54 protein-coding genes are annotated in these 51,043 nt (G+C 62.7%); 17 read left to right on the top strand and 37 right to left on the bottom strand.

Annotated features, from left to right (window positions below; all coding sequences use genetic code 11):
- The 18 genes from GIW57_RS16050 to GIW57_RS15965 all read right to left on the bottom strand — a co-directional run.
- Window positions 1-217: hypothetical protein (locus tag GIW57_RS16050; RefSeq protein WP_236511922.1), on the bottom strand; the 217-nt coding region annotated here is incomplete at its 3' end.
- A gap of 9 nt (window positions 218-226) precedes the next feature.
- Entirely contained in the window at window positions 227-1,477 is a 1,251-nt protein-coding gene (locus GIW57_RS16045; RefSeq protein ID WP_043154937.1) for a DUF4297 family anti-phage-associated protein, read from the bottom strand.
- A 157-nt stretch (window positions 1,478-1,634) separates the two neighbouring features.
- Window positions 1,635-1,853 (bottom strand): DUF2274 domain-containing protein, encoded by a 219-nt coding sequence (locus GIW57_RS16040; RefSeq protein WP_043154934.1) that lies wholly within the window; start codon window positions 1,851-1,853, stop codon window positions 1,635-1,637.
- Entirely contained in the window at window positions 1,850-3,127 is a 1,278-nt protein-coding gene (locus GIW57_RS16035) for a TrbI/VirB10 family protein (protein ID WP_060494918.1), read from the bottom strand. Before GIW57_RS16035 ends, GIW57_RS16040 begins: the two co-directional genes overlap by 4 nt.
- Before the next feature lie 2 nt (window positions 3,128-3,129).
- Window positions 3,130-4,131: a P-type conjugative transfer protein TrbG gene (trbG, locus tag GIW57_RS16030; RefSeq protein WP_169898573.1), complete on the bottom strand. Its 1,002-nt coding sequence runs from the start codon at window positions 4,129-4,131 to the stop codon at window positions 3,130-3,132.
- Window positions 4,128-4,832, bottom strand: a complete 705-nt coding sequence (trbF, locus tag GIW57_RS16025) for a conjugal transfer protein TrbF (protein ID WP_034074286.1) — start codon at window positions 4,830-4,832, stop codon at window positions 4,128-4,130. Before trbF ends, trbG begins: the two co-directional genes overlap by 4 nt.
- A gap of 17 nt (window positions 4,833-4,849) precedes the next feature.
- Window positions 4,850-6,229, bottom strand: coding sequence for a P-type conjugative transfer protein TrbL (trbL, locus tag GIW57_RS16020; RefSeq protein WP_034074288.1), 1,380 nt, complete (start codon window positions 6,227-6,229; stop codon window positions 4,850-4,852).
- Window positions 6,226-6,540, bottom strand: coding sequence for a hypothetical protein (locus GIW57_RS16015; RefSeq protein ID WP_043154922.1), 315 nt, complete (start codon window positions 6,538-6,540; stop codon window positions 6,226-6,228). The genes trbL and GIW57_RS16015 overlap by 4 nt, the downstream gene beginning before the upstream one ends.
- 12 nt (window positions 6,541-6,552) lie before the next feature.
- The gene (gene trbJ / locus GIW57_RS16010) at window positions 6,553-7,296 is read right to left on the bottom strand and encodes a P-type conjugative transfer protein TrbJ (RefSeq protein WP_060494920.1); all 744 of its coding nucleotides are present in this window, start codon (window positions 7,294-7,296) and stop codon (window positions 6,553-6,555) included.
- On the bottom strand, window positions 7,293-9,743 hold the full coding sequence (gene trbE / locus GIW57_RS16005; protein WP_169898571.1) for a conjugal transfer protein TrbE: 2,451 nt from the start codon (window positions 9,741-9,743) through the stop codon (window positions 7,293-7,295). Before trbE ends, trbJ begins: the two co-directional genes overlap by 4 nt.
- A gap of 12 nt (window positions 9,744-9,755) precedes the next feature.
- Window positions 9,756-10,025, bottom strand: a complete 270-nt coding sequence (locus GIW57_RS16000) for a VirB3 family type IV secretion system protein (RefSeq protein WP_003462917.1) — start codon at window positions 10,023-10,025, stop codon at window positions 9,756-9,758.
- A complete protein-coding gene (locus GIW57_RS15995) occupies window positions 10,022-10,408 on the bottom strand; it encodes a TrbC/VirB2 family protein (RefSeq protein ID WP_003462919.1) in 387 nt (128 codons plus the stop codon). The genes GIW57_RS16000 and GIW57_RS15995 overlap by 4 nt, the downstream gene beginning before the upstream one ends.
- Window positions 10,405-11,475, bottom strand: a complete 1,071-nt coding sequence (gene trbB, locus GIW57_RS15990; RefSeq protein WP_003462920.1) for a P-type conjugative transfer ATPase TrbB — start codon at window positions 11,473-11,475, stop codon at window positions 10,405-10,407. Before trbB ends, GIW57_RS15995 begins: the two co-directional genes overlap by 4 nt.
- Window positions 11,472-11,960 (bottom strand): ribbon-helix-helix protein, CopG family, encoded by a 489-nt coding sequence (locus GIW57_RS15985; protein WP_034075567.1) that lies wholly within the window; start codon window positions 11,958-11,960, stop codon window positions 11,472-11,474. The genes trbB and GIW57_RS15985 overlap by 4 nt, the downstream gene beginning before the upstream one ends.
- Complete coding sequence (locus GIW57_RS15980; RefSeq protein ID WP_003462945.1) at window positions 11,957-13,963, bottom strand: conjugal transfer protein TraG; 2,007 nt, start codon at window positions 13,961-13,963, stop codon at window positions 11,957-11,959. The genes GIW57_RS15985 and GIW57_RS15980 overlap by 4 nt, the downstream gene beginning before the upstream one ends.
- A gap of 235 nt (window positions 13,964-14,198) precedes the next feature.
- Window positions 14,199-14,465, bottom strand: a complete 267-nt coding sequence (locus GIW57_RS15975; RefSeq protein WP_026031985.1) for an EexN family lipoprotein — start codon at window positions 14,463-14,465, stop codon at window positions 14,199-14,201.
- 2 nt (window positions 14,466-14,467) lie between these two features.
- A complete protein-coding gene (locus GIW57_RS15970; RefSeq protein ID WP_003462948.1) occupies window positions 14,468-15,412 on the bottom strand; it encodes a LysR substrate-binding domain-containing protein in 945 nt (314 codons plus the stop codon).
- 14 nt (window positions 15,413-15,426) lie between these two features.
- On the bottom strand, window positions 15,427-16,881 hold the full coding sequence (locus tag GIW57_RS15965; RefSeq protein ID WP_019439188.1) for an MFS transporter: 1,455 nt from the start codon (window positions 16,879-16,881) through the stop codon (window positions 15,427-15,429).
- A 98-nt stretch (window positions 16,882-16,979) separates the two neighbouring features.
- Between GIW57_RS15965 and GIW57_RS15960 the strand changes: the two genes are divergently transcribed.
- A complete protein-coding gene (locus GIW57_RS15960; RefSeq protein WP_019439189.1) occupies window positions 16,980-17,780 on the top strand; it encodes a helix-turn-helix transcriptional regulator in 801 nt (266 codons plus the stop codon).
- A gap of 13 nt (window positions 17,781-17,793) precedes the next feature.
- On the opposite strand, the gene GIW57_RS15955 is transcribed toward GIW57_RS15960, so the two are convergent.
- The 9 genes from GIW57_RS15955 to GIW57_RS15915 form a co-directional block, all read right to left on the bottom strand.
- On the bottom strand, window positions 17,794-19,797 hold the full coding sequence (locus GIW57_RS15955) for a relaxase/mobilization nuclease and DUF3363 domain-containing protein (protein WP_169898568.1): 2,004 nt from the start codon (window positions 19,795-19,797) through the stop codon (window positions 17,794-17,796).
- 448 nt (window positions 19,798-20,245) lie between these two features.
- On the bottom strand, window positions 20,246-20,845 hold the full coding sequence (locus tag GIW57_RS15950; RefSeq protein ID WP_034067277.1) for a S26 family signal peptidase: 600 nt from the start codon (window positions 20,843-20,845) through the stop codon (window positions 20,246-20,248).
- Complete coding sequence (locus GIW57_RS15945) at window positions 20,842-21,399, bottom strand: DUF2840 domain-containing protein (protein WP_034067279.1); 558 nt, start codon at window positions 21,397-21,399, stop codon at window positions 20,842-20,844. Before GIW57_RS15945 ends, GIW57_RS15950 begins: the two co-directional genes overlap by 4 nt.
- The gene (locus tag GIW57_RS15940) at window positions 21,396-21,659 is read right to left on the bottom strand and encodes a hypothetical protein (protein WP_023094609.1); all 264 of its coding nucleotides are present in this window, start codon (window positions 21,657-21,659) and stop codon (window positions 21,396-21,398) included. The genes GIW57_RS15945 and GIW57_RS15940 overlap by 4 nt, the downstream gene beginning before the upstream one ends.
- The gene (parA, locus tag GIW57_RS15935; RefSeq protein ID WP_034067280.1) at window positions 21,656-22,294 is read right to left on the bottom strand and encodes a ParA family partition ATPase; all 639 of its coding nucleotides are present in this window, start codon (window positions 22,292-22,294) and stop codon (window positions 21,656-21,658) included. The genes GIW57_RS15940 and parA overlap by 4 nt, the downstream gene beginning before the upstream one ends.
- 265 nt (window positions 22,295-22,559) lie before the next feature.
- Window positions 22,560-23,405: a replication initiator protein A gene (locus GIW57_RS15930; RefSeq protein ID WP_034067308.1), complete on the bottom strand. Its 846-nt coding sequence runs from the start codon at window positions 23,403-23,405 to the stop codon at window positions 22,560-22,562.
- 26 nt (window positions 23,406-23,431) lie between these two features.
- On the bottom strand, window positions 23,432-23,716 hold the full coding sequence (locus tag GIW57_RS15925; protein ID WP_034067281.1) for a helix-turn-helix domain-containing protein: 285 nt from the start codon (window positions 23,714-23,716) through the stop codon (window positions 23,432-23,434).
- 83 nt (window positions 23,717-23,799) lie between these two features.
- Entirely contained in the window at window positions 23,800-24,606 is an 807-nt protein-coding gene (locus GIW57_RS15920) for a DUF2285 domain-containing protein (RefSeq protein ID WP_169898566.1), read from the bottom strand.
- A gap of 323 nt (window positions 24,607-24,929) precedes the next feature.
- On the bottom strand, window positions 24,930-25,277 hold the full coding sequence (locus GIW57_RS15915) for a DUF2958 domain-containing protein (protein WP_034067285.1): 348 nt from the start codon (window positions 25,275-25,277) through the stop codon (window positions 24,930-24,932).
- Between the two features lie 271 nt (window positions 25,278-25,548).
- Here GIW57_RS15915 and GIW57_RS15910 point away from each other — a divergent pair, with 271 nt between their 5' ends.
- From GIW57_RS15910 to GIW57_RS15885, 6 genes are all read left to right on the top strand, one after another.
- Window positions 25,549-25,842: a helix-turn-helix transcriptional regulator gene (locus GIW57_RS15910; RefSeq protein WP_079386328.1), complete on the top strand. Its 294-nt coding sequence runs from the start codon at window positions 25,549-25,551 to the stop codon at window positions 25,840-25,842.
- A 94-nt stretch (window positions 25,843-25,936) separates the two neighbouring features.
- On the top strand, window positions 25,937-26,764 hold the full coding sequence (locus tag GIW57_RS15905; protein WP_079386329.1) for a Hachiman antiphage defense system protein HamA: 828 nt from the start codon (window positions 25,937-25,939) through the stop codon (window positions 26,762-26,764).
- On the top strand, window positions 26,754-29,048 hold the full coding sequence (locus GIW57_RS15900; RefSeq protein WP_236511920.1) for a DEAD/DEAH box helicase: 2,295 nt from the start codon (window positions 26,754-26,756) through the stop codon (window positions 29,046-29,048). The genes GIW57_RS15905 and GIW57_RS15900 overlap by 11 nt, the downstream gene beginning before the upstream one ends.
- 186 nt (window positions 29,049-29,234) lie before the next feature.
- The gene (gene istA, locus GIW57_RS15895; protein ID WP_034000381.1) at window positions 29,235-30,749 is read left to right on the top strand and encodes an IS21 family transposase; all 1,515 of its coding nucleotides are present in this window, start codon (window positions 29,235-29,237) and stop codon (window positions 30,747-30,749) included.
- A gap of 20 nt (window positions 30,750-30,769) precedes the next feature.
- Complete coding sequence (gene istB / locus GIW57_RS15890) at window positions 30,770-31,525, top strand: IS21-like element ISPre4 family helper ATPase IstB (protein WP_034000379.1); 756 nt, start codon at window positions 30,770-30,772, stop codon at window positions 31,523-31,525.
- A 173-nt stretch (window positions 31,526-31,698) separates the two neighbouring features.
- Entirely contained in the window at window positions 31,699-32,556 is an 858-nt protein-coding gene (locus tag GIW57_RS15885; RefSeq protein WP_236511918.1) for a hypothetical protein, read from the top strand.
- 55 nt (window positions 32,557-32,611) lie between these two features.
- Here GIW57_RS15885 and GIW57_RS15880 read toward each other — a convergent pair whose 3' ends face one another.
- On the bottom strand, window positions 32,612-32,926 hold the full coding sequence (locus GIW57_RS15880; protein WP_034067289.1) for a DUF736 domain-containing protein: 315 nt from the start codon (window positions 32,924-32,926) through the stop codon (window positions 32,612-32,614).
- Window positions 32,927-33,787: 861 nt separating this feature from the next.
- On the opposite strand from GIW57_RS15880, the gene GIW57_RS15875 reads away from it, so the two are divergent.
- Window positions 33,788-34,612: a hypothetical protein gene (locus GIW57_RS15875; protein WP_236511916.1), complete on the top strand. Its 825-nt coding sequence runs from the start codon at window positions 33,788-33,790 to the stop codon at window positions 34,610-34,612.
- A 111-nt stretch (window positions 34,613-34,723) separates the two neighbouring features.
- Here the strand turns inward: GIW57_RS15875 and GIW57_RS15870 are convergent, their stop codons facing one another.
- The 3 genes from GIW57_RS15870 to GIW57_RS15860 all read right to left on the bottom strand — a co-directional run bounded on the left by GIW57_RS15870 (window position 34,724) and on the right by GIW57_RS15860 (window position 37,961).
- On the bottom strand, window positions 34,724-34,933 hold the full coding sequence (locus GIW57_RS15870; RefSeq protein ID WP_023112227.1) for a hypothetical protein: 210 nt from the start codon (window positions 34,931-34,933) through the stop codon (window positions 34,724-34,726).
- Between the two features lie 62 nt (window positions 34,934-34,995).
- Window positions 34,996-37,053: a ParB/RepB/Spo0J family partition protein gene (locus GIW57_RS15865; protein WP_034067294.1), complete on the bottom strand. Its 2,058-nt coding sequence runs from the start codon at window positions 37,051-37,053 to the stop codon at window positions 34,996-34,998.
- A gap of 80 nt (window positions 37,054-37,133) precedes the next feature.
- A complete protein-coding gene (locus GIW57_RS15860) occupies window positions 37,134-37,961 on the bottom strand; it encodes a DUF932 domain-containing protein (RefSeq protein WP_169898564.1) in 828 nt (275 codons plus the stop codon).
- Between the two features lie 541 nt (window positions 37,962-38,502).
- Between GIW57_RS15860 and GIW57_RS15855 the strand changes: the two genes are divergently transcribed.
- From GIW57_RS15855 to arsH, 8 genes are all read left to right on the top strand, one after another.
- Window positions 38,503-38,832: a helix-turn-helix domain-containing protein gene (locus tag GIW57_RS15855; RefSeq protein WP_037039069.1), complete on the top strand. Its 330-nt coding sequence runs from the start codon at window positions 38,503-38,505 to the stop codon at window positions 38,830-38,832.
- A gap of 12 nt (window positions 38,833-38,844) precedes the next feature.
- The gene (locus GIW57_RS15850) at window positions 38,845-39,291 is read left to right on the top strand and encodes an ArsI/CadI family heavy metal resistance metalloenzyme (RefSeq protein ID WP_169898562.1); all 447 of its coding nucleotides are present in this window, start codon (window positions 38,845-38,847) and stop codon (window positions 39,289-39,291) included.
- 11 nt (window positions 39,292-39,302) lie between these two features.
- Window positions 39,303-39,800 (top strand): arsenate reductase ArsC, encoded by a 498-nt coding sequence (locus GIW57_RS15845; protein ID WP_169898560.1) that lies wholly within the window; start codon window positions 39,303-39,305, stop codon window positions 39,798-39,800.
- A gap of 42 nt (window positions 39,801-39,842) precedes the next feature.
- Entirely contained in the window at window positions 39,843-40,202 is a 360-nt protein-coding gene (gene arsD, locus GIW57_RS15840; RefSeq protein ID WP_169898558.1) for an arsenite efflux transporter metallochaperone ArsD, read from the top strand.
- A gap of 13 nt (window positions 40,203-40,215) precedes the next feature.
- The gene (arsA, locus tag GIW57_RS15835) at window positions 40,216-41,982 is read left to right on the top strand and encodes an arsenical pump-driving ATPase (RefSeq protein WP_169898556.1); all 1,767 of its coding nucleotides are present in this window, start codon (window positions 40,216-40,218) and stop codon (window positions 41,980-41,982) included.
- The gene (arsB, locus tag GIW57_RS15830; RefSeq protein ID WP_169898554.1) at window positions 41,979-43,022 is read left to right on the top strand and encodes an ACR3 family arsenite efflux transporter; all 1,044 of its coding nucleotides are present in this window, start codon (window positions 41,979-41,981) and stop codon (window positions 43,020-43,022) included. Before arsA ends, arsB begins: the two co-directional genes overlap by 4 nt.
- A gap of 109 nt (window positions 43,023-43,131) precedes the next feature.
- On the top strand, window positions 43,132-43,554 hold the full coding sequence (arsC, locus tag GIW57_RS15825) for an arsenate reductase (glutaredoxin) (protein WP_169898552.1): 423 nt from the start codon (window positions 43,132-43,134) through the stop codon (window positions 43,552-43,554).
- Complete coding sequence (arsH, locus tag GIW57_RS15820) at window positions 43,547-44,269, top strand: arsenical resistance protein ArsH (RefSeq protein WP_031668144.1); 723 nt, start codon at window positions 43,547-43,549, stop codon at window positions 44,267-44,269. The genes arsC and arsH overlap by 8 nt, the downstream gene beginning before the upstream one ends.
- Window positions 44,270-44,309: 40 nt before the next feature.
- Here the strand turns inward: arsH and radC are convergent, their stop codons facing one another.
- The 4 genes from radC to GIW57_RS15800 form a co-directional block, all read right to left on the bottom strand.
- On the bottom strand, window positions 44,310-44,819 hold the full coding sequence (gene radC, locus GIW57_RS15815; RefSeq protein WP_169898548.1) for a DNA repair protein RadC: 510 nt from the start codon (window positions 44,817-44,819) through the stop codon (window positions 44,310-44,312).
- A gap of 340 nt (window positions 44,820-45,159) precedes the next feature.
- Window positions 45,160-46,224, bottom strand: coding sequence for a PDDEXK nuclease domain-containing protein (locus GIW57_RS15810; protein WP_169898546.1), 1,065 nt, complete (start codon window positions 46,222-46,224; stop codon window positions 45,160-45,162).
- Complete coding sequence (locus tag GIW57_RS15805; RefSeq protein WP_169898544.1) at window positions 46,221-47,423, bottom strand: site-specific integrase; 1,203 nt, start codon at window positions 47,421-47,423, stop codon at window positions 46,221-46,223. The genes GIW57_RS15810 and GIW57_RS15805 overlap by 4 nt, the downstream gene beginning before the upstream one ends.
- A gap of 242 nt (window positions 47,424-47,665) precedes the next feature.
- Window positions 47,666-48,193, bottom strand: a complete 528-nt coding sequence (locus GIW57_RS15800) for a histone (RefSeq protein ID WP_100460080.1) — start codon at window positions 48,191-48,193, stop codon at window positions 47,666-47,668.
- A 184-nt stretch (window positions 48,194-48,377) separates the two neighbouring features.
- Here GIW57_RS15800 and GIW57_RS15795 point away from each other — a divergent pair, with 184 nt between their 5' ends.
- Window positions 48,378-48,899, top strand: coding sequence for a hypothetical protein (locus tag GIW57_RS15795; RefSeq protein ID WP_236511914.1), 522 nt, complete (start codon window positions 48,378-48,380; stop codon window positions 48,897-48,899).
- Window positions 48,900-48,969: 70 nt separating this feature from the next.
- On the opposite strand, the gene gcvH is transcribed toward GIW57_RS15795, so the two are convergent.
- Both gcvH and gcvT read right to left on the bottom strand, forming a co-directional pair.
- On the bottom strand, window positions 48,970-49,365 hold the full coding sequence (gcvH, locus tag GIW57_RS15790; RefSeq protein ID WP_089236509.1) for a glycine cleavage system protein GcvH: 396 nt from the start codon (window positions 49,363-49,365) through the stop codon (window positions 48,970-48,972).
- A 94-nt stretch (window positions 49,366-49,459) separates the two neighbouring features.
- The gene (gcvT, locus tag GIW57_RS15785; protein WP_236511912.1) at window positions 49,460-50,572 is read right to left on the bottom strand and encodes a glycine cleavage system aminomethyltransferase GcvT; all 1,113 of its coding nucleotides are present in this window, start codon (window positions 50,570-50,572) and stop codon (window positions 49,460-49,462) included.
- Between the last annotated feature and the right edge of the window lie 471 nt (window positions 50,573-51,043).

Genomic DNA, 51,043 nt, shown 5'->3' with positions numbered 1-51,043 from the left:
GGTCACTGATACCGTCGCCTTTCACCTCTTTCATCTCGATTGAAAAGCTTTCGATGATGCAGATAAGAGAAACGTTGTCATTGTCCGAGACTTTGAGAAAAGACCCAACACGAAGAGACTCCCCCGCTGCTTGAAAGTTCAAAAGATCATCGACGGCCACACGAACCTTGTTGGGGTAAACGGCGACAACCTCGGCATTGGCGACTTCCTCAGTCATAGTTCGTCCTCAGATAATTTTATTGATTGTGGAGATGCTGCTAACGGGGATCGAATACATCCGACTCTTTGGACCCGGCATAGCCATGGCTGCTGGGCGTTCCAGGAAGAAATCATAGATGTGGCACAACTTCCGTCCCACTCCGTTGAGAGCTTCCAGCAGTTGGTCAACGTCTTCGACAAAACGAATTTCGATCTGGTGTACTTCGGTCTGCGGGCTCTGAACGTGATCGTTGCGAAAGGGCGATCCGCGATATGGGTAACCGTCTACGAAAACGGTTCCAGTATCGAAAAGCTCATTTTTTACTTGCAAGATGAGTGTTTCATCCGCGCCGCGTAGCAGGATGAATGGCGCGTAGCGCTCGGAATTCTGGATGCGGCGCTTTTTAGCAGAACTCCAATTATTACCAATTGCTCTGAGTTGGTCGCAGATGACCGAGCCGTCAGTCGCCCCATCACATTCGATGATGAAAACACGGGCGATTCCTGCGCCGTTCGTGAGCGAGAAGTACAGGCGTTTAATATGCTTCGCGTACTCGCTTGCATCCTTCTCCCGGAGAAGCCAACGATTATGGATAGCTTGAGCACCTTTGAGCAGTTCCTGCAGATCACGACGGGTGACCTTACGGTCGTTGTGATCTTTTTTGGTGGCAAGTGTTGCGATGTAGTCGAAGGCCATTGGATAGTGAAAACCTTCGGCCTCAACCCCTGAGACGCTTTGGTTTTTCCGTATTGCCTCAATGACGAGCCTGCGATGTTCAGAAAATTCCTTCGAGATTTGTATGCTGAAGCTCTTGCAGAACGCCTCAATTAGCCTATCTGGCGCGGCCATGCCGTCGAGCAAAGACTTCTTTTCGTAGGATTTTGTACCGTCAGCGGCCTTCACTTCCTTTCGGTATTCCATCACCGACTTGAAGCGCTCGACGGAAAGCTCACCAATATCGATCTTTACTTCTGAAAAGTGCCCGTACAGCAGGTATTTTCGGCCTGCCCGCTGTGCTTCTTCGAGCCCGTGGAAATGAACAAAGAGCTTATGCAGGGGGGCACGCAGTACCGAGTCTGTCAGGTTCTGCTCCGCGTAGTACTTCACCTGGCCGTAAATGACGCTTTCATCGGTGTAGCGGTCGAAGTCTTCAATTCCCTCGATAACGATTTCATCGCTCAGGTCCGCGTTTAGGATTTCGAGCAAGGCAGCGTCAAGTTGGTAAAAATACCCTCTGATCGAAGCTGTCGCTTCGCGTTTCTTGTCTACCTCCAGCATCCTCGCCTCCAAATTAATCCCTTTTGGCATGATAGGAAAACAAGAGAAAGCTGATCGTCAGCAGTCGCTGCAAAACAGACCTTCAATTGCATTTTTTGAACTTTTGCACCTGGCCAATAGCGGACATTATAGAATTTTGCGCATATTTTTGTTACTTCTACCCATCTCCCTTTCTAAACCCACGATCCCCCGCCATGAACGCCTCCAGCATGTGCGGGATCAGCGTAGTGGCATCCACCGCCTCGCCATACGCCTGCGCGTGCAGCGCAGCGTAACGATCGAGGTCGGCTTTCAGGCTGGCCGGGCAAGAGAAGGTCAGCTTCGTGACTTCATGGCGAGGCAGAGGGCCAAGCCGCAGTTTTTTGGTCGTGTTCATCGCGAAGTCCCTTTGTTGAAAAAGAGCGGCTGATAGGGCCGCAGCACCAGATCGCGGTTGACGATGATGCGCACCGGCAAGCCCGGGCGGCTGGTCAGTGTGGGCTGGATGTTGAGGTTGCGCCGGGTCACCTCCTGGCCGACCTGGTTCACGGTGTCCTGCAGGCTGTCGCGCCCAGCGATGATGACGCGATCGCCATCCTGACGGTTCTCCGGCGCGGCCAGTTCGGCTCCCACACCCAGCAGCGTGGTCAGCACGGCCCCTGCAAAGATCCGATCCCAGTGCCAGTCCACGTCGTCTTCCAGGCCGGCATAGCCCGCCGGGTCGGTGCCGACCAGGTTGTCGAGCGTGAGCGAAGACGTGTCCGGCAGGGTGATGCGGTTCCACACCACTTGCACGCGGCTCTGGCCGTAACTGACCTGGCTGTTGTATTTGCCCAAGATGCGCGAACCCTGAGGGATCAGCAGGAACTTGCCGGTGGCCGTGTCGTAGATCGGTTCCGTCACCGTGGCGATCACGTCGCCAGGCAGGTCGGATTTGATGCCCGTGACCAGTGCCCCGGCAATGACGGTTCCAGCCATCACCTGATACGGCGAGGTGGGCATTTGCAGGTTGCCGGAGTTACGGGTTTCCGTAGAGCCGCCTGCCAGGAACGCCTCTTTCTGGTCTTGCCGGTTCTGCACGGCAGTCGGATCAGCAGGCTGGGCCGCCGTCGAGGCCGGGCCAGCGGCCAGCGGATCGAAAGCGGCATTGGCGGCAAAGCCCGGCGCGGCAGCGACCTGCGACTGCGCCACGGGCGCGGCCTGCGGGGAGCCGGTACGGAAGAACACCGATGAAGCTGCCGCCGCTTCTTCTTCCTTGCGCAGCGCATCGTTGGGGTCGTAGCCGGGCGCGGCATAGGTGGCGGCGACAGGCTGCTGCGAGTTCACGATGGCCGGGCCAAGATCGCCCGGCAGCGGTGGCCCCAGTTCCGGCACGTCAAGCGGCAGCGCTGGCAGCTTGGAATAGTCTGTCGGCAGCGCATCCAGCCCTTCAGACTTCGACACGCGATCCACGTTGTACAGCTCGGTGGATTCGCCCGCGCCGCGTTGCTGCGGTTGCAGCGACCAGATCAGTGCGCCCATCACGCCAACCGACAAGCCGCCGGCGAGGATCGCCAGCGTGCGCCGGTTCAGGCGCGTGACCGGGCGTGGTTGGGCGCGCAGCGCCACCGCCTCGGGTGCCACCTTGTCCACCTGCGGCGCGGCAAGGTCGGGAGTATCTTCCTGGCTCATGATCAGTTCCTCCCACTCCTTGATACGACGCCATCGGTGCGCTCGATGCGCACCACGTCGCCCTTGTCAGCCCCCAGGCGCAGTTCGGCCGCACCGAACAGCCGATCCACGATGTAGTACGGCGAGCGGAAGCGGTAATTGACCAGTTGCCCATCGCCCTGAGCACCGATCACGAACAGCGGCGGCAACTCACCCTGGGCGATGCCCGCCGGAAACTGGATATAGACCTTCTCGCCATCATCGAAGGCCCGCAGCGGCTTCCACGGCGGATTGCTGCCGCTGATCGCGTAGCGAAAGCGGATGTTCTCCAGCGACAGGCCCGCATCGATTGGCGCGGCAGCGTTGGCAGCCTGTGCCTGGCGCTGCAAGGCCAGCATCCGATCCTTGGGGTAGTCCCAGGACACCGACGCCATCCATGCCTTGTCGGTCGAAGTCAGTTCCAGCAGGTACGTCCTGCGGCTGGTGGTGATGACGAGATTGGTCTTCAAGCTGGAACGGATAGGTTTGACCAGCACATTGACGCGCAGCTCGGCACCGCTGCCGCTGGAGGTGTCACCCACGATCCAGCGCACGGTATCGCCCGCAGCCACCGTCACCAGTTCCTCGCCGGGCTGGAGCGCGATCACAGTCACGCGGCCTACGGACGCATAGACCTGGTAAAGCGCACCATCGGTGAACGGCCAGACTTGAATCGCATTGACATAGCCCTCACGGGTCGGCGCGATCCGTGCTTCGGCATTAGCGCGGGAGACGCGCACCTTCTCGTCGGCGGACTCCGGCGTGGTCGGGGCCGCATCAACGTCCGGCAGCGGCTTCAACTGTGCGGGCAGTGCTAACGGCTCCGGCACCGCCACGACCTCGATGGGCGTGGGCGGCTCGGGCAATGGCTGCGCCTGCACCGGCTCATCAAGCGAGATCACCGGCGGCGGTTTGCCCTGCGTGGCGCAGCCCGCAAGGCCCAGAAGGATCAACGGCAAAGCGTAAAAACGGAAAGGCACACTCATGGCTTTACTCCTTCAGAAGAATCCAGTTCACGGCTCCACGACAGGCCATTGACGTAGATGCCCAGTGGGTTGCGGCGCAGGCGTTCTTCGGTGCGCGGGGTCTGCTGCACGATGGACACCACCGCCGTCCATCGCTCCAACCCGGCAGCCGCGCCATTGACGTAACGGCGTTCCGTCCAGCGCACGTTGAACGACGCATCGCTGGCACGAACCACACTGGTGATCTGCACCGTCACCGATTCCTTGCCGATGCGGGCGAACGGGTCATTGGTGCGCGCATAGTCGTTGAGTACCGCCGCGCCCCGGTCAGTGGTGTAGTCGTAGGCATCGAGCCAGTTCTGGCGCACAACGATTGGGTCGATGGACAGCGAGCGCACCAGCGTCACGAAGCGCGCGATGTGGTGCGCCGTCTGCGCATCGGTGGGCCGGTACGGCGTGGCCGCTTCGCCCACGGTGCGCACCTGACCGGACTGATCCACCTCGATGACATAGGGCGTGACGATGGACTGGGCCGAGCGCCACACCAGGCCACCGGCCATCAGCAGCGCGAGCACCAGGCAGCCGAAGGCCATCAGTCGCCAGTTCTTCGCCTGCACACGGGCTGAGCCGATACGCTCGTCCCAGACCTGCGCAGCAGCTTGATACGGAGTGGCAGGCTGCGGCGTATCGGCATAGCGCACCTGCGGTCGTTTGAATCGCATGGAGTTCTCCTTGAAAGTCAGCTATCGGAATCGCGCAGGCTCGGGCCTTGGCCCGAACCGCCGCCGTCGCCACCGCGCAGCGTGTGCGCGGCCGTGGTGGTGGCCTGGGTGAGTTGTTGGCGGCGTTGCAGGCGCTTGGCCCAGCCGGGTTGTTCCTGCTTCTGCGCGTTGGCATCGCCAGCGGCGGTTTGCCCGGAACTGGCAGCGCCACCGCCGGAACCACCATCGGTGCCGGAGCCTTGCCAGCCTGCTTTGAATGGCGCGGCAGCCTTGGCTGCCGCCGCTTTGATGCCTGCACCGGCGCGTTGGCCTGCCGCCTGTGCGCCGCCCTTGGCGACACTGCCCAGCCCTGCCATCGCGCCTTTGGCTCCGCCGCCCGCAGCGGCAGAACCGGCCTGGAAAGCCGACTTCGCGCTGCCCGCCGCCGAAGTAGCGGCCCGCGCGCCAGCCCCGGCGAGCTTGGCGGCAGCCGGTGCCATGCGCGCCCCGGCCATCACTGCACCGCCCACGCCGGTGGCGGCGGCACCTACGGCAACCGCCGCGCCTGCGGCACCAATCGCAGCACCGGCCATCGCGCCTGCGCCAAGCTGCGGCGCGCCGGATACCAGGCCCGTGGCAATGCCCGGCCCGAAGATTCCCAACGCCAGCAGCGTGAGCGAGGCCAGCATGATGACCACCGCATGGTCGATGGACGGCTCGGCTGGATGCACCTGGAACTCGGCGAACAGGCCCGAGCCAATGCCGACGATGACGGCCAGCACCAACACCTTGATGCCCGAGGACACCACGTTGCCCAGCACCTTTTCGGCAAGAAAGCTGGTCTTGTTCCACAGCGCGAACGGCACCAACACGAAGCCCGCGAGCGTGGTCAGCTTGAACTCGATCAGCGTGATGAAAAGCTGGATCGCCAGCACGAAGAAGCACAGGATCACCACCGCCCAGGCCAGGAACATGACCACGATGGGCGTCATGTTCACGAACACCTCGGGGAAGCCCGCCATGTCACTGATCTGCTCAAGGATCGGCGCGGCTGCGTCGATGCCGGTCTTGGCCAGGCGTCCCGGTTGCAGGAATTCGCCCATGCTCATCGTCGAGCCGCTGGCCGTCAGGCCCAGGCCTGCGAACGAGCGGAAGACGATGCTGGCCAGCCAGTTGAAGTTGTTGATGATGTAGGCGAAGGCGCCGACGTAAAGCACCTTGCGCAGCAGTTTGGCGATCACATCATCGCCCTGGCCGGTGGCGTGGCTCATCGCCCAGTACAGCCCGGCGATGGTCATGTCGATGACGATCAGCGTGGCGGTAAGGAACGCGACTTCGCCCTGCAGCAGCCCAAAGCCCGAGTCGATGTAGCGCGAGAAGGTAGCGAGAAATCGGTCGATCACTGTCACGTCGTTCATGGCACGTCCCTCTCGAAGGGCATGGCGTCCTGGTCACTGGCGGGCGTGTCGAAGCTCGGCGGGATCGGCGGCAGATCGGCCAGTGTGCGGAACTCGTCAGGCCCGGTTTCACCGGAGAAGAAGCGCCGCCGGAAGGCTTCAGCCGCTACCAGGCAAGCGTCTTCGCCTGCCGTCGTCCTGTCGGCTGCACACTGCGCACGCAAAGCCTTGAGTCGCACGGGATCGGCGGCCAAGGCAGCGGCCAGGTCGTCGGTCGGCTGCTGGCTGCAAGCAACCAGCAGCACGGGCAGCAGCAAGAAAGCGCATCGCATGGCCGTCTCCCTTCAGTTGCCGTAGAAATCCACGCGCAGCGGCGTGTAGGGCGTGCCATCACCCAAGAAGCGGCGCGTCACTTCACGGCCACGTTCGACAGCCGCCGCCTGGCGTGCCAGTTCCAGCGCTGCGGCGCGTTCCTGCGTGATCTGGAGCTGCTGCGCCTGGATGGACTGCTTGGCCTGCAAGGCCAGAAGCTGGTTGGTCGCCTGCATGGCTTGCAGCGCGCCGGTGGCGGACTGGCTCTGGCTCACGAGGTCGGCCAATGCGCTTTCGTCTTGCGCCAAGTTCTGCGACACCTGCGCCTGCATCCGCATCGCGGTGTGCAGGCCGTTCAGCGTGTTCTTCCAGCGCTCCTGCGCGTCGCGCAGCATCTGGTCGCCGCTGACGGTCGCGGCGTACTGCTCCGGGTACAGCCGGGCGAAGGTGGCATCCATGCTCTGCACGTCGTAGGCCAGGCCGCGAGCCTCGGCGATCAGCCGCTCGGTGGTCGCCAACGTCGAGCGCAGGCGATTGACGATGTTGAAGTCCAGATTCGCCAGATTGCGCGCCTGGTTCATCAGCATCTGCGCTTCGTTCTGAAGCTGGTTGATCTGGTTGTTGATCTGCTCCAGCGTGCGCACGGCGGTCAGCGTGTTCTGCACGAAGTTGGACGGGTCGAACACCGTCAGCGCGGATGCAGGCTGTGAGGCCAGCAGCGATACCGACAGCACGGCGGCGAGCGAGACGGACAGCAAACGGGGTTGGGTCTTCATGGTGAAACCTCCGGTCGTTGAGAAGCGAGGAAGGACGCTGCTGCCGGTGAGGACGGCAGCAGGTCGGCGGCCCAATCGAGGCCGCGATGGCGCAACCAGGCACCGGCGAAGCCCGGTGTGCCTGCCTCCAGCAGCACGCGATCCATGTCACGTTGGTCTTGCGGGGTGGATGCACCCGCGAAGGCCAGCGTGGCTGGCCCCAGGTCGAGGTCGAACAGGCGATTTCCCAGGCGTGATTGGTAGTAGTAGTCGCGCTTGGGCTGCGCGGTCGCCACGATCTCGATCTGGCGCGAGTTCAGCCCGAAGCCTTCGTAGATCGTGCGGATCTGCGGCTCGGTGGTCTGCGGATTTGGGAGAAAGATCCGACTGGCGCAGCTTTCGATCACTGCCGGGGCAATGCTCGAATCCTTGATGTCGGCCAGCGACTGGGTGGCAAAGATGACGCTGACATTCTTCTTGCGCAGCGTCTTGAGCCACTGGCGAATGCGGGCGGCGAACACCGGGTCATCAAGGAACAACCAGGCTTCATCAAGGATCAGCAGCGTGGGCGCGCCGTCGAAGCGTTCATCGAAGCGGGCGAACAGGTAGCCCAGCACAGCCAGCACCGCCGCCTTGCTGTGCATCAGCTCTTCCATCTCGAAGCCCTGCACGCTGCCGGAACCCAGCCGGTCGGCATCGGCGTCCAGCAGCTTGCCGTGGGCACCGCCCAGCACATAGGGCGCGAGCGCCTGGCGCAGTGCGTTCGATTGCAGCAGCACCGACAGGCCCGTCAGCGTGCGCTGCTCCACCGGTGCACCGGCGAGGCTGCCCAGTGCCGACCAGATCGCGGCCTTCTCGTCCGGGCCGATGGCGACACCTTCATGCAACAGGCGGCCTTCCACCCATTCGGCCGCCCAGGTGCGGTAGCCCTCGTGGTCGATGCGGGCCAATGGCTGGAAAGCAATCGCCCCGTCATTGCCCAGGTCGTAATGCTCGCCGCCGAGTCCCAGGATGGTGGCGCGCATCGAGCGGCCCATATCGAAGGCGAAGATGCGTGAACCGGGATAACGGCGGAACTGCATCGCCAGCGTGGCGAGCAGCACCGACTTGCCCATGCCGGTCGGCCCCGCGACCAGCGTGTGGCCCACGTCGCCGATGTGCGTCACCAGCCGAAACGGCGTCGCGCCATCGGTGCGGGTGACAATCAGCGGCGGGCCATCCAGATGCGCGTTCTTCTCTGGGCCGGCCCACACGGCAGACAGCGGCATCATGTGCGCCAGGTTCAGCGTCGAGACGATGGGCTGGCGCACATTCGCGTAGGCGTTACCGGGAATGGACGACAGCCAGGCATCCACCGCATTCAAGGTTTCAGGGATGGTGACGAAGCCGCGCCCCTGAATGACGCGCTCCACCATGCGCAGCTTTTCATCAGCTACGGCGGCATCCGTGTCCATGACGGTGACGGTGGCCGTCAGGTAGCCGAAAGACACCTGATCGCTTCCCAGCTCCTGCAAGGCGGCATCGGCATCGGCGGCCTTGTTGTTGGCGTCGGTATCAACCAGCGGGCTTTCCTGCTGGAATACGGTTTCGCGCAGCAGCGCGACGACGTTCTTCCGTTTGGCGAACCATTGGCGGCGGAGGCGGCCGAGTTCTTTTTCTGCCTCGGCTTTGTCCAGGCACAAAAAGCGCGTGCTCCAGCGGTAGCCAAAGCCCAGGCGGTTGAGGTCGTCGAGAATCCCCGGCCAGGTCGAGGTCGGGAAGCCCCGCGCCGACACCACGCGCAGGTGCTGGTCGCCCAACATGGGAGCCAGACCACCGACCAGCGCCGAATCGGCCAGCAGCGCGTCGAGGTGGAAAGGCACTTCGGGCACGGCCAACCGGTAGCGTCGCGTCGAGACCGTGGCGTGCAGGTAGGTCAGCGTCTGCGCGTCATCCAGCCAGGCGATTTCCGGCATCACGCCATCGAGCAGGTCGAAAACCCGATCGGTTTCCGCCACGAAGGCATCGAGTCGGCCCCGCCAGTCCACGCCATCGCCCGGCGCATGCTCGTAGAGCAGCTTGGCCGCACGGGCGCGCGATTCCTCCGGTGGCAGGTAGGCCAGGGTCAGGTGATAGGCGCTTTCATAGTGATGGCCAGATTCCTCGAAGGCCGCGCGGCGTTCTTCTTCCACCAGCCAAGACAGCGGTTCGGGAAACTCGGAACATGGGTAGCCCGCCGCTGCGCGGCGCTCGGCCTCGATAAACAAGGCCCAGCCTGAACCCAGACGGCGCAGTGCGTTGTTGAGCCGAGCCGACGTGGCGATCAGCTCGCCTTGCGTGGCGCTGTCCAGATCCGGCCCACGAAAGCGGGCCGTGCGCTGGAACGAGCCATCCTTGTTCAGCACCACGCCCGGCGCGATCAGCCCGGCCCAGGGCAACCAATCGGCCAGCAGCGCGGGCCGCTGGCGGTATTCGGCAAGGTTCAGCATGTCGGTTTCTCCCTATGCGTCCAGCAGCGGCTTGTGCTTGATGTGCCGGGCGAAGACCTGCATGAACTGCGGATCGACACGCGCACCCCAGACCGCCAGCGAATGGCCTGCGATCCACAGCACCACACCGGGAATCCAAAGCTGCAGGCCCAGCCCGACGGCGGCGGCCAGCGTGCCGTTGGCGATTGCCACGGTGCGCGGCGCACCGCCCAGCAAGATCGGCTCGGTCAGCGAGCGATGCAGCGGCACTTCAAAGCCCGGAAGATCTGTGGCCGTGCTCATACGACGGCCCCACCTGAGAAGCTGAAGAACGACAGGAAGAAGCTCGAAGCCGCGAAGGCGATGGACAGGCCGAAGACGATCTGGATCAGCTTGCGAAAGCCGCCACTGGTATCGCCGAAAGCCAACGCCAGGCCGGTGGCGATGATGATGATCACCGCGACGATGCGGGCGACTGGCCCCTGGATGGATTCGAGAATGGATTGCAGGGGACCTTCCCACGGCATCGAGGAACCGGCGGCCTGCGCAGTACCCGCCAGCAACAACATCAACACGGCGAGTAGCAGCCCTTGCCCTGCGGGTCGGGCCAGGCGGCGCAACCGCGCCATGCTGGACAGGCGAGAAAACGGATTTACGGAAAGACGGAAAGCATCAACGTGCGTCATGGCAGTTCTCCAGGTTGGTCAGTGGTCAGGGAAGGCGCAGCGGCAGCGGCTGCAAGAGGAACCGGCGGCAACTCGGGAAGCGGCGCTTCCAGTGCATCCGCCAGGCGGTAGCCCGCGCCGTCGAAACCGACGACGCGAGAAATGGTTTCGACGTGGCGTTTGCGGCCACGGCCTGCGATGTGGATCACCACATTGACCGCCTCGGCGATCAGGGCGCGGGGCGGATTCACCGCGACTTCAAGGATCAGTTGCTCTAGGCGCAGCAGTGCGCCCAAGGCAGAGCCGGCATGGATGGTGGCGATGCCACCGGGGTGGCCCGTGCCCCAGACCTTCACCAGATCCAGAGCTTCGCCGCCGCGCACTTCGCCGACGATCACGCGATCCGGGCGCAGCCGCATCGTGGCGCGCACCAGTTCCTGCATCGACACCACGCCTGCGTGGGTGCGCAGCGGCACATGGTCACGGGCCGCGCATTGCAGTTCGATGGTGTCTTCGAGCACCAGTACGCGGTCGCCGGTGGCGGCGATCTCGGCCAGCAAGGCATTCGCCAGTGTGGTCTTGCCGGTACTGGTGCCTCCGGCGATCAGGATGTTCTGCCGCTCACGCACGGCATGACGCAGGAACTCGGCCTGCCCTGCGCTCAGGATGCCGTCGGCCACATAGCGATCCAGACCGATGATGCTCACGGCACGCTTGCGCAGCGCAAAGGCCGGGCCGGGTGCGGCGGGCGGCAGGATGCCCTCGAAGCGTTCGCCGGTTTCTGGCAGTTCGGCGGTCAAGAGCGGTTGGCCGCGATGCACCTCCGCGCCGACATGGGCGGCGACCAGGCGGATGATGCGTTCGCCATCGGCCTCGGGCAGTTCGACGCCCAGCGGTGCGCGGCCAGAGGACAGCCGATCCACCCACAATGTCCGGTCGGGGTTGAGCATCACTTCCACTACGTCCGGGTCTTCCAGCGCGGCGGCAATCACCGGCCCCATCGCCGTGCGCAGCATCTGGATGCGGCGATCCTGGGACGCCGCAGCGGATGAACGCGGTTCGGGCGGGATTTGAGGAACGGCACTCATGGCGTACGCTCCGCTGTGCGTTCATGGGCGGCTACCATCGCCGCCGCGTCATCCATGCGCATGCCGAACTCACGATCTTGGGAGTGCAGCTCTTCCACCACGTCGCGCACCAAGCTGCGGCCACGCAGCAGGTGGCGGCCCAACTGTTCGACGAATTGCTCGAAGCGCGCCTTGCCCTGGGCGCGGGCTGCATCCTGATGGGCTTCGGGCACCGGCGTGCTGACGATCAGGAAGTAGCGGATGAACAACGCCAGCGTTTCTATCTGGATGTTCTGATCACGCTCCAGACGCTCGGCCTGCCGCGACAGGCGGTCCAGCCGTTTGGCGATGGCGGCCTCGCGCTGGTCGCCCGCGTCTGGCGACAGCCAGGACGCCAGCGCCGCCGCGACGATGGACGACTTGGACACGCCTTTCTTGGCGGCCAGTTCATCGAGCCGCTTGGCGTGCTCATGCTGGATGAACAGGTTCAATCGGTATTGGCTCATAGGTCGATTCCGTCGTTGGGGTCGAGAGATGCCAGCCGCGCCGTGCGTTGCAGAGCGGGATCGAGCTGGCCGGGAAGCAGCTGGGGCATGTCGTCGTCATCGAGCAGCGACAGATCGCTGGTCGTGGCATCCATCTCGGGGGCATAGGCGATGGCTTCGGACAGTTCGGGCTGACGGCGGGGGCCGCCGTCATCGGTCGAACCCAGGGTCTCCAGGTCATCGGCGAATGCCGTGGCCGGTGCCGCAGGAACCGCAGGTATTGCCAGGTCGCTCCAGTCGTCAGGTCGTACCGGCGGCACATCGGCATAGCGGCCTGCTGCCACCGCAGGCGGCGGTAATACCCGTTGCTTGAAATTGGCGTCGGCGAAGTAGCGCAACTTCTTCGCCTTGATCGGCGCGACGCTGGACACCATCACCACCGCCTCATCGGTCGGTAGCTGCATCACTTCGCCTGGCGTCAGCAGCGGACGTGCCGTTTCTTGGCGCGACACCATTAGATGGCCGAGCCACGGTGCGAGCCGGTGGCCTGCGTAGTTGCGCTGGGCGCGCAACTCAGTGGCCGTGCCCAAGGTTTCGGAAATGCGTTTGGCCGTGCGTTCGTCGTTGGTGGCGAAGGTCACACGCACATGGCAGTTGTCCAGAATCGAATGGTTCTGGCCGTAGGCTTTGTCGATCTGGTTGAGCGACTGGGCGATCAGGAAGCTACGGATGCCATAGCCCGCCATGAAGGCCAGCGCCGTCTCGAAGAAGTCCAGCCGACCCAGCGCTGGGAACTCGTCGAGCATCAGCAGTAGCTTGTGGCGGCGCTCGATGCCGTCGGAGCCATCCAGCGATTCGGTGAGCCGTCGCCCGATCTGGTTGAGGATCAGCCGGATCAGCGGCTTGGTGCGGCTGATGTCCGAAGGTGGCACCACCAGATACAGCGACACCGGATACTCGGATGCGATCAGGTCGGCGATGCGCCAGTCACAGCGCGAGGTGACTTCGGCCACCGTCGGATCGCGGTACAGGCCGAGGAAGGACATGGCGGTGCTCAACACGCCCGAGCGTTCGTTGTCCGACTTGTTCAGCACTTCTCGGGCAGCGGATGCGACGATCGGGTGAGGTGCATCACCCAGGTGCTTGGTCGTCATCATCCGATGCAAGGTCAGCTCGAAAGGACTGGCCGGGTCGGAGAGGAAATTAGCAACGCCGCGCAGCGTCTTGTCCTCGCCGGCATAGAGCACGTGCAGGATGGCCCCGACCAGCAGCGCGTGCGAAGTCTTCTCCCAGTGATTGCGCTTCTCCAGCGCGCCTTCGGGATCGACCAGGATGTCCGCGATGTTCTGCACGTCGCGCACTTCATGCGCGCCGCGCCGGACTTCCAGCAGTGGGTTATAGGCTGCCGACTTCGCATCGGTAGGGTTGAACAGCAGGCAATGCGAGAAGCGCGAGCGCCAGCCTGCTGTGATCTGCCAGTTCTCGCCTTTGATGTCGTGGATGACTGCGGACGCGGGCCAGGACAGCAGCGTCGGCACCACCAGGCCTACGCCCTTGCCCGAGCGCGTGGGCGCGAACGTCAGGACGTGTTCCGGGCCTTCATGGCGCAGGTACTGCCCGGCATGCAGGCCGAGAAAGACACCAGCAGGCTGCGTGAGCCCGGCCTTGCGAATGTCGGCGGCATTGGCCCAACGTGCCGAGCCATAGGTCGTGACCAGGCGCGATTGCCGCGAGCGCCACACCGACATGGCGATGGCGACCGCCACGGCCAGTAGGCCGCTGCCCGCCGCGATCATGCCGCCAGTGTCGAAGACCTGCGGCGCGTAGGCGTCGAAGAAGAACCACCACTCGAACAGCTTCCACGGGTAATAGACCGGCGTGCAGTACAAGTCGAACCAGGGCGAGCCCAGGCGTAGCTGATAGCCCAATGCGGCGGCTGTCCATTGCGTGGCACCCCACACACCGGCGATCACAATGCCGAACACGGCGGCGATCTGCCCGAACAACACACCCTGAGCTTGCATACCCTGGCCTCCGATTTCTCCTGCGCTGATTCCCCGTGGAAAACGCGGCACAAAGGCGTGCCGCAGGCGTCAGGATCGGTGTCGGTTCAGTGCCGGTCAAAGACCGTTATCGGCAGTAAGGTGATACAAAAAGCATGGTTTCATGCAGGGACGAAACCAGTAAAAACGCCGCAGGCTTGAGCGCGCTGCGGCGTGTCGAGAAAGAAAGTCAGGATATGCGGCAAACCGCCAACGGTCAGAACTTCGGCGGCGTCTCCGATGGCGTGTAAGGCACCTTGCCGTCTCCGAAGAAGCGCTTGTTCGTTGCTTCGGCCACGCGGTTGCACAGCACATCGCCCATCGTCGGACGCTCGGTCTTGCATTGGCGGCGCAGCTCCTTCAAGCGTTCAGGGGCGGCAGCCAGTTCTTCGACGGTAGGCACATTGGCTTGCTGTTTCGGCGGCTCGGACGGTCCGCAGGCCGTAAGTGCAGCAACCAACAAGAACGGGGTAATCAGCTTCATGGTCATGGATCGTTGTCCTCCAGGGAGTCGGGTTCAACGGGTGATGTAGATCTGTAGCCTTCTGGTGATTCGATGGCCAACACGCGCTCGATGAAGCGCTCCAACACGTCCGAGGATTCGCCTTCCCGATGCAGCACATAGGTCGTCAGCATGGGCGCACGCCCCGCGAGTGGCCGGGCGACAACGCCGGATTCGCGGCTGGCCGCAATGTGCGGTGCTCCGGTGATCCCCAGCGCAAAGCCCGCTGATACCAGGGCCATCATCAAATCGCACGAAGACACACGCTCGGCAATCAGCGGTTCCGTGTCCGCCCGGCGTAGCACACGCTCGACCTGGCGCGCATGGCCTTCGCATGCTTGTGGATCGCACAGCACCAGAGGATGGCGCAGCACCTCTTCCAGCGGGATGCGTTTGTGCCTGAGCAGCGGATGCCGAGCAGGCACTGCCACCATCAGGGGATCACTCCAGACTGCTTGAGCCACGACGCCATCGCCCACTTCATCGGCCTGCGCGAAACCCACGTCGTACAGGTCGTCATGCAGCCCTTTGATCTGCTGAGACAACGGCACCTCGAACAGCCGGATCTCTACTTCGGGTTCCTCCTGCCGGCACAGCGCCAGCAACGCCGGCAGGCGCGAAGGCGTAATGCCGTCGGACAGGGCAATGCGCAATTGCCCATGAAAGCCGTTGGCCGCTGCCTGCACGCTGTCGCGGGCTTGCTGCAAGGCCGTGAAGATGCGCGGCACATGTTCCAGAAACAGCTTGCCCGCCCGTGTCAGCTGTGTGCTGCGGCTGGTGCGGATGAACAACTGTTCGCCCAGGTCTTCTTCCAGTTCCTTGATGGTGCGCGACAGCGGCGACTGCTCGATGTGCAGCCGCTCGGCGGCCCGGGCGAAGTGGAGTTCCTCTGCCACAGCCAGGAAACAGCGCAGATGCCGAAGCTCCATCGCGCGCCCTCCCGTCAGCCCGCTAACCGCTGCGTTCTCGCCAGCATCAGCAACAACACGCAGACCAGCAGGGCTGCACCGAGGTTGTAGAGCATGCCGGCCACGAAGGCCGAGGCGTACACGCCGGCCTGTGCGGCAACACTTTCATCGGCAGCCAGCGCCGCTGCGAACAGGATGCCGACCACGGCCACACCCAGCGCCGCACCGACCTGCTGCACGGTCGAGATCACGCCCGACGCCATGCCGGCCTGCGCTTCATCGACAAAGCCCAGCACCAGATTCAGCAGCGGCGTCATGATGAACCCTTGGCCAGCGCCAACCACGACCAGCACGGGGATCAGCCGCGCGGGCACCAGCTCCGCGCCAGCCATCCACACCTGTGCGATCAGCAGCCCGATGGACACCGCATAGACCATCGCACCCGCCACGATGGCCCGCGTCCCCCAGCGCGCCACCAAACGTGGCGCGGCCAGGGATGCCAGCACGAAGCCCACGCTGCACGGCGCGAAGATGCTGCCCGCCATGAAAGGGTCAAGTCCCAGTCCGGTCTGCACCAGCAAGGCGAAGCACAGGAAGAAGGAACTGGACGTGGAATAGACCAGCAGCACCAGCACCGCGCCCAGCGCGAAGCGGCGCTGGGCCAACAGGCGCATGTCCACCAGTGGCAAGCCGCCCGCCATACGCCGTTGCTCTTGCTGCCGATGGAACAGGGCCAGCAGCAGCACCGCCACACCTAGCGACAACAGGCTCCACGCCGGCCAGCCCTGCCCAGGCCCCTCGATCAGCGGCACCAGCAGCAACGTCAGCCCGGCGCTGACCAACGCCACGCCCATCCAGTCCAACGCCGGGCGCTGCGGTGCGCAGGACTCGGGGATGGTGCGTGCCGCCGCGATGGCGAACAGCCCAATGGGCACGTTGATGAGAAAGATACTGCGCCAGCCCAGGCCGAACAGATCGGCATGCACCAGCCAGCCGCCAAGCACCTGCCCGGCGATGGCCGCCAGGCCCAGCGTCATTCCCAGCAGGCCAAAGGCGCGGCGGCTGTCGTCACCGTCGAAGTTGACGCGGATGGACGCATAAACCTGTGGGAACAGCAAGGCGGCAGCCAGCCCTTGCAACACCCGCGCACCGATCAGGAATTCCGCGCTGGGCGCCAGCCCGCACAAGGCCGAGGCCAGCGTGAAGCCGGCCATGCCGGTGACGAACAGACGCCGTCTCCCGAACAGGTCGCCCAGCCGCCCGCCGGTAATCAGCAGCACGCCGAAGGCCAGTTCATAGCCAGCGACGATGAAGCCGATCTGCGCGAAGTTCGCGCCCAGATCGGCCTGCATGCTGGGAATGGCGACATTGACCACGAACAGGTCAAAGATCGTGACGAAACCGGCCAGCAGCAGCACGGATAAACCGAGCCACGGCGGGCCGCTGACGGCGCGCGCAGGCGGCGTCGAGAGGCAGGAATTCGAGTTCATCTTGCGTATCCAGGGTAAAGACGCGATCATTCTCAAACTCTTTTTAAACAATTACAATTTAACTATTTATGCTATTACTTAAAACAACGAGATAAATGATGCGAACTCTGGAACGAACCCGCTCCGATCTGGCGGCTTTCCTGCGGGCGCACCGCGAACGCCTTTCGCCTGCCGACGTGGGCTTGCCCAGCGGTGGCCGCCGCCGCACGCCAGGACTGCGGCGCGAGGAAGTCGCCGCGCTCGCCGGTGTTGGTCTGACCTGGTACACATGGCTGGAACAGGGGCGCGACATTGGCGTGTCGGCCACCTTTTTGGATAACCTGGCGCGGGTGCTAAAACTGGATGCTGCCGAACGCCGCCACCTGTTCCTGCTGGCCCACGAACGGCCGCCCGCCGAACCGGGCAAGACCTGGTGCGTGCTGCCGCCGATGGTGCGCCGCCTGATGCACGATTTACCGCACCCGGCCTTCGTGCTCAATCTGCGATGGGACGTATTGGGCTTCAATGCACCGGCTGATGCACTTTTCGGTTTCGGCAAGCACACGCCCGAGCGGCGCAATCTGCTCTGGCTGCTGTTCACCGATCCGGCCCTGCATGCCCGTTTCCACGAATGGGAAGCACAAGCCCCGCTGATGCTCTCCAGCTTCCGCCGTGACTTCGCCCGCGCCACGCAGGAAGCGGACATTCATGAACTGGTGGATGAGCTGGAACGGGTGTCGCCGGAGTTCAAGGCGTGGTGGCGGACGCATGATGTGCATGCGTCCTGCAACGGCGTGCGCAAAATGGTCATCAACGGTCAGGCCGAACCGTTTGAGCACACATCATTGACGGTTGACGAAGACCGGCACCTACGGTTGGTGGTGTATGCGCAGCAGCTCAAAACCGCTGACGGTGAATGATGAGTCGATAGCGTTATCCAATCGTTGGCCCACGCTGCCGTCCAATCTCCCACGACACCCCGCCGCCGCGTACTGTCGCAGCGAGCTGCTGCCCCAGCCGCTGTTCGATCACCGGCTTCCACGGCACGAGGCTGAACCCCTTGCCGTTGTCGAGCATGGCGTAACGCCCGCTGGCGAGCATGACCGAGCGCCGGTAGATACCGGCCAAACGCTGACCGTCCGTGACCGGGCGATGCTCCAGGCCGGTCTCGGCGGCAATGTCCTTCGCGGCTTGCGTCAGTTCCCGATTGCGCAGCGTCGCCAGCAGATTGCGGGCCAGGATCACGCGCTGGCCGCGCTTCTCCGCCAGTCCCTGTTCGGCTAGGAAGTTGGCGCGCTGCTGCATGGCTTGCTTAACGTCGCCGCCAAAGCCCAGATCGCCCAGCCCTTTGCCGCCGCCGATCAGTTGCTGGTCGAGCCAAGTGGCCCCGATCACGCGGGCCTGCCGCTCGATGGGAAGATGGGACTTCATTTCCACGGCCACGCCACCCAGGCGCTGCGCGTCGTACTGGCGGCCACGCTCGGCCAGGTCGTCCGGCACCTTCCATAGCCCTTCGGCCGCGCGCTCCACGATGCCCGCCCGGCGCAGGGCTTCCAGCCGCCGAACGTGGGCGGCGACAACCTCCTGCGGGTTGCGTCCGGGCTTGACGCGGCCTTGCTCGATCGCCAGGTGGTGATCGGTGCGGTACAGGCCATCGCTTGCCAGTGCGGCGATGTTCTTGTCGGCCGCCCGTACTTCGGCGGAACCGCGCACCTCAACCACGGCTCCGGTGGGATAGTTCGCCAGCTCATCGCGGGCATTGAGCGCGACATAGTGGGCTTTGCCGTCAACGCCGTCGATGACCAGATAGCTCCGATCGCGCAGTTCGTCAGCCAGCCCCTTGGCGGCCACGCGGCCGACGACGGTGCGGCCACTTCCATCATCTTGGCTCGGCGCGAACACTGCCAGCTCGCGTGGCTGTCCGCTCATGGCGCGCTGCATGGTGCGGATAATGTCGCCGCGCTCGCCCAGTGCACGCAAGGTCTTCTCGGCATCGTCATGGATGGCCCAGGCGCCAGGCTTTGTCTCGTCAGCCAAGCCCAGGCGCTGCAAGCGTTGCAACCGACCGATCAGCAGCAAGCGCTGGCGTTGCAGATTCGGTTCGTTGAAACGCTCGATCTGCACCTGGCAACCGTCGCCGGCCTCACGCTGCAGGGTGCGATCCAGGTTCGTCCACCGCTCTTGCTCCACCTCGCGCTGCAAGGTCTGCTGGATCTCCAGTTCGGTTCGCGGCCCCAGCCATTCGGTCGCTAGCTCGGCGGCGCGATGACGGAAACCGTGGGCGATGTAGTCGCCCGCGATGATGAGGTCTTTGCCGCTGTCGTCGCGCCCGCGCACGATCAGGTGGGTGTGCGGGTTGTCGGTGTTCCAGTGATCGACCGCCACCCAATCCAGCCGCGTGCCCAGGTCGGCCTCCATGCGGCCCATGAGGTGCCGCGTGTAGGTGCGCAGGTCTTCCAGCTCGGCCCCGTCCTCCGGGGAAACGATGAAGCGGAAATGATGCCGGTCATCGGCGCAGCGTTCCTTGAAGGCGTCCAGGTCGGCTTCGTCAGCCTGCGGCCCATAGGCCCGGCCTGGCTCGCCATCGCGACCCGCGCCGTCGCGCTCGATGTAGCGCAGGTGCTTGGCGAGCGACTGTGGGCTGGCCCGTTGGTGATTGACCAGCAGCGTCTTGATGGTCACACGCCGCGACATGGGCGTCAGCTTCGCCCCGGCGAAGCGCGCCGCCGTGTGGCCGCGCCCCAGACGCGCGCCGGGCCTCTGACCGGCGCGTGCGCCGTTGTCACTGCCTGCGGAATGGCGCATCGCCGACTTGCCTCCGCTGGCCTTGCCCGCCTGCTTGAGCACCTTGGAAACGAAGTTTTGCCCTTGGCCTTTGCCCCGGTTCTTCGGAGCGCCGGGTCGCACGCGGAAATCGTCGTCGCGGCGGTCGGTCATCGCTGCTCTCCCCGCAAGCTCTGGCGTGTCCTGTCGTGCGAAGCACGCGGACATGCCTGCATTGGCGCGACCCTCGCGCCCCACGCGGCACGGCGGCGAAGCCGCTCCGTGCCGCGCCACCCCCATGTGCAGACAGGCTTTCGACGCGGCCCGGTGCCGCGTCCTTTTGTCTTGCCTTCCGCCTTTGCCCTTCGCTCTCGCTCCGGGCGTCGGCGGCCCGGCAGCGCTGTGCTGCTTGCAGCCAGCCCACTGGCGAACGCGCCAATGGCCGCAGGCCAGGCGCGTTCGAGGCAAGACGCCTGCACGCTGGATGGCTGCGCCGGATGTTGCGCGAAGCGCGGCGCGAATGCGCCCGCGCTGCACGCGCGACGACACGGCGGCGGCAGCCGGAACGACATGCCCGATGGCACGATGAGAGGCACGGCAACGTGCAGCGAATCGACGGCCATCATGGGCGCGACTCCAGCCAGACCGGATGCGCGACGCCGATCACGGCGGATGCGCTGACCGGGCCGAAATACCGGCTGTCGAACGACGCCGGATTGGTCACGCTCAACAGAAACAGTTCGCCCGGGTCGAGACGGCGGCAAAGCTGCAAGGATGGCAGCGGCCGGCCCAGCCGGTCGGCAGGCAGCACGGCGGCCGAAGGCACGCCATCAATGCGTACCTGACCGGAGACGATGCAGACGTGTTGAGGCGCAACCGCGCCCACACGTTTGAGCAGCGGCACGCGCGTCGGCAGGTAGCCGCGCTGCGCAGCCAGCATGGCGGCCCTGTCGGGCAGCGGCACCAGCACGATGCTGTCCACGGACAACGGACGTGGCAACGAGGCGGTGCGCGGGTCGAACGGTTCGATGCGATACCAGCCGACCGCCACGCTGTCGGACGGGTTGTAGGTCAGACGCGGCAACGGCGACACGAAAGCCGCCCAGGCCAGCGCAGCGAGGCCGACGGCGGCGAAGGCCGCCAGCACGATGCGAGCACGCAGGCGCGAGCGAGGATGCGGCGCGGCTTCGTGCGTGCATGTGGTGTTGGATTGGGTCGTCATGGCAGCGCCTTTCCAGCGAGCCAGGCGGCGTGCCGTTCGGCGGTGTATTCGGGCAGCGCCAGGCGGGCCGCCAGACGGTTGCCCAGCGTGCGCCAGTACGCGGGCGACACGTCGATGGCGGCGATACCCTGCGCGTCGATGTTGTCGATGCGTTCCAGCGCGGCACGCACTGCGTTTTCGCCTTCGGCGTGCAGCAGCAGGCGTGCGCCCGGCCGCACGCCTGGGATGCGCTGCATGTCGTCCAGCGGCGTGGCGGCTTGCATCACCATGAGCTGCCAGCGGATCGTGCCGTAGTCGTTTGCTTCCCAGCGCACGCGGCAGAATATTGCACGCGGCAGGAACACCGCGCAGCGCCGCCAGCGGTCGAGCCGCAGCGTGCGTGCCGGTTCGCCGAAACGCAGGTAGAGCTTGAAGTGCGGTTCGATGTAGGCGAGCGATACGCGCGTCAGCGGCACGTTGCCAGCTTGGCCGGCGAGCGTCGAAAGCGAAGGCGGCGGCGCAGCAGCCGGTGCAGCCGTCGCCGCGTGAGCGGCAGGCAAGGCAGATACGTTCATGGCAGGTTCTCCGGGCGCTTGTCGGGAAACTCCCGTTCCAGCAGGCCGCGCAGCAGTTCGGCCACGGTCACGCCCTGGCCGAAGGCGGCGATCTTGATGCGCGCACGCAGCGCGGGCGTCACGTCGAGCGTCAGGCGGGCCGTATAAAGGTCGCCCTTGTTGAGCGCATCGGCGTCGCCCTGGCGAATCCATGCCTCGGCGTGTGGATTCGCGGGCGGACGTGCGCCGATGCCGACGCGCTTGCTGCGCGGGCTGCTCATGTCGGCCACCGCAGCAGTTCATCGACCAGCGCAGTGACTTCACGTGCGGCGGCGCTGTCGGGCGCCGTCTCGCGTGCAAGCCGGCCAGCGGCCACGCTGTCGGCGAAGACGATGCGCTGGCGCACTTCGCTGCGCAGCGCCGGCAGCGGCTGTTCGGCCAGCGACTGCCGCGCTTCCCTGCCGATGATGGTGGTACTAACGCGCCGGTTAATGACGAAGGCCGCGTGCAGCGCAGGCCGGAACACCTGCGCTTCGCGGATCAGCGCCACCATCTCGGCGCTGGCCCACAGGTCGTAGGGGCTGGGCTGCACCGGGATCAGCACACGCTCGGCGGCCAACAGCGCGGAACGTGCCAGGGCGGCGATGCGCGGCGGGCCGTCGATGATGACGTGATCGGCGCGGCGGGCCAGCTCCGGCGCTTCCTGGTGCAGCGTCTCGCGGGCGAGGCCCACGGTGCTGAACAGCCGGGGCAAGCCCTGCTGGCTTCTGCGCTGCGTCCAGTCCAGTGAGGAACCCTGCGGGTCGGCATCCAGCAGGATGACGTGCAGACCGCGCATCGCCAGTTCGCCCGCGATGTGCGTGGCGAGCGTGGTCTTGCCGACGCCGCCTTTCTGGTTGAGAAGCGCGAAGATCATGACGCGGCCTCCCATGCTGGAAAGCCGGGATTCGCCTGCCCTGCAAAACGCTGTTCGCTGTGCCGTTTGGCGGTTGTCCACCGAAACGGTGCGCTTCTACTAAAAGTTAGAGATTTATAGTTAGGTAAGTTAGAGAGGCCGAAAACCCGCGCCATTACTGGCTTTGCGGCGTTTTCGTACTCCTGATAGCACGATAGGCGTACTCCCGATAGCACGATACCGGGTACTCCTGATAGCACGAGGCCGTCCACAGCTTTTCCCGCAGTTATCCCCGTGCCGTATGCAGCACGGGCCGGAAGGTCAGCAGTTCGGTGTTGTCGTCCGGCATGCGCTCGATGCCGAGGACGTAGCCGGGTAACGACTGCCGTGCCACCAGCACGCGCAGGTCGTAGGCGAAGTCCGAGAAGCGAGCCGCGCTGCCGGATTTGCGGTGCAGATGCCGGAAGTCGAATTGCCAGCCGTGTTCCTGCCGCCCGCCGTGCTTGCGTACCAAGCGGTACAGCCAGCGTTCGATGCCGCCCTTCAAGCGGAAATAAGCCGGGTCGATGGTCAGCACCAGGGCGGCGTCGAGCACGCCGGCATAGAACCAGTCCGGCAGGATCAGCTCGATGCCCAGCGGCGTGCCGCTGGCATCGGCCAGTTCGCGCCACTCGTTGATCCACGAAAAGCGATGCAAGCGCCTGCCCGTGGTTTCGCGGATGGACGTGGCCACACTGGTCGATTGCAGCCGGTCGAGCGCCGCTTTCAGGCGCAGGTAGTCGTTGAGGGATGTGCCGCGCCCGATGAAGCGCAGGATCTCGTAGGGCGTGGCGTGTATCCAGCGCGACGGGCGAATGCCCGCGTCGCGTGCCTCCACGATCTGCGAGGCCGCCCAAATCAAAACGTCGGCATCCCATATCGTGGCGATGCCGTGCTCGGCCGTGCCTTCCACGCGGATGGTGATGTTCCCTCTGCGGAAGTCGATCGGCGCGATGCGCCGCGACTTCGCCAGCGAGAAGAATGGAAAGGCCATCAAGTCCTGGCTGTCGCGTGGCGCCATGTCGCCCGGCAGCGCGCGGAACAGGTCGAGCTGTTCGCACTGCGGCAAGGCTTGCCCTGGAGGGCCGGACATGGCGAAGGCCACCCACGCGCCGACGATCAGCGGCCATCACGGTAGTCGCCCGCGTGGCGTACGGCGTATTCCGGGTCGGATGTAGCCTCGTAGCTGCGCTGGTCGGCCCAGGCGTCGAGGTCGGACACCGCGTACATGACGCGACGGCCGAACTTGCGGAACTTCGGGCCACCACCGATGACGCGCTGTTTCTCCAGCGTGCGCGGTGACAGGCGCAGGTAGTCGGCAGCTTCATCGTTGGTGAGATAGCGCTGGGGTTGTGCGGGTGTGGCAACGGGAGCGGCGGCAGGCCGCAAGGGAGCGGGGCGCATGGGATGTACCTCCATCGGTCGGTAAAGCCCGGCCACACAGCGCGACCGGATGGAGGCAGTCTCAAGAAACTTGGGGTTCTTGCTCAGGGACGTTCTGCAGGGGATGCGAAACGTCCCCCCTCATGCGGCGGAACGGGGGGAAGTTGCGCCAGACGGCGATAGCCGCCGCGCATCAGCCCATCGCTCCGGCGTACCAGCCGCCGCACGCGGGCGCGCAGAGCGCTGTCGGCGTGCCAGTCGGCGGCAACGGCATCCACACCAAACAGCCCTTCGGCCACCTCCCGCAAGGACGCACCCGCCAGGGTCGCGTCCAGCGCCTGAAGGGTGTGCAATTCCAGCAATGCGGATAGCGGCGGACGTGGCCGGACGGTCGCCGCAGGTGCGGCACCGGCGGCTACGGCGATCTTGTTCAATTCGCTCGCCAGGGCCGTATAGCGTTCGCAAGGCGCGGCGCAGGCCCGGATGGCATAGGCGTAAGCCATGCCATCGGCCAAGCCTGGGGCGAGCACGAAGCGCAGGCAGCAGCCGGGCCAGCGGGCCACCAGCACCAGGCGCTTGCCGTCATGGATCAGGTGTTTGTGGCCCGGCAGCTTCCAGAGCTCAAAGCACAGGGCATCGGGCGGTGGATCGGCATCCGGGTAGAGCTGAACCACGGCATCGTGGTCGGGGAACCAGGCTGGGTGCGCGTCCCGCGCATCCAGGGCGGGGTCTTCCAGCAGGCGCAGCCCCCAGTGCTCGGCTGCATCCGGTTGGCGACGACGGCGCAGCCAGTCGCGCCGGTAGTCGGAATGGCGGCGCAGGTACTCCCAGGCCAGCGCTGGGCCATCCAGGTGCAGAACGTAGAGATAGGCCGCCGTGGCATACCACGGCTCGGCACTGCGATCAGCCATGAGGCAACCTCCCTGTGCTGGGAATGCGTCGCCACGGCGAAACGGCGTGCTACGAGGCCATCGTCAAAACGTCATGGGTGAAGCGTAAACTGGCTGTGTCAAGACCGATGAACTCCGATGCGTTGCTGAAATCGTCCGAGTGCGACGGCGGCAACGCACTCCAATGGCATGCCGCGTCGGTCAGCTTGCCGCAGCTCGCGCCAGGCATCATGACCGTTTCGATCAGGTACGCACCACTACGGTGCAACACTGCCGATTCAGACCGAACGGGTCACAGATCAGACCGAAATAGACACAGTGCGCCTGCGCTTCGCGGTGGCAGATCAATCGGTGATCGAGCCGTTGTCTTCGGCCAGTCGCAGATATTCCGACAACCGCCGTACCGGCTGGAAGTAGCGATCCCGCATCACGGGCTGCTGGCGCGGCCCGACGATGGCGGCCAGGTCGGACAGCTTCACAGTCCCCAGCGCAGGCATGCCAATCCCCAGGTCGATCAGGCCATGGGCAGTATCGCCATCGGCTGGGTCGAGCGAAGCCAGCAGCCAGGTGGCATGCGCATCCGGGGTGAACAGGCGCACCACGGGCAACGGGTCGGTGTCCTGCCCGACGGCGCTAGCCTCGCCGTTGGCCAGCAGGCGCGTGCGCTCGTCGGCGGTGATTAGCGGAGTCATGGCTGTACGCCCACGGATGTGGAGAGCATCAGAGGCTCTTTCCCGCTTTCCCACGAAAGCACAGATGCGCGCCCCCACGCATCCGCAGAAGCGTAGAAGTACGAAGGCACATGTACGGGAGTCAGGAAAGGCACGAATCAGGTTCCCCGCTTTTGAAGAAAGCCGCCAATGCGGATTTCAGTAAAAGAACACACAAACGAAATGAACACTATAGATTGTAGTCCTATAGGGCGCAATGGGTTGTCATTCTAGATTTTGGGGAAAGTCCAGAATGACGACGCTCAAGCCATCGTTGCCCGATGCACTGCGGCGGATCAGAAAGGCGCGTGGTCTGAGCCAAGAGGCGTTCTCGGATGTGTCTAGCCGCACCTATCTAAGTTCGCTGGAGCGCGACCTGAAAAGCCCGACGCTGAACAAGCTGGCCGAACTGTGCGGAGTGATGGAAGTTCATCCGCTCACGCTGATGACGCTGGCGTATGCCGGCGACAGCGAGCGCAAGATCAACCAGCTTCTGGAGCAGGTGCGACAGGAACTCAATGGGATCATTGACGGTGGCGAAGAGTGAGGGTTTTAAACCAGCGATAGACGCTTGCTAGTGGTGTCCTCATAGCACTGTAATTTCTATCATTGCCGGACGGCGAGAGAAAAGTAGGATCGGGATGACAAAAACTACACCACATACCGCCTGGCTAAAGAAGACTGGAGCCAAAGTCCAGACAGCGGATGGCGTCGCAGTTGCCGTGTATGAGCTCAACATTGATCACACTAACGAACCAGCGCTGACGAGCTGGGCAAAGCATTTTCGTGAGCAATACTGCCTCGATATCCAGATCGACCGTCTGAGAAAAGGGACTAAGAAATCACGCGCGCAGTATTTAACGGACTTGGTTTTCCCTGATAAATCGGAAGACTTTGGCCCTGCTACACGTTCTGGTGACTTTGCTGAGATTCTGATCGCTGACCTTCTTGAAAGCCAACTGGGTTACTGGACACCGCGCACTCGATACGATGATAAGTTGGTGCGAAATGAGTCACCGAAAGGCACAGATGCACTCGGCTTCAAGTTCGGCGGAGCTGGCCCCTCCAAGCCATCGAAAAAAGACACCCTAATTTCCTTCGAGTCCAAAGCACAACTCAGCGGAAAAAAGGCAAAGGCACGATTGCAAGATGCAGTCAATGATTCGGCTAAGGACGTGTATCGGATATCAGAGTCTCTCAATGCTATAAAACGCCGCCTCATAGCAAGGGAGGACGAGCAAGGTGCTGACCGCGTGGAACGGTTCCAGGATGGCCTAGAGGTTCCTTACATTCGCAAGTCTGGAGCCGCAGCCATTTTCTGCTCCAGCGTGTATGACGCGACCAAGATATCCAAGACCGACTGCACTGATCACGAAAACGCGGGAAATCTTATGCTCATTGTGGTGCATTCCTCAGCACTAATGGCGTTTGTCCACGCGCTCTATGAAAGGGCTGCAAATGAAGCCTGAACGACGCGCCCGTTTTGCAGCGGCGATCACTCTCTCGAAAGGCAAGATGTACGAGTACGGCGTACCGGAAGCCGATCACATTGAGCTTCCCGAAGGGGTAGACCTTGAAATGCAGTTCCCGTTGGCGGTGGGAACCATAGGTGATTTTGCATCTGAAGAAGTAGCGAAATTCATTGACGCCAAGGGTGAAACAAACACGCCGCGCGGCGAAGTTGTTTTCTCGGCGCAGGTACTTCAAGCTTTTGATGACTCGCGGCTCAACCAAGACCTCTCCTTCAACCTTCGCCTGCTAGCCGCTGCGGGCTTCTACCTCGGTGACATACCAGGAAATGCTGCGGTCCTGATATCAAAGCTTGCTCTGCTCGCGGGCCCAGAAAACGACCCTCTGGCTCTTGCTGCAAAGGTTGCCTTGGACAAGCCATGGAGCCGGACAGATAACGTCATTGACTCGCCGCGTGCAGCAGCCATTCTTGACGCACTGGGTGAGCACTTCAAGAACGGTGACGGAAGCGATAGAGCCATCAAAGCAATTAGAGATTTGCGCAATTGGGCATACGCCAATGCTTCAGCGCATGAGCTGCTTATGGCGGATTTGCTTGGTGCCGTAAGCGCAACACGCATTGCAAATTCGGCTTGGAGCTTGCTGCCTCAATACAGCAAGCTCCGCCAAGATAGCTGGCAGTCTTACCTATCCCGCCCCACATCAATCAAGGAAATGTGGCCATCACAAAGAATGGTAGGCGAGGCAGGACTTTATACAGGGCAATCTGGTCTTGTTCAAATGCCCACCAGCGCAGGGAAATCCCGGGCGACTGAATTAATTATTCGATCAGCTTTCCTATCGTCGCGAACCAAGCTTGCCCTGGTGATAGCGCCGTTTCGTGCTCTATGCCAAGAGATAGCCAGTGATCTTGAAAAAGCTTTCAGGGATGACGGCTACAGCGTTAACCAACTAAGCGATGCGCTGCAAACGGACATTGAGGTCGATATCTTCGACGTGTCTATTGGGACAGCACCGCAAGTTTTGGTATTGACACCAGAGAAACTCCTCTACACGCTTAGGCAGGAGCCTGACATTGTTCAAAAGGCTGGCCTCGTGGTCTATGACGAGGGGCATCAGTTCGACACCGGTACGCGTGGTGTAACTTATGAACTCCTACTTACCTCTATTAAGAGATTGTTGTCAGAATCTGCCCAGACCGTGTTGATCTCGGCAGTAATCCAGAACGCCGCAGCCGTTGCCACATGGCTTTTGAAGAATGAATCAAGGGTGGTTTCTGACAAGTCCTTGCAAGCTCGACGGTTGATCGCGTTCGCGAGCCTTCCTCAAGGCAAGGACGGTCAGCTTCAGTTCAATGTTGCGTCCGATGGCGAGCAGGATTTCTTCGTGCCGCGAGTCATTGTGCCTGAGCAGCAGCCGCGCCTACCCAGAGAAAAGACGGATAGATATTTTCCAACCCAAGAAAGCGGCTCCATCGCGTTGTATCTTGGCTTGCGCCTTATTGAGAATGGAGGTGTTGCGATCTACGCGGGACGAAAGGTTTCGGCATCGAAGATAGTCAGGGACGCGGTCGAACAGACATTCCGGAGAGGGATCTCCCTGTCTCCACCATCAACGTACAGCAACCCTGAAGAAATTCGCCGATTCGTAAACCTCTACTCAAGAAACTTTGGAGCTGATGCATACCTGACAAAGGGCGCTGCTCTTGGCATCTTTGCCCACCATGGGAACACACCGCAAGGCATTCGCACTGCGATCGAATATGCAATGCGCCAGAGGTTCATTCGGCTGATCGTTTGCACTTCAACGCTTGCACAGGGCGTTAATCTTCCTATTCGTTATCTGCTTGTGACGAGTGCTATGCAAGGGCGGGAGTTAATAAAAGCACGAGATTTTCACAATCTAATGGGACGCGCTGGACGTGCAGGGATGTACGGCGAAGGCACCGTAATCTTCACTGACCACCGACTCTATGACGAGCGGACTACCGAATCACGTCGCTGGGAAAACTCCGTTAATCTGATAAATCCCGATAACGCTGAACCAACCGGGAGCACCTTGTTGTCGCTCTTCGATCCAATGAAAAACGAGACGGGAACACGCGCACTGGGCAATCCGAGCCCTGCTGAGTTTGCGACCATGATTGTTGATCAGTGGGAGAGCCTTTATGAGGCCGTTGCTAACATCTCAGCCGATCTTCAAAAGAAGAAATTTTCTGCCAATTCTCTTCGAGAGCAGCTAAATGGGGATTCCATGCGCACTTGGACACCCAGTCCACGCTGACTTGGACACTCATTCCACGGCCACTTGGACACTCATTCCACGGCCACTTGGACACTGATTCCACAAGCACTTGGACAGTGATGTTCCACTGATCCGATCCATGCTCAGGCAGGCAGCAACGCAGGATTATTCACTACCATCGACCTCTTTTCTCGAAGCGAAGAGGTCATCGTGGAGCGTATATCCATGCGTAAAATCCGAGAGGTACTACGTCTAAAGTTCGACGCTGGCCTGTCCGTGCGCAAGATCGCCGCCAGCCTGCGCATCAGTAGCGGCAGTGCGGGCAATTACTTGCACCGTTTCAACGCTTGCGGGCTGAGTTGGCCGACATTGTTATCGGATGCCGAACTGGAGCGATGCCTGTTCCCTCCAGCACCAACAGTTCCCAGCGATCAACGTCCGATGCCTGACTGGTCTTGGGCGCATGCCGAGTTACGCCGCCCCGGCGTCACTTTGGCCCTACTCTGGCAGGAATATCGACTCGCTCACCCGCAAGGCTTCCAATACAGCTGGTTCTGCGAGCACTACCGCCTCTGGGCCGCCAAGGTCGACGTTGTCATGCGCCAGGAGCACCGTGCCGGCGAAAAGCTGTTCGTCGATTACGCCGGACAGACCGCGCCCATCATCGACCGACAGACCGGTGAAATCCGTCAGGCCCAGATCTTCGTCGCCGTCCTCGGCGCGTCCAGCTACACCTTTGCCGAGGCCACCTGGTCGCAGAAACTGCCCGACTGGCTGGGCTCGCACGCCCGCTGTTTTGCTTTTTTCGGCGGCACATCGCAGATCCTGGTGCCCGATAATCTGCGCAGTGGCGTCACCAAGGCGCATCGCTACGAGCCGGACATCAACCCCAGTTACCGCGATCTCGCCGAGCATTACGGCGTAGCCGTACTGCCCGCGCGTTCGCGTAAACCCAAGGACAAAGCCAAGGTTGAAGTGGGTGTGCAAGTGGTCGAGCGCTGGATCCTGGCAGTGCTGCGCAACCGCCAGTTCTTCTCGCTCGGAGAACTCAACACGGCAATCAGCCTGCTGCTCGAACGCCTCAATCAAAAGCCCTTCAAGAAGCTGCCCGGCTCACGCCGCTCGGCCTTCGAGACCATCGACCAACCCGCACTGCAACCGCTACCAGAACATCCGTATGTCTACGCCGAATGGAAAAAGGCGCGGGTGCACATCGACTATCACGTCGAGGTCGAGGGCCATTACTACTCGGTGCCGTACCAGCTGGTGAAGCACCAACTCGAAGTGCGGCTAACCGCTAAGACCGTCGAGTGCTTCCACGCCAACCAGCGGGTGGCCAGTCACCTGCGCTCGCTGCACAAAGGCCGCCACACCACCCAAACCGAGCACATGCCCAAGAGCCACCGGGAGCACGCCGAATGGACACCGCAACGGCTGATCCGCTGGGCCGAGCAGACCGGGCCTAACACCGCTGGCGTTATCGCCTACATCCTTGAGCGCCGAATCCATCCTCAGCACGGCTTCCGCGCCTGCCTGGGCATCCTGCGCCTGAGCAAGCAGCACGGCGAAGAGCGGCTGGAAGCCGCTTGCCAGCGAGCGCTGGCACTGGGCGCGTGCAGCTACAAAAGCCTTGAATCGATCCTGCGCCAAGGGCTGGAAAAGCTACCGCTGTCCCAGCAAAACCTGCCGCTACTGCCCGACGAACACATCAACCTGCGCGGCCCTGGCTACTACCACTGACCTGAAAAAGGAGCACCAAAATGCTGCCCAACCCGACACTCGACAAGCTGCAAACCCTGCGCCTGCACGGCATGATCAAGGCGCTGAGCGAGCAACACGCCACGCCCGATATCAATGATCTGAGCTTCGACGAACGCCTCGGCCTGATGGTCGACCGCGAGCTGACCGAACGTGAAAACACGCGTCTGAGCAGCCGCCTGAAACTGGCACGACTGCGCCATAACGCCTGCCTGGAAGACATCGATTACCGCAGCCCACGCGGCCTGGACAAGTCCCTGATCCTGCAACTGGGCAGCGGCCAATGGCTGCGCGACGGCCTGAACCTGATCATCGGCGGCCCAACGGGCGTAGGCAAAACCTGGCTCGCCTGCGCGCTGGCTCACAAGGCCTGCCGCGACGGTTACAGCGTGCGCTACCTGCGCTTGCCGCGCTTGATGGAGGAGCTGGGCCTGGCTCACGGCGACGGCCGTTTCGCCAAACTCATGGCCGGCTATGCCAAGACCGACCTGCTGATCCTGGACGACTGGGGCTTGGCGCCGTTTACCGCTGCGCAGCGGCGCGACATGCTTGAACTGCTGGACGACCGCTACGGCAACCGCTCGACGCTGGTCACCAGCCAGATGCCGGTGGACAAATGGCATGCGCTGATCGGCGACCCGACCTTGGGCGATGCGATCCTCGACCGGCTGGTGCACAACGCTTATCGGATCGAACTGAAGGGCGAATCGATGCGCAGACGCGCAACGAAATTGACGGCGACAGAGACTTCAGACTAACAATGCAAACCTGCGTCGCTGCGCTCCGACTGCCTGTCCAAGTGGACGTGGATCAGGTGTCCAAGTGAGCATGGAACGAGTGTCCAAATGATCGTGGGCTGAGTGTCCAAGTGTCGTGGAATCCGCAGCTAAAGGCAAAAAAGAGAATCGTAGAGGCGATTGAGAGCTTCTTGATGACTTATCGCAGTGATGTAGAAACCGAAACATTTGTTGAGAACGCCAAGGCGCTAGCGAGTGAGACGTTGGCTTTTTATCTCGCCACCGACGACAAGAAGACACTATTAACAAACATTTTCGAATCTATAGCGCGGCGCATAGAAATGCGTGTTCCTGATGTCGAAGATCAGCACCGCTTCGGGCGTACTCTCCTGGGAATAGACCATGCTCTAGCAGTTGAAACATGGGTGATAGAAAATGAAGACTCCATCGGGGCATCGGATTCGCCCGATGATTTGTTCGATTTGCTGTGGCCCCTTTTGACCACGCTCTCCTCTGAAAAGCGGTTGACTGATACCGTGCCTCAAGGCGCGCTCAAGGCATTGGCTGAAGGATGGCTGGCCGGTCGATCTTTCGAAGTTCTCCTGCAAGAACTCAATGAACTGGACGCCTCGTATCCATATGGAAAATACAGCAAAGCGTTTGATTTGGATTTAGTTGTCGATCTTTGTGAACAGACCTTTGGATTTGAGTTTGCATTGCTGCTTGCATCAGTTAAAGAATCGTTCGTCGCCCGCGTGACGGAAGAATTAGGACAGTCGCTCACCGGCCACCTTGACCTTCTACAGAAGAGATTGAAGTACGGGCTTCCAGATCAAGACTGCATATCGTATTACGAGGCAGGGTTTTCGGAGCGCGTGATCGCACAAGAACTATCAGAGGGGATGATTTGGGGTTATGCCAAGACCAGAGACGGTGCCCGCAAGTTGATCAGGCAGTATCCTGATGACATTGAGGTGATCCTGCGTGACTTTCCATCACACTTCACGGATGTATTCCAGTCCACCGTGGCATCTCAGGAAGGGTTAGTTTAAGCACTACCTTCTAATGAAGAGCCCTGCCTCGATGGGCGGGGCTCCGGGGCGGCCGTCAGGCCGCTTGTGGCTTGCTGCGCGACCAGATCAGTTCGTGCGTGCCGTCCTCGCCTTCGATCAGGCGGGCATAGACCGGCGCCGGGAACGAAGGATCGTCGAGGGTCATGGACAGGTATCCCCGCCCGGCCTCGCTGGTCTTCTTCCATGCCGCGCCGATGTCGTGGCCGGCGGCCTGGAGGCGGAAGTCGGGGGCGTTCTCGCTGTTGCCCTTGTCGTTGGGAACCAGCTTGACCTTGACGTTGAGCGTCAGGGTGCGCAGCGTGCCGGTGAAGCCGTCTTTGTCGGTGGTGAAGGTGCCGATGTTGGCCATGATGTTTGCTCCTTTCGGTTGAACAAGGTTCGCGCCCATCGCGTCCTTGTTGTGATCCGGCCGGCGGGGGACGGGCTGGCTGCACCGCTTGCGGTCGAAACGCAGTGGAGAGCCGGGAGGCGAAAAGAATTTGTTGCGCGAGGAAGCCGCGCAGCGGCGGGGAAATTGTTTTCGCCGGACGGTTGCAGCCATAAGCCCGAGGCGCAGCCGCACCCCCGCCAGGATTCACAACGAGACAAGGACGCCTTGGGCCGAACCGCTCCGAAAGAAGATAGGGCCAGCTCGGCATCCCCGCCCGAAGGCTTCTCCGGCTCGCCCGCTGACGCAGGCTAGGTCAACCACCCGACGACAAGCGAGAGCGCCCCTGCCGCACCTTTCGGCGCCGGTCTTGAGGCGTGGCGTGGAAGCTCCATAGCGATGCCGGGCGGGTTGTCCGTGAACCGTCCTTCGTGACGTGATGGGCAGGAACCGCCAGCGTTGAGGACGGCACGCATCCGCACAACCTGCCGCAGCAAGCGCCAGCGTGTTCGCCAGCGCCCCGTCCATCGCGGCGGGGCGCTGGCCGGGCCGATCCGGCGCAGCCGGTTCGGCGGTGTTTGAGGGGCGCCAAGCTGCGTGCGGCGGGGATAGCCCGCAGGGCTTTCCCCTGGAGGCAAGCGAAGCACGCAGCGCCGCAGGCGCGAAGGCGTGAGGGATTGAAGCCGAATGGCCGTGACAGCGAAGTCGGCACGGGGCGCAGCCCGAAAGCCCGGCGGCGCTGTGCGCCGACACGCTCAAGCAATTTACGGCATCATTCTATGACCGAATATTTAACCATTTCCCCGTTGGAAACCGCTCATCAGGCAAGGAGGTTGTCGAGTCATGCGCGTTTATATGATCGACAGAAATATCGTATCCAAAATTTCATCAGGCTTCAAAAATTGCAGCATCGAAGATAAAAATTTCATTAAATCACTGGATACAAAAGGAAGTGCCATAAGCCTTCTTCTTTCAAACATCGAAGGCCGACTTGGGATTCCTCAAGACATTAATCAAGCATCCTCCGGCATGTTCGCTGAAGGTGACATAGCTAAGGGGTTCTTCAAGAAGGCTCGCGTTGATTCAGTTTTTTTTGAAGCCTTCAACAATCTTGCCTCCTGGGGTATCACAACTCATCAGAGAGACTCTTTTCTGAAAAATTCAGAAATCGTTGCATACCTACAAGATACGTTGCATCAGCCGCGCAGCCCGGCCCAAGCCAAAGAGGTTAGAGAGGACATTTTAAATTTCGCATCTAAGCGAGATATGGAAATTGGCCACCCAATCATGCTGTGTGGCTTGTCGACTTTATATGGAAACAAGAATGCGCATGGAGTGCTAAAACCTAAGGAACCCAAAGAGAATGATCCTAAGAGAAATGCGAGGATTTATAACGCATTAGCCGACCTAATGGTGATTGTCAATCTTTCAGAGTTGGCGGGCATAAGCAGAGGAATGAAAATCCGGATTCATTTCGCAACAATCGACAAACCTCTCCGTGGGTTTGTTCAGGAATTCGGACTTCTTGATGTTACAAAGAGCCGTTTAGCTCTGGTCAATGACAGCACAATCACCCTTGGATTCAATATGTCGCTTTTCCCAAAGCTAACCGGCAACGAGGCAGAAGAGTTCAAGGAATGGTTCAACACCAAGAAGCAAAAAACATGAACATAAGGTTTAAGCCTTGACCTTGAACACCCGGCGCGGCCACTGCCGCGCCCGGATTTTGCGTTTCACCGCGCCCAGGACGGAACGGCCTGGGCGCGGTGCTGATCGCGGTTATTCCTTCGTCTCAATGAGCCACCACACAGCACGCGGCAAGGCGCGGCCTGTGATGGGATGAATGTCGGTGAGGTCGGCGCAGGCCGTCCAGCCCAAGGGCGGACGGTAGCCGCGCACGTCGCCATCGCCGTGCCAGCGGCGGGCGCGTACCGTGCCGGGGGCGTAGATCGCCGCCATGCGCGGGCGGCTGATGGTGGTGCGGGTCATGGGGGTGTCTCCTTCCAGCGAAGCGCCCCGGTTGAGGCCGGGGCGCGTGCCTTCGGCGCGGATCAAGCGGCCAGCGCCTCGGCGGGTTCATCCGCCATTGCCTCGGCATCCTCCGGGACGTCCTGCTCCGGGCCTGCCTCCTGCGCGGCATCCTGCGGGCCTGCGGCCTTGAAGATGGCGGGCATCCAGCCGGTGCCATCGGCCAGCCGTTCGGCCTCGCTGGCAATGTCGGCCTTCTTGAGCTTCGCCAGCCGGGTGACAGATTCCGGTGCAAACGCGCCCACGGCATCCAGAATCGCGGCCTTCGGAACGTGCTTGAAATAGCCTTCTGCGGTCGGCTGCCACCATGCGGCCATGTCGAGGCCCACGGCCTGCGCCAGTTCCTCGCCGGGTTGCTGCACCGTGGCGCGGGGTGTCACCACGTCCACCGTGGAAGCCACGCATACGGCCAGCAGCCGCACCAGTTCATCTTGCGACTTCGCCAGCAGCGCAGTGAATAGTTCGGCACCGTCCTCCGGCAAGGCTTCGCCCGCCACCTGTTGCAGTTCGCGCAGTGCCACGGCGGCGGGCGATTCCGGCCAGTCCGGGGCCATGCCTTCCAGCCGGTCTTGCACTTTCAGGCTCACGCCCAGCGGCAGGTCGTGGCCGTAGTGGCTACCCTGCAAGATGGTCTGCACCATGCCATGCACCACGGCAGTCAGCGCGGCTTGCGGGTGCCGGGCGACTTCGATTTGCAGCGCGGCTGTGCGGTGGGCGCTCAACCGCTGCGCCAGCCGGTCAGACATGGCGGCGATCCTGGGCTGTTCGTCGTCCTCGCCTTCGTCGTCGTTTCCGGCTTCGCCTTCGCCGCCGAAACCCTGCCGCAAGCGTTCCAGCGTGCGCAGCGCCTTGGCTTCGGCCTCACGCATTAAACCGCGATGAATCACGGTTTCGCCGTTGCGGTCGATGGTGACGATAGCCCCGGCTGCGGCCTTCACGTTCGGACTGTAGTCCTGCAAGCCATCTTCCAGCGCCTGCAATTGCTCGCCCACGGCTTCGCCTTCCTCTTGCAGCGCGTCGGCCTTGTCCTCGTCCTCGGCGTCCAGCGCGGCATCCACGGCTTCGGCCAGTTCGTGCAGCTTGGCTTGCAGCTTCTCGATACGTTGGGCCTCGCGCTTGATTGGCTCGCGTCGCTCCCTGGGCGCACGCTGGAAGGCGTGCAGGTCGGCATGGGTCATTCCCGGCGTGGCATCCACCCATGCCCAACCTTCGGCGCGAACATTGGCGGCAATGCCTGCCAGCCGGTCTTGCGCCAGCCCTTCCAGCAACGCGGCATCGGTCAGATACATACCTGCGTCACCGTCCGCGAACAGGTCACGGCGAATCCCGCCGCCTGCGACCTCGTAGGCGTCCAACCCGACGAAACGCACCAACGGATGCCGGTAGGCGTCGATTTCCCGTTCGGTCAGGCGCTCGCGCAAGTGCGAGGGGTGGCGCTGCCACTGCGGGGCATCGTAGAACGCGGCTTCCTGCGCAGTGTGGTCGTCAGTGATGGCAAGGGCCATCAACTGGTCAAGGCTCACAGCATCAGCGCGATAGTCGGCTATTAGGCGCGGGGAGACATTCGCCAGCTTCAAGCGGCGCTGCACTACCAGCGGCGTGACGGAAAAATCCGCCGCAATGTCCTCGATGGGCCGTCCTTCGGCCACCAGCGCCGCGAAGGCTTCAAACTGGTCTGCCGGGTGCATGGCCTCGCGCTGCACGTTCTCGGTGAGGCTGGCCGTGCGTGCGGTTCCATCGGCCACCAGCAGGCAAGGCACTTCCCATTCCTTGCTGATGCGATGCTTCTTCGCCAGCAGCTTCAAGGCGGCGAGGCGACGGCCACCGGCCACGACTTCGTAATGCTCGCCATCGGCGGATGCAATCACGATGAGGTTTTGCAGCAGGCCCACGCGCTGGATGCTCGCGGCAAGTTCGGGAATCGACATGCGCGGGGTCTTGCGCACGTTGCGGCCCGTGGGGCGCAGTACCAACCGTGACAGCGGAACCAGAATCAGGTTCTTGGTCGGGTCGGCGGCTTCCAGCGGGATAGCTGCGGCGGTATTGACGGCGCGGGCTTCGGTTTGGGTGATGGCGTTCATGGTGATAACTCCTTGCGGTTAGGAAATGCAGCAGCGAAAGAAGCGGCAAGGGCTGCTGCCTGCCCCTGCCGCGTGGGGAATCAGGCTTTCAACTGGCGCAGGCCATCGGCCAGCAGCCACAGGGCGCGGTTCAGGCGCACATCGGAATCAATGCCCTGCACGGGGCGGGTACGTTGGCGGCGTCCGTTGGCGCTGCGGCCATACAATCCGCCCTTGGTCAAGTTCTCCTGCGTGCGGTTGAACACGCTCCACAGGTCGGGCCGGCGGTCATCGAATCGGCGCGGCATCAGGATTTGCGATTCGGTGATGGGTGCAGGCTTGTCGGGGTCGTCGTACTTGAGCGACAGCGCAGCGCGGGCGAACACTTCGGCCTCGCCTTCGTCCAGCGTGATGCTGCGCATCAGGTCACGGGATTCCTTCACCCGCTCAAAGCCGCTCAACACCTCGAAAGCGCCTTCGATGACGTGCCCGGCCACGTCGCCTTTGTGGGGTACGCGCACATCCGCCACGGTGTCGCCGCACACAAGGCCATTGCTGCACACGAACCGGAACATCCCGGCCAGCATCTGATAGCTGCTGGTGCCGTCGTGCGAGTTCAGCAACACGATTTCATTGGCTTCCGCGCCGTTGATCTGGCTGGCGTGGCGCAGGCGAATCATGTGTTTGGTGTGCTCGCGGCGGCCTTCATCGCGCACGCGGGTCTGCGTCACCATAAAGGGTTGAAACCCCTCCTTGCGAAGCTCGGTCAGCACCGTGGCGGTGGGGATGTAGCTGTACCGCTCGGAACGGCTCTCGTGTGGGGCATCCGCGAAGATGGAGGGTGCCACCCTGCGAATCTGGTCATCGGACAGCGGGTAGTCGCTGCGCAGTGCCGGGGAATGGGAAGCGAAACGGGATGCGAGTTGCATGGTCTTTCTCCTGACGAAAAGGGTTTGCTGTTCAAACCGCACACCGGATTCCAAGATTCGGAGCCCAGCCTTTCGGCTGTTCGGTGCGGTTGGCACGAGGAACCCGGTTGGCCCTGTTGCCACCGTCTTTCCTGAGTTCATCGCCCGCGACGGTCAGAAGCGCGCGAACGGGTGCCGTCAAGGAGGCAAGCGCAGGGTTGGTGCGGCCCGCAGGCGAAGCCGAGGACACGGCCCTGCGTGCCTTGACGGCGCACGGGCGCGGGCTACAGTCGCGGACAAGGTGATGAAGTCAGGGAAGACGGCTGGACATGGCAACGGCCATCCCTCTGTGCCGAACCGCACGCAAGCGAAGCGCGCAGGCCCGAAGCTGGAAGCCGGGCCGGAGGCGTCAGCCGAGCGGAGCGAGGGAACGATGGAAGCCTGTCAGGGGCGAAACCCCGCAGGGGGTTCGATGCGCAGCACGACAGCGCGCCGGGACGCCATGAGGTTCTACGCGCTTACCACTTGCACAACTATTCAATAAATGTTGTATTATCGAACCATGAACGAAAATCAAGCTGTTTCCGCCCTCGGCGCCTTGGCCCATACCCAGCGGCTGCGCGTGTTCCGCGCCCTGGTCGTCGCCGGCCCCGAGGGGATGACGCCCAGCGTGCTGGCCGACCTGCTCGACGTGGCACGCAATTCCCTGTCCTTCCACTTGAAGGAATTGGCCCACGCTGGCCTCGTCACCATCGAGCAGCAAGGCCGCAACCTGATCTATCGCGCCGACTTCGCGCAGATGAACAACCTGCTCGGCTACATGACCGAACACTGCTGCCAGGGCGGCACATGCGAAGTCACGGAATCCTCCGCCACCTGTGCCTCCTGCTGAAAGGAACTATCCATGAAGCGCTTTCATGTCCATCTGCATGTCAATGACCTGCCCCGCAGCATCGGCTTTTATTCCCAACTCTTCGCCGCGCAACCCACGCGCGTCGAAAGTGATTACGCGAAGTGGATGCTCGAAGACCCGCCGGTGAACTTCGCCATTTCCACGCGCGGCAACAAGCCAGGCATCGACCACCTGGGTATCCAGACCGACGACGCTGAGGAACTGGCCGCCCTCAAGGCACGCGCGCAGGCCGCCGACATGGCGCTGCTCGATGAAGGCACTACAACCTGCTGCTACGCACGCAGCGAGAAGCACTGGATCACCGACCCACAAGGTGTGGCATGGGAGCACTTCCACACGCTGGGCAGCATCCCGGTCTTCCATGAGGTGGCCTCAGTCACGACACCGATCACCGCACCGGCTTGCTGTACAGCAAGCCCCCGTTCTTCCTGCTGTTGAGAAAGCACGCCATGACCACGGAGAGCACATACAACGCACTGTTCATCTGCACGGGCAATTCCGCACGTTCCATCCTCGCTGAAGGCATCCTCAACAAGCTGGGCCAAGGGCGCTTTCGGGCCTACTCGGCGGGCAGCCAGCCGAAGGGCGAAGTGCATCCGCTGGCGCTCGCCACGCTGGAGCGGCTGCACATGCCGACGACCGGCTACCGCAGCAAAAGCTGGGATGAGTTCGTAGCGCCGGGGGCGCCGGTGTTCGACTTCATCTTCACTGTCTGCGACAACGCAGCTGGTGAGGCTTGCCCGTTTTGGCCGGGCAAGCCGGTATCGGCGCACTGGGGCGTGCCCGATCCGGCAGCCGTCGAAGGCAGCGAAGAACAACGGCTCAAGGCGTTCAAGGATGCCGCGCTGACCCTGCGTCGCCGCATCGAGCTGTTTCTCTCGCTGCCACTGCAACGCCTGGACGCCATGTCGCTGCAACGCGAGTTGCGAAACATCGGCCAAGAGTGAAGAGCGTCACTTCATCAACAACCAGATTTGAAAGGACACCCCATGCCAAACATCCAGATTTTCGACCCGGCGCTGTGTTGCAGCACAGGCGTATGCGGCGTTGAAGTAGATCAAAACTTGGTGAACTTTGCCGCCGACGTGGATTGGGCCAAACAAAACGGTGCTCAGATCGAACGCTTCAACCTGGCACAACAGCCCCTTGCTTTCGCCGAAAACCCGACTGTGAAAGGCTTTCTGGAACGCTCGGGCCAAGAGGCGCTGCCCCTGGTTCTGGTCGATGGCGAGGTGGCCTTGGCCGGTCGCTATCCCAACCGCAGCGAATTGACCCGCTGGGCTGACATCGAGGCGCCCGAAACCTCCCCAACCCAAGGCGCTTGCTGCTCTGGCAACCGCTGCTGCTGAACGAGGAGATTTCATGCACTTTCTGACCCAGCCGCCTCGGTTCCTTTTCTTCACCGGCAAAGGAGGCGTCGGCAAGACCTCCATCGCCTGCGCAACGGCTGTGCAACTGGCGGCCCAAGACAAGCGCGTGCTCCTCGTCAGCACCGACCCAGCTTCCAACGTGGGGCAGGTTTTCGGCGAGCGCATCGGCAACCGCATCACGGCGATTGCCGCCGTGGCGAACCTGTGGGCACTGGAAATCGACCCACAGGCAGCGGCGCAAGCGTACCGTGACCGCATCGCTGGGCCTGTGCGGGGCGTGCTGCCCGACGAGGTGGTGCGCGGCATCGAAGAATCTCTGTCGGGCGCCTGCACCACGGAAATCGCCGCCTTCGACGAGTTCACGGCCTTGCTGACCGATACGGCGCTAACGCAGGATTACGAACATATCATTTTTGACACTGCCCCCACCGGCCACACCATCCGCCTGCTGCAACTGCCGGGCGCATGGAGCGGCTTCCTGGAAGAGGGCAAGGGCGATGCGTCGTGTCTGGGCCCTTTGGCGGGCCTGGAAAAACAACGCGCCCAATACAAGGACGCGGTCGCCGCCCTGGCCGACCCGCTGCGTACCCGCCTGGTGCTGGTGGCCCGCGCGCAGCGCCCCACACTGCGCGAGGCGGCACGCACCCATGAAGAACTGGCCGCCATTGGGCTGACACGCCAGCATCTGGTCATCAACGGCGTCTTCCCTGCTGGCGAGGCCGAAAACGATACGCTTGCCGCTGCCATCTACGAAAGAGAGCAGGCTACGCTGGCCGCCATTCCGCCGGCACTCCAGGCGTTGCCTCGGGATCAGATCGCGCTCAAGCCGTTCAACCTCGTCGGCCTCGATGCCCTGCGCCACCTGCTGGTCGATACCGACGCCAAGCATGACGCCGATGCCATCGAACTGCCCGACCAGATCAATGCGCCAGACTTGTCCGCCCTGGTCGATGAGATCGCCGTCGATGGGCACGGGCTGGTCATGGTGATGGGCAAGGGCGGCGTGGGCAAGACCACGCTGGCCGCCGCCATCGCCGTGGAGCTGGCGGGCCGGGGACTGCCCGTGCATCTGACCACCTCCGACCCGGCTGCGCACCTGGCCGATACGCTGGAAGCTTCGGTGCCCAATTTGGCACTCAGCCGCATCGACCCCCAGGAAGCCACGGCGCGCTACCGCCAGCATGTGATGGACACCAAGGGGGCGCAGCTCGATGCCGAAGGGCGCGCTCTGCTGGAAGAAGACCTGCGCTCGCCCTGCACCGAGGAAATCGCGGTGTTCCAGGCGTTCTCCCGCGCCATCCGCGAAGGGGGCAGGAAGTTCGTAGTGATGGACACCGCGCCCACGGGTCACACCTTGCTGCTGCTCGACGCCACTGGCGCATATCATCGCGACATCGCCCGGCAGATGGGCGAGACGGGCGTTCACTTCACGACGCCGATGATGCAGTTGCAAGACCCCAGGCAGACCAAGGTGCTCATCGTCACCCTGGCCGAAACCACGCCCGTGCTGGAAGCGGCCAATCTGCAAGACGACCTGCGCCGCGCGGGCATAGAACCGTGGGCCTGGGTCATCAACAACAGCGTGGCGGCCGCGCACCCACACTCCCCGCTGCTACGCCAGCGTGCACGCAACGAACTGCGGGAAATCGACGCCGTGGCCACACAACACGCCCGGCGCCATGCCGTGGTGCCGCTTCTGACCGAGGAACCGGTGGGGGTGGAGCATCTGCGGGCTTTGGCAAAAAGGAAAGCGTCATGAACCGCGCGCCCTCGCCCATAGGCGTGTTCGAGCGCTACCTGACGCTCTGGGTCGCGCTGTGCATTCTGGCCGGTTTGGCTCTGGGAAACCTGATGCCAGAGCTGTTCAGTGCATTGGCGGCCATCGAATACGCCTCGGTCAACCTCATCGTCGCCATACTCATTTGGGCCATGGTGTACCCGATGATGATCGCCATCGACCTAGGTTCGCTCAAAACCGTGGGTCGGCGACCGAAGGGGCTGGTGATCACGCTGGCAATCAACTGGCTGATCAAACCCTTCACCATGGCCGTGTTGGCGGTGCTGTTCTTTGAGTATCTGTTGGCTGACCTGATCAACCCGGACGATGCTCAGCAATACATCGCCGGTCTGATCTTGCTGGGCGCCGCGCCATGCACTGCCATGGTCTTCGTCTGGTCGCAGATGACCAAGGGCGACCCAAACTACACGTTGGTGCAGGTCTCAGTGAACGATCTGGTGATGGTGGTCGCGTTCGCCCCGATCGTCGCCTTGCTGCTGGGCGTGACCGAGATCGCCATCCCTTGGGAGACTTTGATGCTGTCGGTGGTGCTCTACATCGTGCTACCGCTGATCGCCGGCTGGTGGACGCGCAAGCGCCTAACTGCCCAGGGTGGTGAGGTGGCAGTCTCGGACTTCACCGCACGCATCAAGCCTATATCCATGCTCGGTCTGCTGCTTACCGTGGTGCTGCTGTTCGGTTTTCAAGGCCCGGTGATCCTGGCCCAGCCCACGCTGATTGCGCTGATTGCCTTGCCCATCCTCATCCAGTCCTACGCCATCTTCGCTTTGGGCTATGCCTGGGCCTGGGCGTGGCGCCTGCCGCACCCGATTGCCGCACCCTGCGCGCTGATCGGAACGTCCAACTTCTTCGAGCTGGCGGTGGCTGTGGCCATTGGCCTGTTTGGCCTGAACTCGGGCGCGGCGCTGGCCACCGTGGTCGGCGTACTGGTCGAGGTGCCGGTGATGCTGTCGCTGGTGGCCTTTGCCAACCGCACGCGCTCACGCTTCCCAGCGTCGTGATGGACTCCGCCAGCCTGGCATCGCTACTGCGGCTGGGCCGCCGATCGCGTCTCACACGAACCAGCACGTATTCCAACAGCCCCACCAACTCCTGAACCGAGGCAATGGCATGAGCCAGATCACCATCTATCACAACCCCGCTTGCGGCACATCGCGCAATGTGCTTGGCCTGATCCGCAACAGCGGCGAGGAGCCCGTGGTTATCGAATATCTGAAGACGCCACCCGACCGCGAAACGCTGCAACGCCTGATTGCCGCGATGGGCGTACCAGTGCGTGCGCTGCTGCGCGAGAAGGGCACGCCCTACGCCGAACTCGGCCTGGATGATCCCAAGTGGAGCGACGAGCAGTTGATCGACTTCATGCTCCAGCACCGCATCCTCATCAACCGACCCATCGTGGTCACGCCGCTGGGCACGCGCCTGTGTCGGCCGTCGGAAGCCGTGCTGGACATTCTTCCCCAGCCGCAGCGCGGCGCATTCAACAAGGAAGACGGCGAAGCCGTGGTGAATGCGGAAGGTCGTCGTGTCTGAATCCAGAATCGACCTACCCAATATCGACACCGCGCTGTTCCAGCAACCCGATGCCCAGCGGCTGATGGCGCCCGAGCGTGCCACCCACGCGCCGCGCTTCCTGTTGCTCTACGGATCTTTGCGCGAACGCTCGTTCAGCCGCCTGGCTGCCGAAGAAGCGGCGCGTATCCTGAGCGCGCTCGGAGGTGAGACACGGATGTTCAACCCCTCGGGCCTGCCGTTGGTGGATGACGCGCCTCACGATCACCCAAAGGTCAGGGAACTGCACGAACTGGTGCAATGGGCCGAAAGCATGGTGTGGAGTTCGCCCGAGCGCCACGGTGCCATGACCGGCTTGATGAAGACCCAAATCGACTGGATTCCGCTATCGGTCGGCGCCGTGCGCCCGACACAGGGCAAGACGCTGGCGGTGATGCAGGTGTCGGGTGGATCGCAGTCCTTCAACGCCGTTAACCAAATGCGCGTGTTGGGCCGCTGGATGCGGATGCTGACCGTCCCTAACCAGTCTTCGGTTGCCAAGGCATATCAGGAGTTCGATGAAGCGGGACGCATGAAGCCCTCGGCCTATTACGACCGCATCGTGGATGTGATGGAAGAGCTGATGAAGTTCACGCTGCTCACGCGCGACGTGGCGCCATATCTAGTAGATCGCTACAGCGAGCGCAAGGAAAGCGCCGAAGCCCTGAGCCGGCGCGTCAATCAAGCAGCGATCTGAGAACCGCCATCGCAGCAAAAAGGGGGCCGAAGCCCCTCGGTCAAATCAGGCCGCGTTCGGCGAAGGACGTGGTGCTGCCGCCCGCCACGACGATGTGATCCAGCGTGCGGACGTCCACCAACGCCAGCGCCTCCTTGAGTCGCTGGGTCAGCACCTTGTCGGCGCCGCTCGGCTCGGGATTACCGCTCGGGTGGTTGTGCGAAACGATAACCGCTGCCGCATTGAGCCGTAGCGCCTCCTTGACCAGTTCGCGCGGATACACCGATGCACTGTCGATGGTGCCTCGAAAAAGCTCGCTGTATTCGATCAGGCGATGCTGCGTATCCAGGAACAGCACTGCGAAGACTTCGTGCTCGAAACCAGCCAACTTGGCGCGCAGGTACTCCTTGACCGCCGCCGGCGAACTGAACGAGGCACCACGCTGCATCTTCTGCTCGATGGCCTGGCGCGCGGCCTCCAGAATCTGGTCGGTCGTCGCCAGCAGGTAGCGGCCTTGTGCATCGCGCACCATTAGCGTGGTCTCGAACGAGGAAAAGGATAGTTGCGACATGATCGTGCTCCGGTTGCTCGGGCGGAATTGCCCGGAACCGTCGCCAGCACGGCGCAGCGCAAGCAGTCAGGGGTCGCAAACGGCCGCCAGGACGCAAGCGCGCACAAGCGCGTGCCGCCCTTGACGGCGAGAACGCCGTGATACGGTGAAGGGAACAGCAAGACCGCCCACCCCCCGCCCACTGAACACAATTGTCTTTGGGCAAGCGGAGCGCGCAGGCCCGAGAGGGCCAGAGGCGTCAGGGGTCAAAGCCGAATGGCCGCGATTCGGCACGAAGCGCGGGGCGCAGCCCGCGAACCCGACGGCGGCACGCCGGGACGCCCGACTGCTTGGGACAGGACTACTCGTTGTCGGTCTTGCGCTGCTCGATCTGCAACTGCGCCCGCTGCGTTGCCTGTTGCAACCGCTCCACCAGCACGCCCCTCGGCGGCAAGGCGGTCAGGTACTCGGCGACGTGGATGCCCGACTTGTCCAGCTCCAGCAATTCGATCTGCTCGCGCTTTTTGCCGGTGCAAAGGATGATTCCCAGCGGCGAGGCTTCCTCCGGCTCCCGTTCGTGCTTGTCCAGCCAGCGAAGGTATAGCTCCATCTGACCTTTGAAAGCCGCCTTGAACTCGCCGACCTTCAACTCCACTGCCACCAGTCGCCGCAGCTTGCGGTTGTAGAACAGCAGGTCGAGGTGGAAATCCTCGTCGTCGATCGGGATGCGTTTCTGCCGGGCCACGAAGCTGAAACCCGCGCCCAGCTCCAACAAGAACGACTCCATTTCACGAATGATCGCGGCTTCGAGGTCGCCTTCCTGCCAAGTGTCGCGCAGGCCCAGGAAATCGAGGATGTACGGGTCGCGCATGACCAGGGCGGGCGACATGCGCTGCGCATCGCGCATCGTCGCCAGCTCCTGCGCGATCGTCTCGCCCGGCTTCTTGGACAGTGCCGTGCGCTCGTACAGCATCGAGTCGATGCGCTCGCGCAGCGTCCGCACGCTCCAGCGTTCGGCGCTCGCCATCTGCGCGTAATAGTCCCGCTGGAGCGGGTCTTTCAGCGGGATCAGGGCGATGAAGTGCGTCCAGCTCAATTCTCGTATCAGTGATACGAGAATCTGCTCGTCGGGGAAGGTGGCTGCGAACTGCACCATGCGGCGCAGGTTCTGCTCGGCAAAGCTGTTGCCGTACTCCTTCACCAACTGCGCCGCCAGGGTAGGCAGGACTTCCTTGCCATAAGCACCCCGGCGCCCGTCCAAGACCTGCGTATGGATGCGCTGGCCGATGCGCCAGTAGAGCATCGTCAGCTCGCTATTCACCGTCGAGGCGGCGTGCTTACGCGCCGCCTCGATCAGTGCCCGAATATCGCCCAGCAGCGCCGACGGCGCTGCGGGCGATGCCACAGATGACCGTCGCCTGGTCATGCTGTCGCCTCCGTAGGAGGCTGCTTGGCGCCGGTAATCGCCTTGCGCCGGTTCGCCACCAGTTCGGCCGCCTCGCGCACTGGATCGTCCTCGGTGTGGACATAGCGCATGAACATCACGACGGTCTTGTGCGCCGTCAGCGCCATGCCGACCTTGACCGGGATACCTGAATTGGCAATGTCGGTCGCAGAGCGATGGCGGATGCCATGCGTCCCCACGTGCGTCGCACCCGCCGCCTTGAGCACGCGGCACCAGCCGCCGTAATATTCGCCTGTGGTCAGGTGCTGCGCCGGATGGCGTGGCGACGGCAGCACATAGGGATTGCCTTCCTGTCTCGGTGCCGTCGAAAGCAGCCGGTAGGCTTCCTCGCTCATGGGCTTGGACATGCCGCCGGTCTTGCTGTCGGGCCAGACGACGCGCCGATTCTCCAGATCGACCCATTCCCATTCGAGCGTGACGATTTCGGAGCGGCGGGCGGCGAACTCGAATTGCAGGCGAATCGCCAGAGGGATGACGTAGTTCTCAAGCCCTTCGACCTCGATCTTGTCGAGCTGCCGGAACAGCTTGCCCATGTCGTCGTCGCTGATGAGATGGGTGGACTTGCCAGCAGGGAACATCGGGACATGGCGGCAAGGATTGGTGCCGTCTGGCCGATATCCCCACACCTCCGCCATGTTGAACATCTTGCGCAGGATGCTGAACGCCTTGTTCGCCTCGGTCTGCTTGTATGAAAGTTTCTCCATCAGCCCGGCAACGTCCGGCCGCTTCACGTCGTGAACCTTCTTGCGGCCCAGCAGCGGGATGATGCAGCGGTCGATGACACCTTGATAGCCGACTCGGGTGCTGGGCTTGTTGCGCTTCTTGGAGTAGTCCTCCATGAACTTCTTGCACAATTCCTCAACGGTGGGTGCCTGGCGTGCCTCGGCCTTGTCCGCTGCCGGATCGCCGCCCCGGCGCACCTGGGCCAGCCATTCCTGCGCCAGCGAGCGGGCCTGTTCAACGGTCAGCTCGCCGAACAGGCCCAGGGCCGGCTTGCGTCGCTCGCCGGCGTTCGTTCGGTACTGGAGCATGAACACCTTGCGACCGGCCGGCGTAATCTTGCACAGGAAGCCGGGAACAAGGGTATCGCGCAGCTCGATGGCTTGCGCTTGGGGTTGTGCCGCATCTACTGCGGACTTGGTGAGCTTGATCTTAGCCATGATGACTCCTCGGAAAGACCCGATTCCCAGGAGCCTCGTAGGAGCCAGTAGAAGGGAAGCCGGGTCAAGTTTCAGAAAGCACCGGCATATGTTGAACTCGCCTAAGCCATTGATAAACCTGCTGTATATGGCTGTGGCGTAGTCCAGCAAAGTGCGGTACTGGAGTCATCCTGAAATAAAAAAACCCCCTCCCCGCTGGGCAGTCGGGGAAGGGGTCTCAGGGTACGGCTATCGGGAAGTACTTAGATCAGCGGTGCCGGCGTTGCCGGAAGGGCCACCGGGGCGGCCTTCTTCTTGCGGGCGGCCGGCTTGCGCTTGGCAACCTTCTTGGCAGCCTTCTTCGGGGCAGCCTTCTTGGTGGCCTTCTTCGCAGTCTTCTTCACCGCCTTCTTGGCGGTCTTCTTTACCGCCTTCTTCACTGCCTTCTTGGCGACCTTCTTGGCCGGCTTGCGGGCAGTGGTCTTCTTGGCGGCTTTCTTGGCAGTCTTCTTGGTGGCCTTCTTGGCTACCTTCTTGACGGCCTTCTTCGCGGTCTTCTTTACGGCCTTCTTGGCAGCGGACTTCTTGGCTACCTTCTTCGCAGCCTTCTTCACTGTCTTCTTCGCCGTGGCCTTCTTGGCGACCTTCTTGGCAGCCTTCTTCACTGCCTTCTTGGCGGTCGCCTTCTTCGCGACCTTCTTCACTGCCTTCTTGGCAGCGGCCTTCTTGGCGACTTTCTTCACCGCTTTCTTGGCGGCGGGCTTTTTCTTCGCAGCTTTCTTGGTTGCCATGGTGATGGCTCCTCGTCAGTGATAGGGAGTTGAAACGCCCAGGTGGATCAAACCCGCCCATGCTGCGTGCGGGGACCGCCGGCGCGTCAGGCGCGCCGTTACGGATGCGGTGATGCCCGCCACGATCGGCGGAGCAGGCATCGGAACAGGGGTCGCCTTGCATTTCTCCGGGGGAAGCGGGGCCATGTCCACCGTCTTGAGGATCGCGGTGGTCTTCGAGGGGCTGCTTCGCATCGGACGATTGATTCTTCGCACTCGGTTTGGCAGGCAAGGTCTGCTGAGGCGAAACCTAATCACGGTTTTTTTTACTGTCAACAACCCCCGCGAAAAATTTTCACATCCGCCGCGTCCCGGGAGCCCTTCCCGCGCCTGCCGATGCTCCTCCGCGAGCGCCGTCAAACACGGCATCGCGCATCGTCGCTGCCATCGGCTGCGTACGAACAGCGAAGAAAAAACACTTGAAACAAGCACTCTGCGTCATGTAGAGGTCTGGAGTGGAACGCCACACGGCGACGTGGTCGTGCACGGCGATGCACTCGCCAACGCCAGCACAACGGACCTGCAACAAGGCCAAAAACTTTTCACATCCGGGCGCGCCGCCGCGGGGGTGGAAACGCGGATTTGCGCAAAACTGCGCACGCCTTTTGGCCGCGCTCAACTCCGGCTGATGCCATGGCGATGGCATGCGGCAAACCGGCCGGCATAAGTTCGACGCGTCCTCCAAAACGAAAACGGCCACCCGACGGTGGCCGTTTTCGTACCGGGGAAACGACGACTCAGTGCTCTTCGTCTTCCAGGCCTTCGGCGTACGCGTCCGGGTCCAGCAGCTCGTTGAGCTCTTCGCTGTTGGACACTTCGACCACGAACATCCAGCCGTCGCCGTAGGCGTCTTCGTTGATGGTTTCCGGCTTGTCGGCCAGCGCCGAGTTGACCTCGACGATGGTGCCGCTGATCGGGCTGTAGACGTCGGAGGCGGCCTTCACCGACTCGACGACCGCGATCTGCTCGTTGGCCTTGGCAGTCGTGCCGACTTCCGGCAGCTCGACGTAGACCAGGTCACCCAGCAGGCCCTGAGCGTGGTCGGAAATACCGACGGTCACGCGGCCATTGCCTTCGACACGGGCCCACTCATGGGACTTGAGGAACTTGAGGTCGCCGGGGATCTCGCTCATGGGACTGCTCCAGAGATATGCAGGGGGTGGAAAAAACGGGGCTAGTGTAACCAACCGGCCGCCACTGCTGGCAGTGACGACCGGCACGTTTGGATCACGCGTCGGCCAGCACGCCGGGCTGGGCCTGGCCTTCGCGCACGAACGGGAATTTGACCACCCGCACCGGCACCTGGCGGCCGCGGATGTCGACGGTGACCTGGCCGAGTTCACCGGCCGGTACGCGCGCGAATGCGATGCCCTTGGCCAGGGTCGGCGAGAAGGTGCCGGACAGGATCTCGCCCTGGCCGCCGGCCGTGGTGACCGCCTGGCCATGGCGCAGCACGCCCTTCTCATCCATCACCAGGCCGATCATCTGACGTGCGTTGCCGGCCGCCTTCTGCGCCTCCAGCACGTCGCGACCGATGAAGTCGCGACCTTCGTCCAGCGACACCGTCCAGGCCAGCGCCGCTTCGTAGGGGCTGATCGCTTCGTCCATGTCCTGGCCGTACAGATTCATGCCGGCTTCCAGGCGCAGGGTGTCGCGCGCGCCGAGGCCGGCCGGCTTCACGCCAGCAGCAAGCAGGCGGTTCCAGAACGCGACCACGGCATCCTGCGGCAGCAGGATCTCGAAACCGTCTTCGCCGGTGTAGCCGGTGCGGGCGACGAACAGTTCAACGCCGTCGTCGGACTGCACCTGCAGCGCGGCGAAGCGGCCGAGCTTGCCCAGCGACTCACGGTCGGCGTCGCGGGCCAGGCCGATGACGATGTCGCGCGCCTGCGGACCCTGCACGGCGAGGATCGCCAGGTCCGGACGCTGCTCGACCGAGACGTTGAACGGCGCCGCCTGCTCGCGCAGCCACGCCAGATCCTTCTCGCGGGTGGAGGCATTGACCACCATGCGGAAGAAGTCTTCGCCCAGGTAATAGACGATCAGGTCGTCGATGACGCCCCCCTGCGGATTCAGCATGCACGAGTACAACGCCTTGCCGGTGGCCTTGAGCTTGTCGACCGAGTTGGCCAGCAGGCGGCGCAGGAACGGCTTGACCTGGTCGCCGCGCAGGTCGACCACGGTCATGTGGCTGACGTCGAACACGCCCGACTCACGACGCACCAGGTGGTGCTCGTCCAGCTGCGAGCCGTAGTGGATGGGCATGTCCCAACCCCCGAAATCGACCATCTTGGCGCCAAGGGCGCGGTGGGTATCGTTGAGCAGCGTCTTCTGGGTCATGACCGGGTCCGGCAGCAGAGGAAACAAGAACGCGCATTATCCCAGATCGGTCGGCCGCAGGTCGCGCCGCAGCGCAGCGGGGGATGTTGGCCGGCCTGCGGCCGGCGGACGCTTTCTACTAGCCAGGAACGGCAACGGCCAAAGCGCATCGGCTCGGCGACGTCTGTGGGGTGGTGGGGCGATGTAGGGTTGCGGGACACGCCGCAAGTACGTCCCTGTAGGCTCGTAGGCGCCATCCATGGCGCCTGCGGTCCCTCCACCCCACACCGCCCCACCCCGACAGGTTCCCGGTGACGGGACGGAAGGCAAGAGCGGCTGTGGATGTCGATACATATAAGGAGAGGGGTGGGATTTCTTTTCCTGCGGAAAAGAAATCCCACCCCTCCCATGACCCGCGAGCGCAGCGACCCGCTTCTGCTTTGCTCTTATTTTCTTTTCCGTGGGTGGACGCCACCGGAAACTGTCAGAGGT

The sequence above is a fragment of the Stenotrophomonas sp. PA-6-5C genome, from assembly GCF_021605635.1.
GTDB lineage: Bacteria > Pseudomonadota > Gammaproteobacteria > Xanthomonadales > Xanthomonadaceae > Stenotrophomonas > Stenotrophomonas lactitubi.
Note: the sequence above shows the minus strand (reverse complement) of the source record. Positions and strands in the feature narration are given on the sequence as shown.

Bases quoted from the DNA above. Each gene is read 5' to 3' on its own strand.
- istB (WP_034000379.1), top strand. From the start codon at position 30,770: ATGCTGCCCAACCCGACACTCGACAAGCTGCAAACCCTGCGCCTGCAC.
- parA (WP_034067280.1), bottom strand. From the start codon at position 22,294: ATGATCTTCGCGCTTCTCAACCAGAAAGGCGGCGTCGGCAAGACCACG.
- GIW57_RS15865 (WP_034067294.1), bottom strand. From the start codon at position 37,053: ATGAACGCCATCACCCAAACCGAAGCCCGCGCCGTCAATACCGCCGCA.
- GIW57_RS15950 (WP_034067277.1), bottom strand. From the start codon at position 20,845: ATGACGACCCAATCCAACACCACATGCACGCACGAAGCCGCGCCGCAT.
- GIW57_RS15940 (WP_023094609.1), bottom strand. From the start codon at position 21,659: ATGAGCAGCCCGCGCAGCAAGCGCGTCGGCATCGGCGCACGTCCGCCC.
- GIW57_RS15875 (WP_236511916.1), top strand. From the start codon at position 33,788: ATGCGCGTTTATATGATCGACAGAAATATCGTATCCAAAATTTCATCA.
- GIW57_RS15885 (WP_236511918.1), top strand. From the start codon at position 31,699: ATGACTTATCGCAGTGATGTAGAAACCGAAACATTTGTTGAGAACGCC.
- radC (WP_169898548.1), bottom strand. From the start codon at position 44,819: ATGTCGCAACTATCCTTTTCCTCGTTCGAGACCACGCTAATGGTGCGC.
- trbJ (WP_060494920.1), bottom strand. From the start codon at position 7,296: ATGAAGACCCAACCCCGTTTGCTGTCCGTCTCGCTCGCCGCCGTGCTG.
- GIW57_RS16040 (WP_043154934.1), bottom strand. From the start codon at position 1,853: ATGAACACGACCAAAAAACTGCGGCTTGGCCCTCTGCCTCGCCATGAA.
- gcvT (WP_236511912.1), bottom strand. From the start codon at position 50,572: ATGACCCAGAAGACGCTGCTCAACGATACCCACCGCGCCCTTGGCGCC.
- GIW57_RS15955 (WP_169898568.1), bottom strand. From the start codon at position 19,797: ATGACCGACCGCCGCGACGACGATTTCCGCGTGCGACCCGGCGCTCCG.
- GIW57_RS15925 (WP_034067281.1), bottom strand. From the start codon at position 23,716: ATGCGCCCCGCTCCCTTGCGGCCTGCCGCCGCTCCCGTTGCCACACCC.
- GIW57_RS16015 (WP_043154922.1), bottom strand. From the start codon at position 6,540: ATGCGATGCGCTTTCTTGCTGCTGCCCGTGCTGCTGGTTGCTTGCAGC.
- arsC (WP_169898552.1), top strand. From the start codon at position 43,132: ATGAGCCAGATCACCATCTATCACAACCCCGCTTGCGGCACATCGCGC.
- GIW57_RS16000 (WP_003462917.1), bottom strand. From the start codon at position 10,025: ATGAGCACGGCCACAGATCTTCCGGGCTTTGAAGTGCCGCTGCATCGC.
- trbF (WP_034074286.1), bottom strand. From the start codon at position 4,832: ATGCGATTCAAACGACCGCAGGTGCGCTATGCCGATACGCCGCAGCCT.
- GIW57_RS16035 (WP_060494918.1), bottom strand. From the start codon at position 3,127: ATGAGCCAGGAAGATACTCCCGACCTTGCCGCGCCGCAGGTGGACAAG.
- trbG (WP_169898573.1), bottom strand. From the start codon at position 4,131: ATGAGTGTGCCTTTCCGTTTTTACGCTTTGCCGTTGATCCTTCTGGGC.
- GIW57_RS15845 (WP_169898560.1), top strand. From the start codon at position 39,303: ATGACCACGGAGAGCACATACAACGCACTGTTCATCTGCACGGGCAAT.
- GIW57_RS15810 (WP_169898546.1), bottom strand. From the start codon at position 46,224: ATGACCAGGCGACGGTCATCTGTGGCATCGCCCGCAGCGCCGTCGGCG.
- GIW57_RS15985 (WP_034075567.1), bottom strand. From the start codon at position 11,960: ATGAGCCAATACCGATTGAACCTGTTCATCCAGCATGAGCACGCCAAG.
- GIW57_RS15795 (WP_236511914.1), top strand. From the start codon at position 48,378: ATGTCCACCGTCTTGAGGATCGCGGTGGTCTTCGAGGGGCTGCTTCGC.
- GIW57_RS15870 (WP_023112227.1), bottom strand. From the start codon at position 34,933: ATGACCCGCACCACCATCAGCCGCCCGCGCATGGCGGCGATCTACGCC.
- GIW57_RS15910 (WP_079386328.1), top strand. From the start codon at position 25,549: ATGACGACGCTCAAGCCATCGTTGCCCGATGCACTGCGGCGGATCAGA.
- GIW57_RS15920 (WP_169898566.1), bottom strand. From the start codon at position 24,606: ATGGCTGATCGCAGTGCCGAGCCGTGGTATGCCACGGCGGCCTATCTC.
- gcvH (WP_089236509.1), bottom strand. From the start codon at position 49,365: ATGAGCGAGATCCCCGGCGACCTCAAGTTCCTCAAGTCCCATGAGTGG.
- trbB (WP_003462920.1), bottom strand. From the start codon at position 11,475: ATGAGTGCCGTTCCTCAAATCCCGCCCGAACCGCGTTCATCCGCTGCG.
- GIW57_RS15860 (WP_169898564.1), bottom strand. From the start codon at position 37,961: ATGCAACTCGCATCCCGTTTCGCTTCCCATTCCCCGGCACTGCGCAGC.
- GIW57_RS15995 (WP_003462919.1), bottom strand. From the start codon at position 10,408: ATGACGCACGTTGATGCTTTCCGTCTTTCCGTAAATCCGTTTTCTCGC.
- arsD (WP_169898558.1), top strand. From the start codon at position 39,843: ATGCCAAACATCCAGATTTTCGACCCGGCGCTGTGTTGCAGCACAGGC.
- GIW57_RS15970 (WP_003462948.1), bottom strand. From the start codon at position 15,412: ATGGAGCTTCGGCATCTGCGCTGTTTCCTGGCTGTGGCAGAGGAACTC.
- GIW57_RS15915 (WP_034067285.1), bottom strand. From the start codon at position 25,277: ATGACTCCGCTAATCACCGCCGACGAGCGCACGCGCCTGCTGGCCAAC.
- GIW57_RS15960 (WP_019439189.1), top strand. From the start codon at position 16,980: ATGCGAACTCTGGAACGAACCCGCTCCGATCTGGCGGCTTTCCTGCGG.
- GIW57_RS15880 (WP_034067289.1), bottom strand. From the start codon at position 32,926: ATGGCCAACATCGGCACCTTCACCACCGACAAAGACGGCTTCACCGGC.
- trbE (WP_169898571.1), bottom strand. From the start codon at position 9,743: ATGCTGAACCTTGCCGAATACCGCCAGCGGCCCGCGCTGCTGGCCGAT.
- istA (WP_034000381.1), top strand. From the start codon at position 29,235: ATGCGTAAAATCCGAGAGGTACTACGTCTAAAGTTCGACGCTGGCCTG.
- GIW57_RS15975 (WP_026031985.1), bottom strand. From the start codon at position 14,465: ATGAAGCTGATTACCCCGTTCTTGTTGGTTGCTGCACTTACGGCCTGC.
- GIW57_RS15800 (WP_100460080.1), bottom strand. From the start codon at position 48,193: ATGGCAACCAAGAAAGCTGCGAAGAAAAAGCCCGCCGCCAAGAAAGCG.
- GIW57_RS15905 (WP_079386329.1), top strand. From the start codon at position 25,937: ATGACAAAAACTACACCACATACCGCCTGGCTAAAGAAGACTGGAGCC.
- GIW57_RS15850 (WP_169898562.1), top strand. From the start codon at position 38,845: ATGAAGCGCTTTCATGTCCATCTGCATGTCAATGACCTGCCCCGCAGC.
- GIW57_RS15855 (WP_037039069.1), top strand. From the start codon at position 38,503: ATGAACGAAAATCAAGCTGTTTCCGCCCTCGGCGCCTTGGCCCATACC.
- GIW57_RS15945 (WP_034067279.1), bottom strand. From the start codon at position 21,399: ATGAACGTATCTGCCTTGCCTGCCGCTCACGCGGCGACGGCTGCACCG.
- GIW57_RS15930 (WP_034067308.1), bottom strand. From the start codon at position 23,405: ATGTCCGGCCCTCCAGGGCAAGCCTTGCCGCAGTGCGAACAGCTCGAC.
- arsB (WP_169898554.1), top strand. From the start codon at position 41,979: ATGAACCGCGCGCCCTCGCCCATAGGCGTGTTCGAGCGCTACCTGACG.
- GIW57_RS15980 (WP_003462945.1), bottom strand. From the start codon at position 13,963: ATGCAAGCTCAGGGTGTGTTGTTCGGGCAGATCGCCGCCGTGTTCGGC.
- GIW57_RS15965 (WP_019439188.1), bottom strand. From the start codon at position 16,881: ATGAACTCGAATTCCTGCCTCTCGACGCCGCCTGCGCGCGCCGTCAGC.
- trbL (WP_034074288.1), bottom strand. From the start codon at position 6,229: ATGAACGACGTGACAGTGATCGACCGATTTCTCGCTACCTTCTCGCGC.
- GIW57_RS15805 (WP_169898544.1), bottom strand. From the start codon at position 47,423: ATGGCTAAGATCAAGCTCACCAAGTCCGCAGTAGATGCGGCACAACCC.
- arsA (WP_169898556.1), top strand. From the start codon at position 40,216: ATGCACTTTCTGACCCAGCCGCCTCGGTTCCTTTTCTTCACCGGCAAA.
- GIW57_RS16045 (WP_043154937.1), bottom strand. From the start codon at position 1,477: ATGCTGGAGGTAGACAAGAAACGCGAAGCGACAGCTTCGATCAGAGGG.
- GIW57_RS15900 (WP_236511920.1), top strand. From the start codon at position 26,754: ATGAAGCCTGAACGACGCGCCCGTTTTGCAGCGGCGATCACTCTCTCG.